This is a genomic window from Klebsiella sp. R445, assembly GCF_051131755.1.
Lineage (GTDB): Bacteria > Pseudomonadota > Gammaproteobacteria > Enterobacterales > Enterobacteriaceae > Klebsiella > Klebsiella lignicola.
Map to the genome: position 1 here is coordinate 4,015,300 of NZ_CP180446.1, position 56,527 is coordinate 4,071,826.

The window sequence follows — 56,527 nt, forward strand, 5'->3', positions numbered from 1 at the left end:
CAAACAGCAGCGGCGCCTGCTCCGGGCGCATTTTATCGAGCAGCACGCCGCCGAGAAATTTCGACCCGAGGCTGAGCAAAAAAGGGATTGCGGCCAGAAACCCGGTGGCCTGAAGGGAAAAGTGGTGCTCATCGCGCAGCCAGGCCGGCAGCCAGGCGCTGCTGCCCCACAGGTAGCTGAGGGTGGCAATTTCAACCAGCAGGATCCAGCCGAGTAGCGGCGTACGCCACGCCAACAGAAACGTCTGGCGAAAGCCGGGGCTGACGGCGTTCGCCCTGGCGGCCGGGGCGGGTAAAAAGCGCCACACCACGCCGCCACCGAGCAGCAGGTTCAGTAGCGCCAGGCTGTAAAACGATCCCATCCACCCCTGGTGTTCCACCAGAAAGGTGATCAGCGGAAAGCCCAGCGCCAGCCCCAAAGAGACGCCCAGGGCGGTGACGGCATTCGGTTTGCCGATGGCCTCGGCGGCGAAGTTGTCGCTGATAAAGCGCGTTTTGAGTGAAAACAGTGGGCCTTCCGCTATTCCGAGGATCAGCCGGGCGATCAGCATCCCCATCAGCGAACCCAGCAGCGGCGAGATGGCGCAAATCAGCGCCCACAGGGTAATACTGCCTAATAACCCCTGACGGTAATTAAGTTTACTTTCTATAACCGGCGTTAATAACAGTGCCGAAAATCCATAACCCAGAAGAAAGCAGGTCATCAGCATTCCCTGTAACATTCTGTTATCATTTAACTGAAAGTGAGCGGCGAAATCGGGGTTGAGAATCATCACCGAGATATTTACCCGGTCCACGTAAGAAATGATTATTAGCACCAGAAGTGCGATTGTTCCCTGCCATCTTGCGGTCATTTTTATTTTTCTCTCTTGATCAACGATAACGCGATGTGGTTATTTTTAAATCTCAGTGATAGTTGCCAGGTGAAAATGGTTCATAGGTGAAACTCGTTGTTTTAATTGGTTAAATTTACAGTTTGTTTCACCAGTGAAACTTTATCACTCGTCCTTCTTATTATTTTTAATGGCCATATTGAAAAGAAGTCAATCGCCATTTACGAAAATATCATCAACCGATTAAATTATTTCTTCCCGCCATTTTAAATATCACAATTTCATATTACAGCGATTTTTCGTGATCAATTGCACACTTAGCTCATTAAAGCATGTTTGATTAACAAATCTTTCACATTGCCGCTTGACGAAATGTTGAACGCTTTTATATTGACCGTATTAAATAAGAAACAGAGTTTCATATATGAAACAAAAGCCTGGAGGATCGTGATGAGCTGGATAGGCGTATGTGACGCAGAGCAAGTACAGGAAGATTTCCCTTTTAGCGGCAACATCGACGGTAAAGAGATCGGTATTTATCTGATTGAGGGTCAGTACTACGCACTGGAGGACGTCTGTCCCCATGCCTATGCGCTGTTAAGCCAGGGTTTTGTCGAAGATGGCAAGGTTGAATGCCCGTTGCATGAAGCGGTGTTCGACGTAAAAACCGGCCAGTGTCTGCATGGTCCGGGTGGCCGTAACCTCAATCGTTACCCGGTGCGGGTATTCGACAATCAGATCCAGATTACGTTTATCGAGGAGAGTGTGGCATGAGCGAAACCCTGAACTTCAACCCGGCGCTGCCGGAAAGCCGCCAGTTTACACCGCCTGCAGAAGGCGGGAACGGCAACATTCATAAGCCGGGCGACTATCACAACCTTATCTGGCAAACCCGTAGCCGCGTCCCGGAAAACTGGGAGCTGCAGCTTATCGCCACCCTCGAAACGCTGTTCGAGCAGGGCGCGGAAAGCCTGAGCCAGCTGGTCAATGGGCTGAACGCCCTGAAAATGCACGACCAGCAGGGTGAACCCTGGAGCGAAGCCAGCTTCCAGGCCTTTTTACAGGTCAACGGATACTGAGGAAACGGCGATGACGACAACGGTACAGAACTATCTCGATAAAGGGTTACGCGGCCTGTGGTATCCGGTGCTGGCGAGCTGGGAAGTGCAATCCGCCCCGGTGGGGATTACCCGTCTTGGCGAACAAATTGTGGTGTGGCGTAACAAAGACGGTCAGCTGCAGGCGCTGGAAGACCGCTGCCCGCATCGCGGTGCCCGCCTGTCGATGGGCTGGAACCTCGGCGATCGGATTGCCTGCTGGTATCACGGGGTGGAAGTGGCCGGCAACGGCGAAGTGAAAGATGTGCCGGCAGTCGATAAATGCCCGCTGGTGGGCCAGCAGTGCGTACGTAGCTACAGCGTCCAGGAAGCGCACGGGGCGATTTTCCTGTGGTTTGGCGCCACCGCCGACCAGCAGCCCGAGGAACTGACCTTCCCGCAGGAGCTGGCCGACAGCGATAAGTACAGCAACTTCCTCTGCACCGCAGCCTGGAAATGCAACTATCAGTACGCGCTGGAAAACGTGATGGACCCGATGCACGGCACCTATCTGCACTCCTCATCGCACTCGATGGCGGAAGGTGAGCGTAAAGCCGAAATGGTCCTCCAGCCGACGCAAACCGGTTTTATCTTTGAGAAGAAAGGCCAAAGCGGCGTCAACTTTGACTGGGTCGAACTGGGCAACAGCGGCGCCTACTGGATGCGCTTATCGATCCCTTACAAAAAGCGTTTTGGGCCGGGCGGTCACTTCTGGATCGTCGGCATGGTGGTGCCGGAAGACAACGACAACTGCCGGGTCTTTTTCTGGCGTATTCGCGGCGTGCAGGGCTGGCAGCGCGATCTGTGGCGCTTTATGTACCGCAACCGCCTGGAAAAACTGCACTGGGAAGTCCTGGAGCAGGATCGCGTGGTACTGGAGAGCCTGGCGCCGAACGCCCGCGATCACGAATATCTCTATCAGCATGACGTTGGCCTTTCCCGCCTGCGCCGGATGATGCAAAAAGCGGCGAAAGAGCAGCTGGCCGCCCGCGAAGCGCCGCAGGGAGCTGCCTGATGAACGGGCTGTTAACCGGCAAGCGCATTGTGATTACCGGTGCGGCGCGCGGGCTGGGTTTCCATTTTGCCCAGGCCTGTGCCGAACAGGGTGCTGAGGTCGTGATGTGCGACATCCTGCAAGGTGAGCTGGCGGAAAGCGCCCATCGTCTGCGCGAGCAGGGCTACCGTATCGAATCGCAAACCATTGATCTGGCGGATGCTCAGGCGATTACGCAGGCATTTCAGGCGATCGGCGAGCGGGGAAAGATCGACGGTCTGGTGAATAATGCGGCGATGGCCACCGGCGTCGGCGGCAAAGATATGATCGACTACGATCCCGATCTGTGGGATCGGGTGATGTCGGTGAACGTCAAGGGCACCTGGCTGGTGACCCGGGCGGCGGTGCCGCTGCTGCGGGAAGGTGCCGGGATTGTCAATGTCGCTTCCGACACCGCGCTATGGGGCGCGCCGCGGCTGATGGCCTACGTTGCCAGCAAAGGCGCGGTGATTGCCATGACCCGTTCCATGGCCCGTGAACTGGGCGAAAAGCGCATTCGTATCAACGCAATCGCCCCAGGGCTGACCCGGGTTGAAGCCACGGAATATGTCCCGGCAGAACGCCACCAGCTCTATGAAAACGGGCGCGCCCTGAGCGGCGCCCAGCAGCCGGAAGACGTCACCGGCAGCGTGGTGTGGTTGTTGAGCGACCTGTCGCGGTTTGTCACCGGGCAACTGATTCCGGTCAACGGCGGATTTGTTTTTAACTAATGAGGCGAAGCGGTATGGCAAACGATCAGGAAGTGAAATACCTGGTGCCGGGACTGGAGCGGGGATTACAGCTGCTGCTGGCATTTGGCGAACAACATCGCGATCTGACCTTTGCCGAGCTGCATCGGCTGGTGGATATGCCGAAAGCGACCGCTTATCGCGTGGTGCAGACGCTGGAGTATATGGGGTTTCTGGAACGCAACCCGCGCACCAATACCTTCTCGCTGGGGATGAACGTGCTGCGCCTTGGCTTTGAATATATCGCTTCATTGGATGTGGCGCAGGTCGGCCAGCCGGTGATCGAACAGCTGCGTGATACCAGTCAATGCAGCAGCCACCTGGCGATCCGCGACGGACGAGACATCATTTATATCGCCCGCGTCAGCGCCGCTGGTTCCCGCATCAACCAGGTCAGCATCGGCACCCGTCTGCCGGTTCACTGCACCTCGCTTGGCCGTATGCTGCTGACCGATATTTCACGCGGTGACTTCGAACAGCTGTTTCCTGACGAGCGGCTGCCGGGTAACGCGCCGGGGCAAATTAACGACCGCGAAGCGCTGTGGCAGATGGTGCAGCAGGACAAAGCGCGCGGCTACGTAATTGGCGAATCCTTCTACCGCCACGGTATCTCCTCCATCGTCTACCCGGTCTACGATCGTAGCGGGCGGGTGGCGGCGGTGGTCAGTATCCTGGTGCCGTCGGATGAGATCCCGCAAAGCGATCGCGAACGGCTGCAAAACGACGTCAGCATGGCGGCGGACAAAATTTCTGGCTTCTTAGGGCACTTGTCACAGGCCAGCTAAATCAACGAGTTAACGGCAGGCGCTTGAGTGCGTCGGGCATGTTTTACGCCCAAATCAGGGCGACTGAACGGTAAAGAGGCAACGAACGATGAGTGTAACCGGAATTGAAAAGCTGGAATTTGGCGTTGATGACCTGACCCACAGCGCCAAATTTATGCGTGATTTTGGCCTGAAGGGTGATGCCAGCGGCCAACGTTTTACCACCCTGAGCGGCGCCCGGGTAGAACTCAACCCGATCGATAGCCCGGACCTGCCTGCGGCTTTTGAAGCAGGCAACACCTTGCGCCGGATGACCTGGGCGGTGGCGGATCGGACGGCGCTGGATGCGCTGCGACCGAAGCTGGCGCAGCAGCCGGCGTTTCGTGAGGTTGACGGCGCCCTCGAGTGCCAGGACCCGAACGGCATGACGCTGCGCGTGCAGGTCACGCAACAAACCGCGGTGGAACTCAACGTCGAGGCGATCAACCAGTGGGGCGATATCCGCCGCATTGACACACCCAGCCCGGTCTACGATCGCGCACAGCCGATCAACGTCGGGCATGTGGTGTTCTTTGTTGAAGAGCTGGCGGCGGTCGAAAGCTTCTATCGTGACGTGCTGGGATTTCAGGTATCTGACCGTTACATCAACCGCGCGGTGTTCCTGCGCTGCGGCGCGCGCGGCGGCCATCACAACCTCTTTTTATTACAGCTTCCCAACCGCAAGCGTGGCCTGAACCATGTAGCCTTTACCGTGCGCGATATTCACGAAGTGATCGGCGGCGGCATTGCGATGAACAAAAACGCGTGGAGCACCTTTATCGGTCCAGGCCGCCACCCGGTCTCTTCTGCCTATTTCTGGTACGTCAACAGCCCGACCGGCGGGGCGTTTGAGTACTACACCAACGATGATTTCCTGACCGAGAAGTGGCAGCCGCGCGAGCTTGAACACTCGCTGGTCTCCTTTACCGAATGGGCGGTAGAAGGGGGAATCGACCACGACACCCGCCGTCAGCAGAAAAAGCCGGAGGCGGTATGACCGCGCGGATCGTGATTATCGGTGGCGGCCAGGCGGGCGGCTGGGCGGCAAAAACCCTGCGCGATGAAGGCTTTGACGGCGAGATTTGCGTGGTGGCCGAAGAGGCGTGGGATTTCTACGAGCGCCCGCCGCTGTCAAAAACGGCGTTGCTGGAGGCCGACGCGCCGCTGCCGCGCCTGTTCAGTGAAGAGGCGCAGCAGGCGCTGAATCTCAGTTGGTATCGCCCGCTGCGCGCCGACGCCATCGACCGCGAAGGCAAGACGGTGCGCCTGAGCAACGGAGAATCGCTGGGCTACGACAGGCTGCTGATCGCCACCGGCGGCCGGGCGCGTCTGCCGGGTGACGCCTGGGCGCAGCATCCGCAGGTGTACACCTTGCGCCACTGGCAGGATGCCCAGCGCCTGAAGCAACGGCTGGCTACCACCTCGCGGCTGGCGATTGTCGGCGGCGGCTGGATAGGGCTGGAGATTGCCGCATCGGCACGGAAAAGCGGCGTGGCGGTGACCCTGTTTGAACAGCAACCGTTGCTGTGTATGCGCTCGGTAAGCGCGGATGTTTCGCAGGAGCTTGAACGTCTTCATCGCGAGCAGGGCGTTGATATTCGACGCGGCTGCGGGGCGCTGGAGCTGGAAGATGATCATGGCCTTCCGGTGATCAACTGCGACGGACAACGCGAAGCCTTTGATACGGTGGTGGTGGGGATCGGCGTGGATCTTAACCTCGAGCTGGCGCAGGCGGCGGGGCTGACGGTGGATCGCGGGATCGTGGTCAACGCGCAGGGGCAAACGTCCGATCCGGCGATCTTCGCCGCCGGCGACGTCGCCCGGCATCACCAGTACGGCGTGTGTATTCAGTCGTGGGCCTTCGCGCAGAATCAGGCGGTGGCGACCGCCAGAGCAATGCTCGATCCGCAGGCGGCCGGTTATGACGAGGCGCCGTGGCTGTGGTCGGATCAATACGCCTGCAATATCCAAATCCTCGGCATCCCGCAGCCCGGCTGCCGGGCGGTGGTACGCCTGGAACCGCGAGGACCGCTGTTCTTCTCGCTCGATGCCCACGGTCGCCTGGCTCAACTGGTGGCGTTTAACGACGCGCGCACCGTCAAGCTGGCGAAACGCTGGATGGCTGCGGGGCGGGATCTGTCCGCCGTACCGCTCGATGACCTGACCTTTTCGCTGATGTCGCTGCGATAAGACACGCGCACCCTTAAGGGGGAGAGATGACCACATTAGAGACAAACGCCGCGCCGGTTGAGGCAAGCGGTGAGGGCGTCTGTACGCCTGAAAAAGCGGTCCGCTGGGCAATTCCGCTGTCGCTGCTGGCCTGCGTGCTGCTGGCGTTCTTCGACAAAATCAGCATCGCCGCGCTGTTTTCCGATAGCCATTTCCAGCAGGCGATGGGGATGGAGTTTGACACCACGCGGCTCGGCATTCTGATGAGCGCCTTTTTGCTGAGCTACGGCTTCTCCTCGGTGCTGCTCAGCGGCCTGGGCGACCGCATTGCGCCGCTGCGTCTGCTGACCGGCATGATGGTGGTGTGGTGCATCTTAATGGTGATGATGGGCTTTACCCATAACTACACCGCCATGGTCACGCTGCGTATCCTGCTGGGGATCGCGGAAGGGCCGTTGTTCCCGCTGGCGTTCGCCGTTGTCCGCCACACTTTCCCGCAGCGGCTACAGGCGAGGGCCACCATGCTGTGGCTGCTCGGCACGCCGATCGGGGCGGCGATTGGTTTCCCGCTCTCCATTTGGCTGCTGAACACCTTCGGCTGGCAGAGCACCTTCTTTGTGATGGCGATGCTGACGCTGCCGGTGCTGATCTCTGTGCGTGTTGGTCTGCGCGGGGTCCAGCTGGAGAGCAAAACGACCACGGAGAAAGTGTCGCAGGAAGCCCGGCGCGCCGCCCGCCGCGAGCTGTTTGTTAGCCCGCACTTCTGGATGATCTGCGTCTTTAACATCGCCTTCCTGGCCTATCTGTGGGGCATTAACGGCTGGCTGCCGGGCTATCTGGTTAAAGGTAAGGGCATCCATCTGGAGCATGCCGGCTGGCTGTCGTCGATGCCGTTTATCGCCATGCTGCTGGGCGAAGTGATTGGTGCCTGGCTCTCCGATCGTCTCGATAAACGCGCTGCCGCCTGCTTTATTTCGCTGGCCGGGGCGGCGGTTGGTCTGGCGGCGGTGATGCATCTCCACACCCCGCTGACGGTGATTGCGGCCATGAGTTTTAGCACCTTTATGTGGGGCACCGGTGCACCCAACATCTTCGCCCTGCTGGCTAAGGCGACCCATCCGCGGGTCAGCGCCACCGCCGGGGGCATTTTCAACGGGCTGGGAAACTTTGCCGGTGCCTTGTCGCCGGCGGTGATGGGGGCGCTCATCGCCTTCACTCACAGTATGGATTCCGGAATGATTTTTCTGGCGGTGATGGCGGCGGTGGGCTGCGTCCTGTTACTGCCGCTGCTGAGACGTTACTGAGGATAAAACGATGACTGATTCAACCGTAACTGCAAAACAAGGTATCAAACCTGAACATCTGACGATGGAAGAGTGGGTGGAGTCGCGTATCGCGCGCTTTGAGGGGCGGAAATACGACTGGAACGCGTTGAAATTCCAGGCCGATTTTGACCCGAAATATCGCCGTGCCCAGATGCGCTATATCGGCACCGGCGCCACCGGCGTCGCCAATGATACCAATACCGTCGCGGCAGAGAACTTCACCTTCTCCACCATGGTGCTGCCAGCGAAATGTGAAGGGCCGTTGCACCTGCACGACGACGTGGAGGAAGTGTTCTTCATGCTCAAAGGGCAGATCACGCTGATGATTCAGGATGGCGACGGCTATACCGAAACCGTGCTGCGCGAGCGCGACCTGATTTCCGTCCCGGCGGGGATCTACCGTGGGCTGTTTAACCACGGTGAAGAAGAGGCGTTGATGTGCGTGATGCTGGGGACGAAGAAGCCGAACATCCCGACCTACCCGGAAGATCATCCGCTGTCGAAAGTGAAGCGTAATTAAGGAGGCGCTATGACGGGTTTTCGTGAACAGGGGCAGGGCACGCCATTGATGTTGTTGCACGGCATCAGTTCCGGCGCGGCCTCCTGGCATAAACAGATGGCGCTATCCGGCTACCGCGTGCTGGCCTGGGATATGCCCGGTTATGGCGAAAGCCCGATGCTGCCGGTTGAGCGGGCCGATGCCGGCGATTATGCCGACGCGCTGGCACAGCTGCTGGACCGCGCCGGCGTTGCGCAGACGGTGCTGGTGGGACATTCCCTCGGTGCGCTGGTGGCCAGCGCTTTTGCGGCGAAGTATCCGCAGCGCGTGCGGTATCTGGTGCTAGCCGATGCCGCGCAAGGCTACGGTCAGGCAGAGGCGCAACAACGGGAAAAGGTCTGGCACAGCCGCCAGCAGCTGATCGCCCAGGGCGCCGAGGTCATGGCGTCCACCCGGGCAGCGAAGCTGTTGCATCCCTGTGCTAAGGCGAGCGATATCGCCACCGTGGCCGCCGGCATGCGCATGCTGCGTAGTGAGGGCTACCTTGCGGCGGCGTGGATGCTGGCGCACGACAATATTCACCGCTGGCTTGGTGACTATCGCGGCCGGTTTGAAGTGTGGTGCGGCGAACAGGACGCGATCACTCAGCCCGAACTGGTTCAGGGACTGGCGCTGCGCTACAGCATGCCGTACACCGCCATCCCGCAGGCGGGACATGCCAGCTATCTCGATAATGAAACCTTTTTTAATCAACAGCTTTTACGAGTAGGGGAAGAGGTGCGCGATGAATGCACAAATTGAAGGACGTGTTGCGGTCGTCACCGGAGGCTCGTCAGGGATCGGCTTTGAAACGCTGCGTCTGCTGCTGGGAGAAGGGGCGAACGTCGCCTTCTGCGGCCGCAATCCTGACCGCCTCGCCAGCGCCCATGCGGCGCTGCAAAACGAATATCCCGGCGCAGAGGTGTTCTCTTACTGCTGCGACGTGCTTAAAGAAGAAGAGGTTCAGGCCTTTGCCGCCGCGGTGGCTAAGCGCTTTGGCGGTACGGATATGTTGATCAACAACGCCGGGCAGGGCTACGTGGCGCATTTCGCCGACACCCCGCGCGCGGCGTGGCTGCACGAAGCCGAGCTGAAACTGTTTGGCGTCATTAACCCGGTGAACGCCTTCCTGTCGCAGCTGGAGCAGTCGGATATCGCCTCGATTACCTGCGTCAATTCACTGCTGGCACTGCAGCCGGAAGAGCACATGATCGCCACCTCCGCCGCCCGCGCGGCGCTGCTCAATATGACCCTGACGCTCTCAAAAGATCTGGTGGGAAAAGGGATCCGTGTGAACTCGATTTTGCTGGGCATGGTGGAGTCCGGGCAGTGGCAGCGGCGTTTTGAAAACCGCGCCGATAAGCGCCAGAGCTGGCCCGAGTGGACGGCAGATATCGCCCGTCAACGGGGGATCCCGATGGCACGTCTCGGCAAGCCGCAGGAGCCCGCGCAGGCGCTGCTGTTCCTGGCCTCGCCGCTGGCGTCGTTTACCACCGGTGCCGCGCTGGATGTCTCCGGCGGTTTTTGCCGTCACCTGTAAATAAGGAGCCATCATGAAAAAAATCATGCTTATCGGTTACGGCGCCATGGCGCAGGCGGTGATTGCCCGTCTGCCGGCAGAGGTGGCGCTAGGCTGGATTGTCGCCCGTGAACCGCACCATGCGGCGATCCGCGCCCGCTTCGGCGCGGCGGTGACGGTGCTCGACGACCCGCAGGATTGTAGCGAAAACCCGGACCTGGTGCTGGAGTGCGCCAGCCAGCAGGCGGTTGCGCAATTTGGCGAAGCGATTCTGGCGCGCGGCTGGCACCTGGCGGTGATCTCCACCGGCGCCCTCGCCGATAGCGCTCTTGAACAGCGCTTACAGCAGGCGGGCGGCCGTCTGAGCCTGTTATCCGGCGCGGTGGCGGGTATCGACGGACTGGCGGCGGCGAAAGAGGGCGGCCTGGAGCGGGTGACCTATCAGTCGCGTAAAAGCCCGGCCAGCTGGCGCGGCAGCTATGCAGAAATGCTGATTGACCTTAATGCGGTCAACGAAGCGACCATTTTTTTCGAGGGCAGCGCCCGTGAAGCGGCTCGCCTGTTTCCGGCGAACGCCAACGTCGCGGCCACCGTGGCGTTGGGCGGCATCGGGATGGATGACACCCGCGTGCAGCTGATGGTCGACCCGGTGACGCAACGCAATACCCATACGTTACATGTTGAAGGGCTGTTCGGCGAATTTCGCCTCGAGCTGAGCGGCTTACCGCTTGCCGATAACCCCAAAACTTCCACCCTGGCGGCACTGAGCGCGGTCCGCGCCTGCCGCGAACTGGCGCAACGCTGAGAGGCTGCGATGGATGACTTAACGATTTTTATCGGCGGCCACTGGCGCCACGGCACCGGAAACCTGATGCACAGCTACTTTCCGGCCGACGGTTCGGTGAATGCCAGCCTGTATGCGGCCAGCCTGGAGGATCTCGACGAGGCGATCGCCTGTGCCGATCGCGCCTGGCAGGATCCGGCCTGGCGCAACATGCTGGCGCACCAGCGGGCAAAGATCCTGCATAAGGTGGCGGATCTGATCGAATCACGCGTGGATGCGCTGGCGCAGATGCAAAGCCGCGACAATGGCAAACCGCTGGCGGAAACGCGGGGGCTGGTGATGAGCGCGGCGGGCTGCGCCCGATATTTTGCCGCCGCTTGCGAACTGCTGGAAGGGGAACTGCCGACGCCGCGCCACAACGATCTGCTGACCCTGAGCCGCTACGAGCCACTGGGCGTGGTGGCGGCGATCACGCCGTGGAACTCGCCGATCGCCAGCGAGATGCAAAAAGTGGCGCCGGCCATCGCCGCCGGTAACGCGGTGATCCTAAAACCGGCGGAAGCCACGCCGCTGATGGCGCTGGAGCTGGCGCGGATCTTCGAACAGGCCGGCCTGCCCGCCGGGCTGCTGAGCGTCCTGCCGGGGAAAGGCTCGGTGATTGGTGACGCGCTGGCCCGCCACCCGCGGGTACGCAAGATTTCGTTTACTGGCGGTACCCGTACCGGGCGTCATCTGGCGCACGTGGCGGCAGACAAACTGATCCCGGCGTCGCTGGAGCTGGGCGGGAAATCGCCGACCATCGTGCTGGAAGATGCCGATATTGACCAGGCGGCACGCGGTATCTGTTACGGCATTTTCAGTTCTGGCGGCCAGGCCTGTATCGCCGGCTCACGGCTGTTTGTTGATGAAAAAGTCTACCCGCAGCTGATGACGCGCCTGCTGGAGCTGACCCGCGGGCTGCGGATCGGCCATCCGTTTAATGCAGATACCCACGTCGGACCGCTGATTAATCAACAGCATCGCGACAGCGTGCTGGCCTACGTCGAACTGGCGAAACGCGAAGGCGGCCAGGTGCTGTGCGGCGGTGAGATCCCGGCGGATCCGGCGCTGGCGGCGGGCAGCTACTTCCAGCCGACGATCGTCGAAGGGCTGAGCAATAGCGCGCGCGTGTGCCAGGAAGAGATTTTCGGCCCGGTGCTGATCGCGATGCCGTTTAGCGATGAAGAGCAGCTGATCCGCGAGGCCAACGATTCGGTCTATGGCCTCGCGGCAGGCATCTGGACCCGCGACAGCGGACGCGCTCTGCGCTTAAGCGATCGCCTGGATACCGGAACGGTGTGGATCAACACCTACAAAGTTTTCTCCATTTCGACCCCGTTTGGGGGCTTTAAAGAGAGCGGTCTGGGCCGCGAAAAAGGCATTCAGGGGCTGAAAGCCTGGATGCAACAAAAGAGCATTTATCTGGCGACGGGTAATAGCGTGAATCACTGGTGCGATTGAGAGAAGGGTGAGCAATGAGCGAAATGATAACCGTCGGCGAAGCCATCGCCAGAACGCTGGAGCAGTATAACGTTGAGGCTATTTACGGCGTCATCTCCATTCATAACCTGCCGGTGGCCGATGCGATTGGTCAGCGCGGCAAGATCCGTTTTGTCCCGGCGCGCGGCGAAGCCGGCTCGGTCACCATGGCGGATGCCCACGGTCGCTTCTCCGGCCTTGGGGTGGCGCTGACCAGTACCGGCGCCGGAGCGGGCAACGCGGTTGGCGCGCTGGTCGAGGCGATGAACGCCGGTACGCCGCTGCTGCATCTGACCGGTCAGGTGGAGAAAACCTGGCTGGATGCGGATACCGGTTTTATTCACGAAACCCGCGATCAGCTGAGCTTCCTGAAAGCCAGCTCTAAACGCGCGTGGCGGATCAGCAATGCCAACCAGGCCATCGCGATTCTGCACAAAGCCATCCAGGAGGCACAGACGCCGCCGTGCGGGCCGGTTTCGGTGGAGATCCCGATTGATATTCAAGGGGCGAAAATACCACTGTCGCTGGTGACCGCACCACTGAGCACCGCGCCGGTAGCGTCCGCTGACCCGGCCATGGTGGATGCTCTGTGGGCGCAGCTGAAGCAGGCTAAACAGCCGCTGCTGTGGCTCGGCGGCGGCGCCATCGCCAGCGGAGAAGCGGTGAAGGCACTGGCGGATGCGGGGATCACCGTGATCTCCAGCACCCACGGACGCGGCATTCTGCCGGACAGCCATCGCGCCAGCCTGCGCGCGTTCCATAACTCGCCTTCCGTTGAGGCGCTGATGGCGCAATGTGATTTTACGCTGGTGGCGGGCTCGCGCCTGCGCAGCAACGAAACCCGCTCCTGGACGCTGGAGCTACCGTCTCCGCGGGTGCAGATTGATATCGACCCGGCGGCGGCCAGCCGTAACTATCTGATGGACAACACCGTGACGGCCGACTGCAGCGTGATGCTGAGCGCACTGGCGGCAAAGGCGCGGGGGCGTGAGTGGGGCAGTGCCCAGTGGGACGGGCAAATAAAAGCGGCGCTGGAGCTGGCAGAGCAGGGGCTACGCGAGCAATGCGGCGCCTATGCTCAGCTGAACGACGCTATTGCGCAGGCGTTGCCTGACGACGGTATTCTGGTTCGCGACATCACTGTTTCCGGTAGCCTGTGGGGCAGCCGTCTGTTCCGCGCCCATGGCCCGATGATGAACGTGCATTCGCTGGCCGGGGCCATTGGCATGGGGCTGCCGATGGCTATCGGGACCGCCATCGCGAACCCACAGCGCAAGATCGTTGGCCTGGTGGGCGACGGTGGCCTGAGCCTGAACCTGGGCGAGCTGGCGACGCTGGCGCAGGAAAAAGCCAACGTGACCTTGATTATCATGAACGATGGCGGCTATGGGGTGATGCGCGGTATTCAGGATAAATATTTTGGTGGTCGTCAGTATTACAACGAGCTGCATACGCCGGACTTCACGCTGCTGGCGCAGGCCATTGGTCTGCAGGCGTGGAGCGTTGAGCGGGCGGACGATTTCCGCGCGGTGATGACCGAAGCGCTGGCGATGCCGGGGCCATCGGTGGTTGAAGTCAGAATGGGTAGCATCGGCGCGTTGCGCTTTGCCGGGCCGCCGCAGAAGACCCTCTACTAGCCAGCTTCCCCCTCCCGTTATGCCCGTGAGGGGGAAAAGGCATTACTTAATGCCGTCCGCTTTCATGCGATCGCGGATGTGCTGGGCGCGTTCTTCAGATGCCGGGTGATCGTCAAACATCGAGCTTTGACGACCGGCTTCCAGTTTGGCCAGCTTCTCGAAGCTGGTGGCCAGCCCCGCTGGGTTAATTCCACGTTTGCGCAGCAGATCGTAGGAGTAGTCGTCGGCTTCTGATTCCTGGCGCTGGGAGAACTGCGAGTTCACCAGTTTTTCGCCGAGATCGCCGAGCTGAGATTGCGACAGGCTACCGACGATACCGCCAGCGGAGGCGGCTGCGGCGCGAACGGCGTTGGTGCCGAGGGCGACCTGCATACCTTTCTTCACATGGCCGAGGGCGACGTGGCCCATTTCATGGCCGATCACGGCTTCGACTTCGTTATCGTTCATGATATCCATCAGGCCGCTGTACACGCGGATACAACCGTTAGCCATCGCAAAGGCGTTCACGTCTTTGGTTTCATAGACTTTGTAATTCACCGGCTGGCCGTTGATGTTGTCGCCCAGCGCGGCGGCGATTTTACTCAGGCGCTGGCTGTACTGGCTGCTGGCAGGAGAAATCGTGGCTTTCGCATCCATCTCTTTGCAGGCCTGATCGCTTAAGGCTTTTACCTGCGCATCGTTCAGCGAGTAAGCCTGAAAAGCTTCTGCGCCGGAGCTGAGAAGGGCGTTGGAGTCCATGTTCTGACATCCGCTAAGGGTTGCGGCAATCCCAAGGGCAAGAATAGTTGAGCGAATTTTCATTTTTATCTTCCACAATCGTTCGATGATCTGTCTGAAAATGACGACGATAAGCCAGTCGCATCCTGCACAAATTATAAAGACTATTGCGCAACAAGGGTGAGAGGATTCCGGGGCAGCACAACGTGTTCCGGAGATTTCTTAAACCACAAAAGGATGCTCCATGTACATGCTTTGTCGCTTGGGTTACATTGTTGTCACTTTTTTCTGGCATAGCCCAAAATGCGCTCTCGTCAAGCCGTTAAGGGTATGACCTTCAACAGTCCGAACTGGAGTCAAAATGTCCTCACGTAAAGAGCTTGCTAACGCTATTCGTGCGCTGAGCATGGATGCTGTACAGAAAGCCAAATCCGGCCACCCGGGTGCCCCGATGGGTATGGCTGACATTGCCGAAGTCCTGTGGCGTGATTTCCTGAACCATAACCCACAGAATCCGTCCTGGGCCGATCGTGACCGCTTCGTGCTGTCCAATGGCCATGGCTCCATGCTGATCTACAGCCTGTTGCACCTCACCGGTTACGACCTGCCGATCGAAGAGCTGAAAAACTTCCGTCAGCTGCACTCTAAAACCCCGGGTCACCCGGAAGTGGGCTACACCGCGGGTGTGGAAACGACCACCGGTCCGCTGGGTCAGGGTATTGCTAACGCCGTAGGTATGGCTATCGCAGAAAAAACGCTGGCGGCGCAGTTCAACCGTCCGGGCCACGATATCGTTGACCACTTCACCTACGCCTTTATGGGCGACGGCTGCATGATGGAAGGGATCTCTCACGAGGTTTGCTCCCTGGCCGGTACCCTGAAACTGGGTAAACTGGTGGCGTTCTATGACGACAACGGTATCTCCATCGACGGTCACGTTGAAGGCTGGTTCACCGACGATACGGCAAAACGCTTTGAAGCTTACGGCTGGCACGTTGTGCGTGGCGTAGACGGTCACGACGCCGATGCCATCAAACGTGCAGTAGAAGAAGCGCGCGCGGTCACCGACAAACCGTCCCTGCTGATGTGCAAAACCATCATCGGTTTCGGTTCCCCGAACAAAGCCGGTACGCACGACTCCCACGGCGCACCGCTGGGCGACGCAGAAATTGCGCTGACCCGTGACGCGCTGGGCTGGCATCACCCGGCCTTCGAAATCCCGTCTGATATCTATGCGCAGTGGGATGCGAAAGAAGCCGGTCAGGCGAAAGAAGCCTCCTGGAACGAGAAGTTCGCAGCTTATGCGAAAGCCTTCCCGCAGGAAGCAGCTGAATTCACCCGTCGTATGAAAGGTGACATGCCGTCTGATTTCGATGCGAAAGCCAATGAATTCATCGCCAGACTGCAGGCTAATCCTTCCAAGATTGCCAGCCGTAAAGCGTCTCAGAATGCGATCGAAGCGTTCGGTCCGCTGCTGCCAGAGTTCCTCGGCGGTTCCGCTGACCTGGCGCCATCTAACCTGACTATCTGGTCTGGTTCGAAAGCGATTAACGAAGATACCGCCGGTAACTACATCCATTACGGCGTGCGTGAGTTCGGTATGACCGCTATCGCTAACGGTATCTCCCTGCACGGCGGCTTCCTGCCGTACACCTCGACCTTCCTGATGTTCGTCGAATATGCCCGTAACGCGGTGCGTATGGCGGCACTGATGAAGCAGCGTCAGGTGATGGTGTACACCCACGACTCTATCGGTCTGGGCGAAGATGGCCCGACTCACCAGCCGGTTGAGCAGGTTGCTTCCCTGCGCGTTACACCGAACATGTCCACCTGGCGTCCGTGTGACCAGGTTGAATCTGCGGTGGCGTGGAAATATGGCGTTGAGCGTCATGACGGCCCGACTGCGCTGATTCTGTCTCGTCAGAACCTGGCACAACAGGATCGTACCGAGCAGCAGCTGAAAGACATCGCTCGCGGTGGCTACGTGCTGAAAGATTGCGCAGGCCAGCCTGAGCTTATCTTCATCGCGACCGGTTCTGAAGTTGAGCTGGCGGTTGCCGCCTGGGACAAACTGACTGCCGAAGGCGTGAAGGCGCGCGTGGTTTCCATGCCGTCCACCGACGCGTTCGACAAGCAGGATGCCGCTTACCGCGAATCCGTGCTGCCGAAAGCCGTCTCTGCGCGTGTGGCCATTGAAGCCGGTATCGCTGATTACTGGTTCAAATACGTCGGCCTGAACGGCGCTATCGTCGGTATGACCACCTTCGGTGAGTCTGCGCCGGCAGAGCTGCTGTTCGAAGAGTTTGGCTTCACCGTGGAAAACGTGGTCGCCAAAGCGAAAGCGCTGCTGTAGTCGTCTGCATCCTGGTTATCCAGGGGCTAACGTCAGAAAAAACCGGGAATTTTCCCGGTTTTTTTTTATCTTCGTTATTCCCAAAAGCCGTCTGGCGATGGCATATTATTCCAACAAAAATGTGACGAATGTCAGATAACTCACTTCTTCCACTGGACAGCCATTCCTTTTATTCCTTGTTTCGCTTATTCTAGCTGAAGCGTTTCAGTCGTATAAATGTTCGACAATTAATCAATCAGTCGCAGTTTGCGACGGGTAAGGTTTCCCTTAAGGCGCGGCTGGATTACTCTGTCAGCCATCTCAAATCAGGGACAACCTTGCAGGAGACCTATGACCATACGCATCGCGATTAATGGCTTCGGTCGCATAGGACGCAACGTGGTTCGCGCGTTATACGAATCCGGGCGTCGTGCGGAAATTACCGTGGTGGCTATCAACGAACTGGCGGACGCCGCAGGCATCGCGCATTTGTTGAAATATGACACCAGCCATGGGCGCTTTGCCTGGGATGTTCGCCAGGAGCGAGAGCAGCTGTTTGTCGGCGATGATGCCATTCGCCTGCTGCACGAACCTTCGATTGCGGCGCTGCCCTGGCAGGAACTGGCGGTTGATATCGTTCTGGATTGTACCGGCGTGTATGGCAGTCGTGAGCATGGCGAAGCCCATCTTCAGGCTGGGGCAAAGAAAGTGCTCTTTTCCCATCCCGGTGCCAGCGATCTCGACGCGACCGTGGTATTTGGCGTGAACCACGAAGAGCTACGTGCCGAGCATCGTATTGTCTCTAACGCCTCCTGCACCACCAACTGCATTATCCCGGTCATAAAGCTGTTAGATGATGCCTACGGCATAGAGTCAGGAACGGTAACGACAATTCACTCCGCGATGCACGATCAGCAGGTGATCGATGCTTATCATCCGGACCTGCGGCGTACGCGTGCTGCGAGCCAGTCGATCATTCCGGTTGATACCAAATTGTCCGCGGGAATTACGCGAATTTTCCCGCAATTTAATGACCGTTTTGAGGCGATTGCGGTCCGCGTTCCGACGATTAATGTGACGGCGATCGACCTGAGCGTCACGGTGAGAAATCCCGTAAAAGCCAGTGAAGTCAACCAGTTGCTGCAAAAAGCAGCACAAGGTGCATTTCATGGTATAGTTGACTATACGGAATTGCCGTTGGTCTCGATAGATTTTAACCACGACCCGCACAGCGCCATCGTTGATGGCACGCAAACCCGGGTGAGTGGTGCCCATCTGATCAAAACACTGGTCTGGTGCGATAATGAATGGGGCTTTGCTAACCGGATGCTCGACACGACGTTAGCGATGGCCGTTATTGGTTTCAGGTGAGACATCCCTGCGCAAAATCGTTCGCGATCGCGCGTATGGCGTCTGCAAAACTTTAAGAATCATTGAGAGGATTCACCATGTCTGTAATTAAGATGACCGATCTGGATCTGGCTGGTAAACGCGTTTTCATCCGTGCCGATCTGAACGTACCAGTTAAAGACGGGAAAGTAACCAGCGACGCGCGTATCCGTGCTTCTCTGCCGACCATTGAGCTGGCTCTGAAACAGGGTGCTAAAGTGATGGTCACTTCTCACCTGGGTCGTCCGACCGAAGGCGAGTACAACGAAGAATTCTCTCTGCTGCCGGTTGTTAATTACCTGAAAGACAAACTGTCTAACCCGGTACGTCTGGTTAAAGATTACCTGGATGGCGTTGAAGTTGCCGCGGGTGAACTGGTGGTTCTGGAAAACGTTCGCTTTAACAAAGGCGAGAAGAAAGACGACGAAGCGCTGTCCAAAAAATACGCGGCACTGTGTGACGTGTTCGTGATGGATGCATTCGGTACTGCACACCGTGCACAGGCATCTACCCACGGTATCGGTAAATTCGCCGACGTCGCTTGCGCGGGCCCGCTGCTGGCTGCTGAGCTTGATGCGCTGGGTAAAGCGCTGAAAGAACCGGCTCGTCCGATGGTTGCTATCGTCGGTGGTTCTAAAGTTTCTACCAAACTGACCGTGCTGGACTCTCTGTCCAAAATCGCTGACCAGCTGATCGTTGGCGGTGGTATCGCCAACACCTTCGTTGCAGCCCAGGGCCACAACGTTGGTAAATCCCTGTATGAAGCAGACCTGGTTGATGAAGCTAAGCGCCTGCTGACCACCTGTGATATCCCGGTCCCGACAGACGTTCGCGTAGCCACTGAGTTCTCCGAAACCGCTACCGCAACCCTGAAATCTGTTAGCGACATCAAAGATGAAGAGCAGATTCTGGACCTGGGCGACGTTTCTGCACAGAAACTGGCTGATATCCTGAAAAACGCTAAAACTATTCTGTGGAATGGTCCGGTTGGCGTATTCGAATTCCCGAACTTCCGTAAAGGTACCGAAATCGTAGCTAACGCGATTGCTGACAGCGAAGGTTTCTCCATCGCAGGCGGCGGCGACACCCTGGCAGCGATCGACCTGTTCGGTATTTCGGACAAAATCTCCTACATCTCCACCGGCGGCGGCGCATTCCTCGAATTCGTGGAAGGCAAAGTACTGCCAGCTGTAGCGATGCTTGAAGAGCGCGCTAAGAAGTAAGTTTGATCAGGCGGGACATTCCCGCCTGTTTTACAAATAAAATTCAATTTGTTGCTTTAAATCGTTGGTGTTGCAGGAAGCGGGCAACAGCGCGAACGTCGGGGACTGACGTCACCGGGGAACGCGAGGTCAGCCAGAGGACTGCCACACCAGTGATGGCGAGCATAAACGGCCGAAGATACAGGACTACGTAACATGTCTAAAATTTTTGATTTCGTAAAACCTGGCGTGATCACTGGTGATGACGTTCAGAAAGTGTTCCAGGTAGCTAAAGAAAACAACTTTGCTCTGCCAGCGGTTAACTGTGTGGGTACTGACTCCATCAACGCCGTTCTGGAAGCAGCTGCAAAAGCTAAATCTCCGGTTATCGTTCAGTTCTCTAACGGCGGCGCTGCGTTCATCGCAGGCAAAGGCGTGAAAACTGACGTTCCGCAGGGTGCTGCAATCCTGGGTGCTATCTCTGGCGCACATCACGTTCACCAGATGGCTGAACATTACGGCGTGCCGGTTATTCTGCACACTGACCACTGCGCGAAGAAACTGCTGCCGTGGATCGACGGTCTGCTGGACGCGGGTGAAAAACACTACGCTGCTACCGGCAAACCGCTGTTCTCTTCTCACATGATCGACCTGTCTGAAGAGACCCTGCACGAAAACATCGAAATCTGTTCTAAATATCTGGCGCGCATGGCCAAAATGGACATGACTCTGGAAATCGAACTGGGTTGCACCGGTGGCGAAGAAGACGGCGTGGACAACAGCCACATGGACGCTTCTGCACTGTACACTCAGCCGGAAGACGTTGATTACGCGTACACTGAACTGAGCAAAATCAGCCCGCGTTTCACCATCGCTGCTTCCTTCGGTAACGTACACGGCGTGTACAAGCCGGGTAACGTTGTTCTGACCCCGACTATCCTGCGCGATTCTCAGGAATATGTTTCTAAGAAACACAACCTGCCGCACAACAGCCTGAACTTCGTCTTCCACGGCGGTTCCGGTTCTTCCGCTCAGGAAATCAAAGATTCCGTCAGCTACGGCGTTATCAAAATGAACATCGATACCGATACCCAATGGGCAACCTGGGACGGTATCCTGCAGTACTACAAAACCAACGAAGCTTACCTGCAGGGCCAGCTGGGCAACCCGAAAGGCGAAGACCAGCCGAACAAGAAATACTACGATCCGCGCGTATGGCTGCGCGCTGCACAGGCGTCCATGGTGACTCGTCTGGAGCAGGCATTTAAAGAACTGAACGCGATCGACGTTCTGTAAGAACATTCTGTTTCTTGCCCAAAAGCCCGCGCTATTGCGGGCTTTTTTACATCTGAAGCCAGTGATTGGTCACGGGAAATTGTGATCAACTTGGCAAAATATGCCCTTATTGTTTACCCTTAGTTAACCTGATGATTGCAGGTCTGGTTATTTATTTCCCCTATGGGTATTCATAAGGAATGTTAAATGGAAGATTTGAACGTTGGCGACAGCCTACATAACGCCAGCTCGTGGCTGGTGCGCAATCAGGAGCTGCTGCTGAGCTATGCCGTCAATATCGTCGCTGCCATCGCGATTATCATTGTCGGGATGATCGTGGCACGGGTGGTATCGAATACGGTTAACCGCCTGATGCTGGCGCGCAAGATTGATGCGACCGTTGCCGATTTTCTGTCTGCGCTTGTACGCTATGCCGTTATCGCCTTTACCTTGATTGCCGCACTGGGCCGCGTCGGCGTGCAGACGGCATCGGTGATCGCCGTCCTCGGTGCCGCGGGTCTGGCCGTCGGTCTGGCGCTGCAAGGCTCCTTGTCTAACCTCGCCGCAGGTGTACTGCTGGTGATGTTCCGTCCGTTCCGCGCGGGTGAGTATGTCGATCTCGGTGGCATTGCCGGTACCGTGCTGAACGTGCAGATCTTCTCGACCACGATGCGCACGGTTGACGGCAAAATTGTGGTGATCCCCAACGGCAAAATTATTGCCGGCAATATCATTAACTTTTCCCGCGAGCCGGTGCGCCGTAATGAATTCATTATCGGCGTATCCTACGATGCCGACATTGATAAGGTGAAGCAGCTGCTCACCAATATCATCGAATCGGAAGATCGTATCCTTAAGGATCGCGAAATGACCGTGCGTCTGCATGAGCTGGGGGCATCCTCAGTAAACTATGTGGTGCGTGCATGGAGCCAGAGCAGCGACCTGCAAAGCGTTTACTGGGACGTGCTGGAGCGTATTAAGCGTGACTTTGACGCGAACGGCATCAGCTTCCCGTACCCGCAAATGGATGTCCATGTGGTTCGCCCGCAGGAGAAAGTGGAGTAATTCGCCGCCGATATGCCAGGCCTGACCGTCGGTTATCGGTTAGCTTGATTGATTAAAGGCTGGCATAAAAAGGGTTCATGCTATGCATGGACCCTTTTTTAATCACACCGTCATTAGTTATATTAATTAATGATTAAAATTATCAATTTCCTCTAATGATTTTTACGCGTTATATTCCCCTGCATTAACGACCTTATCGGAACAACACTTCATGTTATCGTATTATTTTCAGGGACTTGTCCTGGGAGCGGCGATGATTTTGCCGCTTGGCCCGCAAAACGCCTTTGTGATGAATCAGGGCATTCGTCGGCAGTATCATGTGATGATCGCGCTGCTGTGCGCGGTCAGCGATCTGCTGCTGATTTGTGCCGGTATTTTTGGCGGCAGCGCATTGCTGATGCAGTCGCCGTGGCTGCTGGCGTTGGTGACCTGGGGTGGCGTGGCGTTCCTGTTGTGGTACGGTTTCGGCGCATTGAAAACGGCGATGAGCAGCAATCTGGAACTAGCCAGCGCGGAAGTAATGAAGCAGGGGCGCTGGAAAATTATTGCCACCATGCTGGCGGTGACGTGGCTGAATCCGCACGTCTATCTCGACACCTTTGTGGTGCTGGGGAGCCTGGGCGGACAGCTTGCCGTGGAGCCGAAACGCTGGTTTGCATTAGGGACGATCAGCGCCTCCTTTATTTGGTTTTTAAGCCTGGCGCTGTTGGCGGCCTGGCTGGCACCACGCCTACGTACTGCGCGTGCGCAACGGATCATCAATGTGCTGGTGGGCGTGGTCATGTGGTTTATCGCCTTTCAGCTGGCAAAAGAGGGGCTTGTGCATCTTCAGGCGTTAGTGAACTAAGTGTTGTCCGATGGACTTTCGTCGCGTACGCGTTAAGCTTGCAGACATGCGCCCGTAGATGGGCGACTCATGTGTAAGATGGAGAAACGACAGTGAAGTTAAAACTCATGGCCCTGGCGGCAGCAATCGGATTCAGCGCAATGGCAGTGCAGGCAAATGAATTGCCGAATGGACCGCACATTGTCACTTCAGGTACTGCCAGCGTGGCGGCGGTTCCGGATATCGCCACCCTGGCGATTGAAGTTAACGTTGCAGCGAAAGACGCGGCATCGGCGAAGAAACAGGCCGACGATCGGGTGGCGCAGTATCTCTCTTTCCTGGAAAAGAACGGCATCGCTAAAAAAGATATTAACTCTGCGAATTTACGCACCCAGCCGGATTACGACTACCAGAACGGCAAAAGCATTCTGAAAGGCTACCGCGCGGTGCGCAGCGTTGAAGTGACGTTGCGTCAGCTGGACAAGCTGAATGGGCTGCTGGATGGCGCACTGAAAGCGGGGCTGAATGAAGTTCGCTCCGTCTCTTTAGGCGTTGCGCAACCGGATGCTTACAAAGATAAAGCCCGTAAAGCAGCGATTGATGACGCCGTGCATCAGGCGCAGGAGCTGGCGTCCGGCTTCCACAGCAAGCTGGGGCCGATCTACAGCGTTCGCTATCATGTCTCGAACTATCAGCCGAGCCCGATGGTACGCATGATGAAGGCTGCCGATGCGGCGCCGGTCTCCGCCCAGGAAACCTACGAGCAGGCGACCATTCAGTTTGACGATCAGGTCGATGTGGTGTTTGAACTGCAACCGGCTCAGGCCGCTACACCAGCAGCGCCAGCGAAGACCCCTGAAACCGCACAGTAAGCCATAAATTAAAAAGCCACTTCTCTGAAGTGGCTTTTTTTATGCGCGGTGTTTAGTCCTGACGCAATACCTTGTGACCGTAATCGATCAGCGCATCGGTCACCCGACGCATCATCCGGCTCTCCGGCGCGAAGCGGTGCCAGTAGAGCATTCGACGTTGAAACAGCCCCGGCGTTAAATCGATCAGCTCGCCGCTGTTGAGCTCTTTTTCAATCTGCAGATGCGGGATCATACAGCAGGTCGTACCCTGGCGGGCGAGTTGTACAAAGGCTTCTGACGAGTTAACGATATGGCAGGGGACGCTGCCCGGCGGCAAATCGAAGTTCTGCTGCAGGAACGCCTGGTGCATATCATCCAGATGATCGAAGGCGACAACCGGCGCTTTCAGCAGCGCTGAGCGGGTGACGCCATTCGGGAAATAGCGTTGCGCAAACTGTTTTGACGCGACAAACAGGTAGTCCAGCGCGCCCAGTTGATCCACCAGGCAGCTTGGCAGCGCCTGCGGCTGAATACTTACCGCGCCGACAACTTCGCCGCGACGTAGCCGCTCCTGAGTGCGGGTTTCATCTTCGACCTGCAGGTTGAGGCGGATAGGGGAATCGGAAAGGACATTTGACAGCGCCGGCAGCAGCCAGGTCGCCAGACTGTCGGCGTTAACGGCCAGCGACAGCAGCAGCGGCGTTGAACCGGTCTGCTCATCGCCCAGCCACTCTTCTTCCAGCAGCTCAACCTGACGCAGCAGGGCCAGCAGTTTTTGTCCCTGCTCGGTAGGACGCGGCGGTACCGTACGGACCAGCAGCGGCTGTCCGAACATATTTTCCAGCTGTTTTATACGCTGAGAGACGGCGGACTGTGTAATGCATAGCTTCTGCGCGGCGCGCTCAAACCCACGTTCTCTAATCACCGCATCCAGCGCTTGTAGTGTTCTGTAGTCCGGTCGTTTCATTGCTCAGGCGTACCCCATAACTTTTCGTTAACTTGCACTATGACATAAATTTGTTTTTGATGAAGACGAAAAATGGTCTGCTCAGTTGTGTGAGCCTGTCACAGGGACAATGGCCCCTGTGGTGTTCTATAATGCGCCACAGGTATTCACATCTCGGACCATAATCATGACGCAAGATGAACTGAAAAAAGCAGTAGGCTGGGCGGCATTGCAATATGTACAACCGGGCACCATCGTCGGTGTCGGTACGGGCTCCACGGCAGCACATTTTATTGATGCGCTGGGGACCATGAAAGGGCAGATTGAAGGCGCGGTATCCAGCTCTGATGCCTCTACCGAAAAACTGAAAAGCCTTGGTATTCCGGTTTTCGATCTCAACAGCGTGGACCGTCTGGGGATTTACGTCGACGGCGCCGATGAGATTAACGGCCATATGCAGATGATTAAGGGCGGCGGTGCGGCGTTAACCCGCGAGAAGATTATCGCCTCGGTGGCAGACAAATTTATCTGCATCGCAGACGCCTCTAAGCAGGTTGATATTCTGGGGACCTTCCCGCTGCCGGTCGAAGTGATTCCGATGGCGCGCAGCGCCGTTGCGCGTGAGCTGGTGAAGCTGGGCGGTCGCCCGGAGTACCGTCAGGGCGTGATCACTGATAACGGCAACGTCATTCTCGACGTGTTCGGCCTGGAGATCCTTGACGCGATCGCTCTGGAAAATGCCATTAACGGTATTCCAGGCGTCGTCACCGTTGGCCTGTTCGCCAACCGCGGGGCTGATGTGGCACTGATCGGTACCGCCGATGGCGTGAAAACCATCGTAAAATAATATTATTGGGGGAGCGAATCCGCTCCCTCGCAAATATTTTTTCTCCTGGTCGAATTTGGTGACTTCTGTCACATTTATGCAGCCGGCCTCAGTAACAATCTACCTTTTCTTCTCTTTCTGGTGTTTTGTCCTGTCATTTCCCTCTGTGTGATATTTCTTCAGGTCGCCTACGCAAACGTTCATATTGCCGCGATAGTTTTTTTTGATATGTTGCTGGGAAGAACTTTCGTTCCGCACGACATCAGATAAGACAAATACAGGACGGGGAAATGGCTAAGGTATCACTGGAAAAAGACAAGATTAAGTTTCTGCTGGTAGAAGGAGTCCACCAAAAAGCGGTGGAAAACCTTCGTGCAGCAGGCTACACCAATATCGAATTTCACAAAGGCGCGCTGGACAGCGAAGAGCTGAAAGCGTCGATCCGTGATGCCCATTTCATCGGCCTGCGTTCCCGTACTCATCTGACTGAAGAGATCTTCGCCGCGGCGGAAAAACTGGTGGCGGTCGGCTGCTTCTGTATCGGCACCAACCAGGTTGACCTGGACGCGGCGGCAAAACGCGGGGTCCCGGTCTTCAACGCGCCGTTCTCAAACACCCGCTCCGTTGCGGAGCTGGTGATTGGCGAGCTGCTGCTGATGCTGCGCGGCGTACCGGAAGCTAACGCCAAAGCCCACCGTGGCGTGTGGAACAAGCTGGCCGTTGGCAGCTTCGAAGCGCGTGGTAAAAAGCTGGGGATTATTGGTTACGGCCATATCGGTACCCAACTGGGCATTCTGGCTGAGTCGCTGGGGATGCACGTCTATTTCTATGATATCGAAAGCAAACTACCGCTGGGTAACGCTACTCAGGTACAGCATCTCTCCGATCTGCTGAACATGAGCGATGTGGTGAGCCTGCATGTGCCGGAAAATGCCTCCACCAAAAATATGATGGGCGCGGAAGAGCTGGCGCTGATGAAGCCGGGCGCGCTGCTGATTAACGCCTCACGCGGTACCGTGGTCGATATCCCGGCGCTGTGCGATGCGCTGTCACGTAAGCATCTGGCTGGCGCTGCGATTGACGTATTCCCGACTGAACCGGCAACCAACAGCGATCCGTTCACCTCCCCGCTGTGCGAGTTTGATAACGTGATCCTGACGCCGCACATTGGCGGCTCGACGCAGGAAGCGCAGGAGAACATCGGTCTGGAAGTGGCGGGCAAGCTGGCGAAGTATTCTGACAACGGTTCGACACTCTCTGCGGTTAACTTCCCGGAGGTTTCTCTGCCGTTGCACGGCGGTCGTCGTTTGCTGCACATCCACGAAAACCGTCCGGGTGTGCTGACCGCAATCAACCAGATCTTTGCAGCTCAGAGCATCAACATCGCGGCACAGTATCTGCAAACCACACCGCAGATGGGCTATGTAGTTATCGATATTGAAGCGGAAGAAGATGTGGCGCAACACGCGCTGCAGGCGATGAAGGCCATTCCGGGCACGATCCGCGCGCGTCTGCTGTTCTGATTAACCTTTGAAAAGGATCCCTGCGGGGATCCCTTTAATTTATGCATACTTCTCAGTTGAATGTGGGCGCCTTTCTTCTGCTGCTGATCCTGGCATGGACGGGGTTTGGTTCGCACGACAGCCTGACCTGGCTGATGGAAGTGACGCCGGTGATTATTATCGTGCCGTTACTGCTGGCGACGCGATCGCGTTATCCCCTCACACCGCTCTTGTATACGCTTATCTTCTTTCACGCCATTATTTTGATGGTGGGCGGGATGTACACCTACGCAAAAGTGCCGATCGGTTTTGATGTACAGGCGTGGCTGAATTTGAGCCGCAACCCGTACGATAAGCTTGGCCACTTTTTCCAGGGTCTGGTGCCGGCGCTGGCGGCGCGGGAGATTCTGATCCGCGGTGGCTATGTTCGCGGGCGCAAGATGCTGTCGTTTCTGGTGGGTTGTATCGCGCTGGCAATCAGCGCCACCTATGAGCTGATTGAATGGTGGGCGGCACTGGCGATGGGGCAGGGGGCGGATGATTTTCTCGGCACCCAGGGCGACCCGTGGGACACCCAGTCAGATATGTTCTGTGCGCTGCTGGGGGCGCTGACGACCCTCTTCCTGCTGCGCGGCTGGCATGACCGGCAGCTGAAAACGCTCGGTCAGCGCTAATTTACGACCACTGCCAGCATGTCGACGGCGTGATGACGGCAGGCAGTGGCACATCCCAGTGGGCTGTTGGCAGTGCGTCTACCTGCTGGCAATCGTGAGCGTAGCCTACGGGCTGCAGACGATACGCCTGCCAGTTTTGTAAGGTCCTGTCGTAGAACCCTCCTCCCATACCCAGACGCTGCCCGGCGGCATCAAAAGCCACCAGCGGGACAATCAGCACGTCGAGCTGGCTCAGCGGCAGGACGTCGCGCACATCAAGTTTAGGCTCGTCGATTCTCAGCCGGTTTGTGACCAGCTCGCTGTGCGGGTGATAGTGCAAAAACAGCAGGTTTCCCGGGCTAAAAGGGTGGAGCACCGGAAGGTAGACTCGCTTACCGGCGCGCCACAGCTGGTCGATCAGCGGCTGGGTATCAAGCTCGCCATCAAAGGATAAGAACAGCGCCACGTTTTGCGCCAGAACCACCGGCGGGTAGGCCATCATGCGATCGGCGCCCTGCAGGGCAAACTGGGTCTGTTGCTCGGGCGTTAGCGCGCGGCGACGCTGGCGAATTTGTTGACGGATCTGCTGTCGGGTTGCTTGGGTGTCGCAAAGTTGAGTCATGTTAAGCCACCTGCGTTGGCACGCGCGCACTATGCGCGAATAGCCATGGATGCGTGTTGGCGTAGTGTAATACACAAGGTGATAAAAACCGAAAATGACACAAAGAGGGGTCGAACAGAAAAGAAGGGAATCTCCGAGATGCCGCCGCAGGCTGTAACCCTTGAACCCTTGGTTCAAGGTGAATGCGTCGTCACAGTTTTAAGGCTTCTCGGACGGACCGAGCATGCTCACCAACCGTGGAGCGCCACATTCTTGTGGTATGAAATATCGGCTCAGGGGACTGGCCCGCTTGCAAACATCTCAGAGAAATTTTGTTCTGGTTCTTACTCTAACACAGTTAATTGCAAAGTGTTATTCAAACTTCGGCCCGGTTCTTTCGCTTATGCGACCTTGCTCAAGCAACGCTTGTTCGATGGTCTGCTGAAGCATCCGAATACGCTGTTCCATACTGGAGGCGTAATCGCGGGTTTTCGCTTTTTCCTGAGTCAACTCATAGCTGATGTTCAACGCGGCGATGAAGACCAGCTGCTCAGTATTTGTGACTCTAGTGCGTTCTTTTAAATCTTGCAACCGCTGATTCAGGTCATCAGCTGCCTGACTCAAAGCATCCCTTTGTTCAGGCGGGCAATTCACACGAAGTGAACGGCCAAAAATTTGGAGATCGACGGGTTGTGCAGACATGCCACCTTCCTGCTGATTGACTGCGCGGCCTTCACGCCCGTACCGGGCCTGCGAAGGGGCGACACTATAGCTACCCTGGTGCGAAGGTACAAGCCCCATTCTGGTTCACCAGGGTCCAAAGTGGTAGCATACCATGAATATTCCTCCCAATGATGACGAATGCGCATGTCTATACAGAACGAAATGCCTGGCTACCGCGCGGTAGACCAGTTACTGAACCAACAGGGGGTGGGCTTAACCCCTGCCGAAATGCACGGTTTAATCAGTGGGATCCTGTGCGGCGGCAACAAAGACAGCAGCTGGCAGCCGCTGGTCCACGACCTGACCAACGAAGGCCTCGCCTTTGGTCACGAACTGGCTGAGTCTCTGCGTAGCATGCACTCCCAGACCAGCGACTCTCTGGAAGATGACGGTTTCTTATTCCAACTCTATCTGCCGGAGGGCGATGACGTGAGCGTGTTTGAACGCGCGGATGCGCTGGCCGGCTGGGTTAACCACTTCCTGCTGGGCCTTGGCGTGACTCAGCCAAAACTGGATAAAGTCAAAGACGAAGCCGGGGAAGCCATCGACGACCTGCGCAATATTGCGCAACTCGGTTACGACGAAGACGAAGACCAGGAAGAGCTGGAAATGTCGTTGGAAGAGATTATCGAGTATGTGCGTGTCGCCGCGCTGCTGTGCCACGAAACCTTCTCGCGCCAGCAGCCAACCGCACCGGAAGTTCGCAAGCCAACATTACACTAACAATAATTTGTTGAGGGGGCGTCATGACACAGCAGGAATTTCTTTCTCGTCGCCAGGCACTGTTGGCGCAGATGCAGCCAGGCAGCGCGGCGCTGATTTTTGCCGCACCGGAAGCGGTACGTAGCGCAGATTCAGAATATCCCTACCGGCAGAACAGCGATTTTTGGTACTTCACGGGATTTAATGAGCCGGAAGCCCTGCTGGTGTTGATTAAAAGCGACGACACCCACAACCATAGCGTGCTGTTTAACCGCGTCCGCGATTTAACCGCCGAGATCTGGTTCGGTCGCCGTCTTGGGCAGGATGCGGCACCGGCGAAGCTGGGTGTCGATCGCGCCCTCGCATTTAGCGAAATTAATCAGCAGTTGTTCCAGTTGCTCAACGGCCTTGACGCTATCTACTTTGCGCAGGGCGAATATGACTACGCGGACAAAATTGTCTTCAACGCGCTTGATAAACTGCGCAAAGGCTCGCGCCAGAATCTGCAGGCGCCAGGCTCGGTGGTTGACTGGCGGCCGATGGTGCATGAAATGCGCCTGTTTAAATCAGCGGAAGAGCTGGAAGTCATGCGTCGTGCCGGTGAGATTTCCGCGCTGGCCCACACCCGCGCGATGCAGCACTGCCGCCCGGGGATGTTTGAATACCAGCTGGAAGGGGAAATTCTGCATGAATTTACCCGCCACGGTGCACGTTTCCCGTCCTACAACACCATCGTGGGCGGCGGAGAAAACGGCTGTATTCTTCACTACACCGAAAACGAATCCGAACTGCGCGATGGCGATCTGGTCCTGATTGACGCCGGCTGCGAGTATCGCGGCTATGCCGGGGACATCACCCGTACGTTCCCGGTGAACGGCAAATTCAGCCCGGCACAGCGCGACATTTACGATATCGTCCTCGAATCGCTCGACACGGCGCTGACGCTTTTCCGTCCCGGCACCTCGATTCAACAGGTGAACCAGCAGGTGGTGCGCATCATGATTAGCGGTCTGGTGCGCCTCGGTATCCTGAAAGGCGAAGTGGACGAGCTGATTGCGAACAACGCCCATCGGCCTTACTTCATGCATGGCCTGAGCCACTGGCTGGGGCTGGATGTCCATGATGTGGGCTTCTACGATGTTGAACGCTCGCGTCTTCTGGAGCCGGGTATGGTGCTGACCGTTGAACCGGGTCTTTACATTGCCGTCGATGCCGATGTTCCGCCGCAGTATCGCGGGATTGGCGTGCGCATTGAAGACGATATCGTGATCACTGCAGACGGTAACGAAAACCTGACCGCAGGCGTGGTGAAAAACGCCGACGATATCGAGGCGCTGATGGCGGCGGCCCGGCAATCATGAGCATACTGATCGTTGGCGGTGGGATGACCGGCGCGACGCTGGCGCTGGCAATTTCTCGCCTGACCAGAGGAGCGCTAGCGGTGCATCTGGTGGAGGCCGCACAGCCGGATTCGTCGCAACACCCTGGCTTTGACGCTCGCGCTATTGCGCTGGCGGCCGGCACCTGTCAGCAATTGGCACGAGTTGGTATCTGGCAGGGGATAGCCGATTGCGCGACACCGATTCAGCGAGTCCACGTCAGCGATCGTGGGCATGCGGGCTTTGTCACACTTGATGCGCAGGATTACAACCTGGCCGCGCTGGGGCAGGTCGTCGAGCTCCACGATATTGGCCAGCGCCTGTTTGCGCAACTGCGTGACGCGCCGGGTATCACTCTGCACTGTCCGGCGAAAGTGGAAGACGTCAGCCGATGGGAGGATGGCGTCAGTATCACGCTGGACAGCGGTCAGACGCTTAGCGGTAAGCTGCTGGTGGCCGCCGACGGTTCGCGCTCCACGCTGGGCGCCCGCTGCGGCATGAGCTGGCAGCAACAGCCCTATGAACAACTGGCGGTGATCGCCAACGTCAGTACCGCCTTGTCCCATGAAGGGCGGGCTTTTGAACGCTTTACCGAGCATGGCCCGCTGGCGATGCTCCCCATGTCGCAGGGCCGCTGTTCACTGGTATGGTGTCACCCGCAATCGCAGCGTGATGCTGTGCTGGGCTGGTCTGACGCGGAGTTTTGCGAACGGCTGCAGCAGGCATTCGGCTGGCGGTTGGGACGTATCACCCATGCCGGCACGCGTAGCGTTTATCCCCTGGCGCTGACCACCGCGACGCGCCCGGTTGCGCATCGTCTGGCGCTGGTCGGCAACGCGGCGCAGACCCTGCATCCCATCGCAGGTCAGGGTTTTAACCTGGGCCTGCGGGATGTTATGAGTCTGGCAGAACTGCTGGCGCAGGCCAGTGCGAACGGCCAGGATCCCGGTGACTATTCGCTATTGTGCGATTATCAGGCGCGGCGGGCGGATGACAAAACCGTCACTATCGGCGTGACCGATGGGCTGGTGCATCTGTTTGCCAATCGTTGGGCGCCGCTGGTGGCGGGGCGCAACGCGGGTCTGATGGCCATGGAATTATTTACTCCGGCGCGTGATGCGCTGGCGCAGCGTACCCTCGGTTGGGTTCCCCGTTAAGGAGTTGAACGTGCAAAGTGTTGATGTTGCCATTGTTGGCGGAGGCATGGTGGGGTTAGCGGTCGCCTGTGGTTTACAGGGGAGCGGGCTGCGGGTTGCGGTACTGGAACAATCTGAGCCACAGCCGTTGAACGCCGACGCGCCGCCGGCGCTGCGGGTTTCGGCCATTAACGCCGCCAGCGAAAAACTGCTTAGCAAGCTGGATGTCTGGCCGGCAATCCTTGCCCAGCGCGCCAGCTGTTACCACGGAATGGAAGTGTGGGATAAAGACAGCTTTGGCCGTATTTGCTTCGACGATCGCAGCATGGGCTTTAGTCATCTGGGTCATATTATTGAAAACGCCATTGTCCATCACGCCTTGTGGCAGAAAGCCCAGCGCTGCGCTGATGTGACGCTGCTGGCACCGGCACAGTTGCAACAGGTGGCGTGGGGCGAAAACGAGGCCTTCCTGAGTCTGCAGGACGGGACGATGCTGACAGCCCGACTGGTGGTAGGTGCCGACGGTGCGAACTCATGGTTGCGCAACAAGGCGGACATCCCGCTGACCTTCTGGGACTATCGCCATCATGCGCTGGTGGCCACGATCCGCACCGAAGAGCCCCATCAGGCGATTGCCCGCCAGGCGTTCCACGGTGACGGCATTCTGGCCTTTCTGCCGTTAAGCGACCCGCACCTGTGCTCTATCGTTTGGTCGCTGTCGCCGCAGGAAGCGCAACGGATGCAGCAGGCGGATGACGCCGCCTTTAATCAGGCACTGAATATCGCTTTCGATAATCGGCTGGGACTGTGCCACGTGGAAAGCGAGCGTCAGGTATTCCCGCTGACCGGCCGCTACGCTCGTCAGTTTGCCGCCCATCGTCTCGCGCTGGTTGGCGACGCCGCCCACACCATCCATCCGCTGGCCGGGCAGGGGGTTAACCTGGGCTTTATGGATGCCGCAGAGCTTATCGATGAACTCAGACGCCTGCATGCGCAGGGCAAAGATATTGGTCAGCATCTGTATCTGCGCCGCTATGAGCGCAGCCGCAAACACAGCGCCGCGATGATGCTGGCGGGGATGCAGGGCTTTCGTGAAATGTTCTCCGGCAGCAACCCGGCGAAGAAACTGCTGCGCGATATCGGCCTCAAGCTGGCGGATACCTTGCCGGGCGTCAAACCGCAGCTTATTCGTCAGGCGATGGGACTGAACGATCTCCCCAGCTGGTTACGTTAAGCCCGTCACACTTCTCTTTCCCGGCCCTCGCGCCGGGTTTTCCCTTCTCATTTGAAATAAACTAATCTCACCCATTTTTTCGCATTAGTTTTATTAATGTTTGTCGTTTTTAGTCACGGAAAATAGGCCCGGTTTTTCGCATAAAATACCATCATGCTCGGCGTTATTGGCGATTGATGTTAATTTTATGTGGCATAAATCGCTTTTTTCCAGTCGATAACTCTGTAGTCTTTCTGGCGAATTTTGGTCATAAGCTAATGTGATGTCCTGATTTAGCTTATGGTTTAGCGCCGGGTTCGGTGGTAAGTTCAGGCAAAAGAGAACGTTTGCGTCGGCGTCTGATAACGGCACCGGCGGTCGATTTTATCGTGTGAAATCGCCCGGACAATCTCGCTCAACTCGTAGCTGCTTGCGTTTTACTCGATGAGGAAAAGATGGCTCAACAGACTCCGTTGTATGAACAACACACGCTGTGCGGCGCTCGCATGGTGGACTTCCATGGCTGGATGATGCCGCTGCATTACGGTTCCCAGATTGATGAGCACCACGCGGTGCGCAGCGATGCCGGAATGTTCGATGTATCACACATGACCATCGTCGACTTCCACGGCAGCCGCATTCGGGAGTTCTTGCGCTATTTGCTGGCGAACGACGTGGCGAAGCTCACGGTCCCCGGCAAAGCGCTCTATAGCGGCATGCTTACCGCCTCCGCCGGCGTCATCGATGACCTGATTGTCTATTTCCTCTCTGAAGATTATTTCCGCCTCGTTGTTAACTCCGCCACCCGTGAAAAAGACCTCGCCTGGATCACCCAGCAGGCTGAGCCGTATGGTCTTGAAATGACCGTCCGCGACGATCTTTCACTGATTGCCGTACAGGGACCGCAGGCGAAAGAGAAAGCAGCGACCCTGCTCACCGAGGCGCAGCGCCAGGCCGTTGCCGGGATGAAACCCTTCTTTGGCGTGCAGGCTGGCGATCTGTTTATTGCAACCACCGGTTACACCGGTGAAGCCGGGTACGAAATTGCGCTGCCAAATGAACAGGCAGCCGATTTCTGGCGTGGTCTGCTCGACGCTGGCGTGAAGCCTTGCGGCCTGGGCGCGCGCGATACCTTACGTCTGGAAGCCGGGATGAACCTGTATGGTCAGGAGATGGACGAAAGCATCTCTCCGCTGGCCGCCAACATGGGCTGGACCATTGCCTGGGAACCGGCTGACCGTGCGTTCATCGGCCGTGAAGCGCTGGAGTTGCAGCGTGAAAAAGGTACCGAGCAGCTGGTGGGCCTGGTGATGACCGAGAAAGGCGTACTGCGCGGCGGACTGCCGGTGCGCTTTAGCGATGCCGAGGGCAATCAGAAAGAAGGTATTATTACCAGTGGCACCTTCTCCCCGACGCTGGGCTACAGTATCGCGCTGGCGCGCGTACCTGCCGGTATCGGCGAAACGGCCATCGTGCAGATTCGCAACCGCGAAATGCCGGTCAAGGTCACTAAACCTGTTTTTGTACGCAACGGCAAAGCCGTAGTGTGATTCCCCCTTTTTGGAGATCAATTGATGAGCAACGTACCAGCAGAACTGAAATACAGTAAAGAACACGAATGGCTGCGCAAAGAAGCTGACGGCACCTACACCGTTGGGATCACCGAACATGCTCAGGAACTGCTTGGCGATATGGTCTTCGTTGACCTGCCGGACGTCGGCGCGACCGTTGAAGCGGGCGACGACTGTGCGGTTGCCGAGTCGGTAAAAGCGGCATCTGATATTTATGCCCCGGTGAGCGGCGAGATTGTGGCCGTTAACGAAGAGCTGAATGACTCTCCTGAGCTGGTGAACAGCGACCCGTACGCTGACGGCTGGATCTTTAAAATCAAGGCCAGTGATGAAGCGCAGGTTGCGGCGTTGCTGGATGCGGCGGCTTACGCTGCGCTGCTGGAAAACGAATAACCGCGTTGCCTCTTTCACGCTGCGGGCGCCAGGCGCCGGCGGCGTGAATGATTTTTGCCTGTTCAGATAAGTAAAGACACATACGATTCACTGCACGTTTCAGGAACCATCGCTCATGACTCAGACTTTAGGTCAGCTTGAAAACCGCGGCGCCTTTATTGAACGTCACATCGGCCCGGATGCTCAGCAACAGCAAGAGATGCTGAAAACCGTCGGCGCCGACTCGCTTAACGCCCTGATTGGCCAGATTGTGCCGCAGGATATTCAGCTGGCGACCCCACCGCAGGTGGGTGACGCAACCACCGAATTTGCCGCGCTGGCGGAACTGAAGGCGGTAGCCGGTCGTAACAAGCGCTTCAAGTCTTACATCGGCATGGGTTACACCGCCGTGCAGCTGCCGCCGGTTATTCAGCGCAATATGCTGGAAAACCCGGGTTGGTACACCGCCTATACGCCGTATCAGCCGGAAGTCTCCCAGGGTCGTCTGGAGTCGCTGCTGAATTTCCAGCAGGTGACCCTCGATCTGACCGGTCTGGATATTGCCTCCGCATCCCTGCTCGATGAAGCTACCGCCGGGGCAGAAGCGATGGCGATGGCTAAACGCGTTAGCAAACTGAAAAATGCTAACCGCTTCTTCGTGGCCGCGGATATTCACCCGCAGACCCTCGACGTGGTCCGCACCCGTGCTGAAACCTTTGGTTTTGACGTTATCGTTGATGATGCTGAAAAAGCCCTCGACCATCAGGACGTGTTTGGCGTACTGCTGCAGCAGGTTGGCACCACCGGTGAAATTCACGACTACAGCAAACTTATCTCCGAGCTGAAAGCACGCAAAGTCGTGGTCAGCGTCGCGGCAGACTTTATGACGCTGGTTCTGCTGACCGCTCCGGGCAAGCAGGGTGCCGATATCGTCTTCGGTTCCGCCCAGCGTTTCGGCGTACCGATGGGCTACGGCGGCCCGCACGCGGCCTTCTTCGCCGCGAAAGATGAATTCAAACGCTCTATGCCTGGCCGTATCATCGGCGTATCGAAAGATGCCGCGGGCAATACCGCGCTGCGTATGGCGATGCAGACTCGTGAGCAGCATATCCGCCGCGAGAAAGCGAACTCCAATATCTGTACTTCCCAGGTGCTGCTGGCCAACATCGCCAGCCTGTACGCGGTGTTCCACGGGCCTGCGGGTCTGAAGCGTATCGCCAGCCGCATCCATCGCCTGACGGATATCCTCGCCGACGGGCTGCAGAAAAAAGGGCTGAAGCTGCGCCATGCGCACTACTTCGACACCTTATGCGTAGAAGTGGCCGACAAAGCCGCAGTGCTGGCACGCGCTGAAGCGCTGGAAATTAACCTGCGCAGCGATATTCACAACGCGGTCGGCATCACTCTCGACGAAGCGACCACCCGCGAAGATGTCATGAACCTGTTCCGCGCTATTATCGGTGACAATCACGGTCTGGATATCGACACGCTGGATAAAGACGTGGCGCTCGACAGCCGTTCTATCCAGGAAAGCATGCTGCGTGATGATGCGATCCTGACGCACCCGGTGTTCAATCGCTACCATAGCGAAACCGAGATGATGCGCTACATGCACTCGCTGGAGCGTAAGGATCTGGCGCTGAATCAGGCGATGATCCCGCTGGGTTCCTGCACCATGAAGCTTAACGCTGCGGCAGAAATGATCCCGATCACCTGGCCGGAATTTGCCGAGCTGCACCCGTTCTGCCCGGCAGAACAGGCAGAAGGTTATCATCAGATGATCGCCCAGCTCTCCGACTGGCTGGTTAAACTGACCGGTTACGACGCCGTCTGCATGCAGCCGAACTCCGGCGCACAGGGCGAGTACGCGGGTCTGCTGGCGATTCGCCACTACCACGAGAGCCGCAATGAAGGCCATCGTGATATCTGCCTGATCCCAAGCTCTGCGCACGGCACCAACCCGGCATCGGCACAGATGGCCGGCATGCAGGTGGTGGTGGTGGCCTGTGATAAAAATGGCAACATTGATCTCGCGGATCTGCGCCTGAAGGCGGAGCAGGCGGGTGAGAATCTCTCCTGCATCATGGTCACCTACCCGTCCACTCACGGCGTGTACGAAGAGACTATCCGCGAAGTGTGCGAAATCGTGCATCAGTTCGGCGGCCAGGTTTATCTCGACGGCGCCAACATGAATGCTCAGGTGGGCATCACCTCGCCAGGCTTTATCGGCGCGGACGTGTCGCACCTTAACCTGCATAAAACCTTCTGCATTCCGCACGGCGGCGGTGGCCCGGGTATGGGACCGATTGGCGTCAAAGCGCACCTGGCACCGTTTGTTCCGGGCCATAGCGTGGTGCAGATTGAAGGTATGCTGACCCGTCAGGGCGCGGTATCTGCCGCACCGTTCGGCAGCGCATCTATTCTGCCAATCAGCTGGATGTACATCCGCATGATGGGCGCAGAAGGGCTGAAGCAGGCGAGCCAGGTGGCTATCCTCAATGCCAACTACATCGCGACCCGTCTGAAAGAGGCGTTCCCGGTGCTCTATACCGGTCGCGACGGCCGTGTGGCGCACGAATGTATTCTTGATATTCGTCCGCTGAAAGAAGAGACCGGCATCAGCGAGCTGGATATCGCCAAGCGTCTGATCGACTTTGGCTTCCATGCGCCGACCATGTCCTTCCCGGTAGCCGGAACCCTGATGGTTGAGCCGACCGAATCGGAAAGCAAAGTCGAGCTGGACCGCTTCATCGACGCGATGCTGGCGATTCGTGGTGAAATCGACCGTGTGAAAGCGGGTGAATGGCCGCTGGAAGATAATCCGCTGGTGAACGCGCCGCATACTCAGGGCGAGCTGGTGGCTGAATGGCTGCACCCGTATACCCGTGAGATGGCGGTATTCCCGGCAGGTCTGGACAACAAATACTGGCCGACGGTGAAACGTCTGGACGATGTCTACGGTGACCGCAACCTGTTCTGCTCCTGCGTCCCGATGAGCGAATACCAGTAATTAGCTGACTGGACTATCTTTTAAAGGCGCTTCGGCGCCTTTATTTTTTGGGAGAGTCATATGGCTTTAGCACTGATTACCGGCGCCAGCCGGGGTATTGGCAAGGCAACCGCGTTGCTGCTGGCGCAGGAAGGCTATACCGTGGTGGTTAATTACCACCGCAATATCAATGCCGCGATGGCGGTGGTGAATGAGATTGTCATTCTGGGCGGCAAGGCAGTGGCGCTACCTGCGGATATCAGCGATGAAGCCCAGGTCATGGCGATGTTCGACAGTATCGATAAGCTGGATGAACCGTTGACCGCCCTGGTCAACAACGCGGGGATCCTGTTTACCCAGAGCACCATTGAAAACCTGACCGCCGAGCGGATTAACCAGGTGCTGAGCACCAATGTCACCGGCTATTTCCTCTGCTGTCGCGAGGCGGTAAAGCGGATGTCATTCAGGCATGACGGTAAAGGCGGGGCGATCGTCAACGTCTCGTCGGCGGCATCAAGGTTGGGGGCGGCAGGTGAATATGTAGATTATGCCGCGTCGAAAGGCGCCGTGGATACATTGACCACCGGGCTGGCGCTGGAAGTGGCGGCGCAGGGCATTCGCGTAAACGGCGTACGCCCTGGCTTTATCTATACCGAGATGCACGCCAGCGGCGGTGAGCCGGGGCGGGTGGATCGGGTAAAAGCCGCGCTACCGATGCAACGCGGCGGTCAGCCCGAGGAAGTCGCGCAGGCTATCGCCTGGCTGCTGAGCGACAAGGCCTCCTACGTGACCGGTAGTTTCCTCGAACTGGCCGGCGGCAAATAACCGCCGCCCCACACCACTTATAACTCCGGCTAAGCCCAGCGCAAGCCGGGGGCTACGACGCCAGCCACAACCGCAGGCGCATTCCCCAACTGCTGGTCCAGCCGGTGGTGACCGACTTCACTTCACCGCCGGAGATAACGATCAGCGTCGGCGTGACCTGAACATCCCACTGCCGGGAAAGCTGGCCCTGGGGATCGTTCACCGTTGGCAGCATTAGCTTTTTCTGCGCCAGCCAGCGTGCCAGAGCGGCATCGTCCCCGGAGCGCAGCGCCACCGACATCACGTTTTCCCCGCGGCTCGCCAGGGCTGAGACCGACGGCGTGGTGTAGCGACAGACCCCGCACCAGGTCGCCCAGACGTAGAGCAGCAACGGGCGCTGTTGGCTCATGGCGGCCAGATCGACCGTTTTGCCATCCAGCGTCTGTAATGGCGTGCTGGTAAAGTTCTGCGGCAGCGCGGGCTGGCGCAGATAATCCATCCCGGCGATGAGCGCCGCGGCGAGTAACAGCAGAATCACCAGCTCGCGTAGCCAGCGGCGTAATTTACTGACCATCGGCTTTTGCCAGCTGCGTTTTCACCAGCTCCTCCAGATCGTCATAGGGAATGGCGCCGGCAACCATCTGATCGCCGATGATTGTCGCCGGGGTGCCCTGAATATTCAGCACCTGCGACAAAATCAGGTTCATCTTGAGGGGATCCATAGTCTGGTCATCAATCTTTACGCCGTCGGTTGCTGTTTTCTGGCGGGCGGCAAGAATGCTGGCATCATCGTGGTAACCTTTTTTCGCCATCAGACGCTGGTGCAGCGGCCAGAATTTATCCGGCTGCTGGCGCCATGTAGAGAGCGCGGCTTTGGCGGCGTTGGCCGAGCTCTGGCCTTTAAACGGCAGCAGCTTCACGATCAACAGAACGTCAGGATTCTCGCGAACGATCTTCTCCAACTGCGGATCGAACTGCTTGCAGTAGGGGCAGTTGTAATCGGTAAACGAAACGATCGTCAGGCGCGGATTTTTGGCGCCAAGTCGCGGGCTGTCGGGGTCGTTGAACAGCAGCTTTGCCAGCTGGTCGTCGGCGGATGAGTCGGCTTGTTCAGCCGGGGCGGCCAGGCTGAAGGTGGACAGACACAGCAGAAACAGAGCGGTGATGATTCGCATGATTATTGACCTTTCGCATCAGACAGGGTGGCGAGGAGTTCGTCGCGGTTTAACAGCGGGGGCAGCACGTGGCCCTGCGGTATTCCCGGTCCGTAGATTTGATTAAAGGGAACGGCGGCGCTGCCGCGGGACGTCAGGAAACGGCTGATGGTTGCCGATGGCCGACTCCAGTCGCCGCGCAGGGCGACCACGTCCGGTTCCGATAGCGCGCGCTGGACATCGTCACGCAGCAGCACGTTGTATTTATTGGCTTTACAGGTCACGCACCAGTCGGCGGTGACATCGATAAACACCCGCTGGTGGTTCGCCAGTGCGTCGATAATCGCCTGTTCAGTGAGGGGCTGCCAGTTGACGCGGTCGCGCCGCGACGCCTGACTATCAGGCTGCATAAACAGCGTGAAGGCTCCGGCAACCGCAAGCGCCAGAACGCCGGCCCACATCGCGGTGCGCCAACGGTAGCGCCAGAGGATTGCCAGCAGCAACGCCAACGCCAGCAGCACGACCAGCGCAATAACCGGCATCTGGCCGAGATGCACCGTCAGCAGGCTAATCAGCCACAGCGATGAGCCCAGCATCATCAACCCGAGCCCCACGCGCATGATGTTCATCCAGCGTCCAGGGCGCGGCAGATGTCGGGCGAGTCCCGGCCAGGCGGCGACCAGCAGCCACGGCAGACTCATGCCCACCCCCATGGCGAAGAAAATCCCCCACAGCAGCGGAAGCGGCGCCACCAGTGCGACCGAGACGGCGGTGCCGAGAAACGGTGCGGTGCAGGGGGTTGCCAGCAGTGTCGCAAATGCTCCCTGCCAGAAATGGCCCATCAGCCCATGGCCGCCGCGGGTGGCCAGAAAGGTGCTGGTGCCGGAGGAAAGGCGGATCTCAAACAGGCCCAGCAGGCTGGCGCTGAACAGCACCATCACCAGCGCCATCGCGCCAATAAACCACGGGTTCTGGAACTGAATTCCCCAGCCCAGCGCCTGGTTGCCCAGGCGCAGCAGAGTCATCATCAGCGCCAGCGCCAGAAATGAGACGACGATCCCGCAGACCGAGGCCATGAACTGCCGGCGCACCACGCCGCGCTCCTGCCCGCCGCTCTGCACCAGCGACCCGAGCTTCATGGCCAGCACCGGCAGCACGCAGGGCATCACGTTGAGGATCAGGCCGCCCGCCAGCGCCATCAGCAGCACCCACCATAGCGACGGCACTGCTACCGGGGATCCCGGGTCAATAGTCAGCGCGCTCTCCTGCGCCTGCCCGCTGTCGGCAAGGACCAACGACAGGTGTTTGCCGCTCAGGTTGGGCGCCGTCTCACCCCAGCTGTCGGTGACCGGGATCTGCGCGATAAGAGTATCGTCTTTCAGCGAGAACGTCGGTTTGCCAAAGTCGACATCATCCATGCTGTCGATAAACAGCGCGGGCTGCTGCCAGCCGGCGTCGCGCACTGCCGTTACCGTCAGTTTTCCATCGCGATAGGCTGAGGTCAGTCGGGACGTCAGGCCATCCGGTCGCGGCAGCGTACCCAGCGCCCGGGTGAAATCGTAGCCAAAGGCGTCTCCCGGTGAGGCGCTCATCTCCAGTGAGAAGGGGTAGTCGGTGAGAATACAGACGTTGCTGCAGGTGGATAGCGTCAGCACGCCGCTCAGGGTCTGTGGCAGCGGGCCGCGGATCTCCAACGGAAAGCTGACGCGGTCGTGGTAGCCCTGGGTGGATATGCCCGCGACGTCAAAGCGCTGCGGGGTTGGCCAGTGCCAGGTAACACCCAGCGGCGTATTCCAGACGATGGCGGGCGCAATGCCACCTTCACCGGGCGATCGCCAGTAGGTTTTCCAGCCTTTTTCCAGTTTCACATCCAGCAGCAGGCGTGCGGTATTGCTGCTTTCGCTCTGGGCGCGCAGCCGGACGCTGGCGTGTTGATTATCGGTGGCGCGTAACCAGCCGCTGTCGGCAGCCTGACTGACGGGCAGCCATAGCCAAAGCAGGCAGACCAGGAGTCGCCTGAATACCATAAACATAAATTTTCTCCATAAATGATTAATTAACCTGAGTGTTCAGGAAATTGCTCATTCACGGAAAACGCACAATCGCAGATGCACCCGTAGCCGGGGAGGGGAGATAACGCGGGGAGGCCAGAGACGCTCGATGCGGGGCGGGATCGCCGCCAGCAACGTCAGTAACAGCGCGACAGCCAGTAAGGCGCCTTCGAACAGCACCGGCGGCGATGCCAGTAGAGATTTCGCGCTCAGCTCGCAGGGCGTCACCGGCGCTTCCGCCGTCTCTGGTCCCTGCTGGGCCGATTGCGTCACGGCCGTGGCGTTCATGACAAGCGCATGCAGCCCGGCCATACGCTGCGCGGTGCATACCAGCACCACCAGACAGGCAAGGGCTACAAGAAGAATGGCTTTTCGCTGTCGCTTAATCATTATCGCCTCAATAATTCACGAGGCTTATCTTATCGGGCGGGCAGGTTTTAGCAATGTTAAAGCTGTAAAGAAGTGTCTGTAAGACAGGGGATTTTCCTCTCCCCGGATGGGGAGAGGAAGCGTGCGAGGGACAATCAGAGCTTTTCGCCGTTGCTGGCGATGACGTCTTTGTACCAGTTGAAGCTTTTCTTGCGCGAGCGGGACATGTCGCCGGTACCATCGTCATGCTTGTTGACGTAGATAAAGCCGTAGCGCTTGCTGTACTGCCCGGTGGTGAAGGAGACGCAGTCGATGCAGCCCCACGGGGTGTAGCCCATCAGATCGACGCCATCATAGGTGACCGCTTTGATCATCTCTTCCACGTGGGCGCGGAGATAGTCGATACGGTAGTCGTCGTTGATGCTGCCGTCTGCTTCGACTTTGTCGTAAGCGCCAAAGCCGTTTTCTACGATAAACAGCGGTTTCTGGTAGCGTTCATACAGTTCGCACAGCGCGTAGCGCAGGCCAACCGGGTCAATCTGCCAGCCCCAGTCGGACGCTTTCACGTGCGGGTTCGGCACGCTGCCTTCAAAGCCAGAGATCGCATCGCCGCTGCCGCCTTCCGCTTTGACCGCGTTGGTCATGTAGTAGCTGAAGCCGAGATAATCGCAGGTGCCTTCACGGAGGATCTGCTCATCGCCGGCTTCCATTACGATGTTGAAGCCGCGGCGTTCCCATTCGTTCAGGACGTAGGTCGGGTAGTAACCGCGCAGCTGTACGTCGGTAAAGACGTAGCGTTCACGCATGGATTCCTGAGCGAACATCACATCTTCAGGTTTACAGGAGAACGGATAGAGCGCCACCATCGCCAGCATGCAGCCAACCTGCATCTGCGGGTTGATGCGCCGCGCCGCCTTCACCGCCAGGGCGCTGGCAACGAACTGGTGATGCAGCACCTGGTACATGGTCTCTTCCGGGTTTTCATGCTCGGTATAGACCACGCCGGAGCAGCAATAGCCGAACAGCGGCGCGCGCCAGTTACGCTGGTTGTTGATCTCGTTAAAGGTCATCCAGTATTTCACTTTGTGCTTATAGCGCTCGAACACCACTTCAGCGAAACGCACAAAGAAATCGACCACTTTACGGTTGGTCCAGCCACCGTACTGCTGCACCAGATGCAGCGGCATTTCAAAGTGGGAGAGGGTGATAACCGGCTCGATGTTGTATTTCAGCAGCTCATCAAACATGTCGTCATAGAACTTCAGCCCTTCTTCGTTGGGCTGCGTTTCATCACCCAGCGGGAAGATACGGGTCCAGGCGATGGAGGTACGGAAACATTTGAAGCCCATCTCGGCAAACAGTTTGATGTCTTCTTTGTAGCGGCCATGGAAGTCGATGGCTTCATGGTTCGGATAGTATTTCCCGGCTTCCACTTCATGGGTGATTTCGCGCGGAACGCCGTGAGCGCCGCCGGTCAGTACGTCACAAATGCTCGGGCCTTTGCCGTCTTTATTCCAGCCGCCTTCCACCTGGTGCGCCGCTACCGCGCCGCCCCACAAAAAGTCTTTCGGTAAAGTGATTTTTTTCATCTTTGCTGATCTCATCAAATAGCATCTGATTTTGAGTCTAACAAAGGGAATATAAATGTCACGATATAACAATTCCCGCGACGTGGAATATGTTACATCGAAAAAACAGGGTGTTATTTTCAGGCCAGTTTGCGGGCTAATTTACGTCCGAGGGATTCCAGAATATATATGACCGGAATTTGGGTCGTAATATCGTATACGCCGCCAATGCGGGTTTGCGGCACGTGCCAGGAGAGGTTGAAGTCCGCAAGCTTTGCCAGCCGCGAGTGTTCATGGCTGGTGACCGACATCACCTTGCAGTTGTGCAGGCTGAACTGGCTGGCGAAGCGCAGGATCTCTTCGGTTTCCCCGGAGACGGACAGGACGATCGCCAGTGCGTTACGGGCCATATCGTTGGTTACCGGGAAATAAGGGTCGTCGATATGGTTGCTGAATTTTCCGACGTTAGAGAAAAAACGTGCGCCATATTTCGCGAGGGCGCCGGAGGTGCCAGCACCAACAAATATAATACGCTCTGAAGCCAGAATAATATCGACGGCGCGGTCGAGTAAATTATCAAATTCGTCATTATTGACGCTTTTAAAAAAGCTCATGATTTCGCTGGCGCCGATATTTGCCTGTTGAGGCTCGTTCTGCTCGAGATATAATTTAAAGCGTACGCGAAACTCCGAGTATCCTTCACACTGCAGTTTGCGACAAAAGCGCAGGACGGTCGTCGTGGAGACGCCGGAGGCTTCTGCCAGTTCGCGAATGGTCATGTACATCACCTTGTCACGATTTTTGATGACGTAGTGGTAGACCATCATCTCAAGATTATTGAGACTGGCGATCGCAGCGTGGGAGAACATGCTCACAGTAACAACTCACAATTCATAATGACCAGGAGGGAATTATATCATGCAGCCGAATGACATAACTTTTTTTCAACGCTTTCAGGACGACATCCTTGCCGGGCGGAAAACGATCACCATCCGCGATGCTGCCGAATCGCATTTTAAAACCGGGAACGTGCTGCGGGTTGGTCGCTATGAAGATGACGGCTATTTTTGTACGATTCAGGTGGTGGCAACCTCGACGGTTACGCTCGATACGCTGACAGAACGCCACGCGCAACAGGAGAATATGACGCTGCCGCAGCTGCGCCAGGTGATCGGCGAGATCTACCCTGATGATGACCAGTTTTATGTTATTGAATTTAAAAAGCTTTAACAAAACAGCGAACGAGTGTTAGGCGAAAAATATAATTTAACTTGATGATTTTATTGAATTAACAAAAATACATCTTTTTATTTTAGCTAACAGGTGTTCACTGGAATCATTCTCAGTTACCCTAGGTGTGCATTGAAAGCGTTCTTGTTTTCGGAGTCAAATATGGTTCGCAAGCCATTAATCACACAGGGTTATTCTTTGGCAGAGGAAATTGCCAACAGTATCAGCCATGGAATCGGGCTGGTGTTCGGTATCGTCGGTCTGGTGCTCCTGCTGGTTCAGGCGATTGACAGCAACGCCAGCGCCACGGCAATTACCAGCTACAGCCTGTATGGCGGCAGCATGATCATGCTGTTTCTCGCGTCCACGCTCTATCACGCGATCCCTCATCAGCGGGCTAAGCAGTGGCTGAAAAAATTCGACCACTGCGCCATCTATCTGCTGATTGCCGGGACCTATACCCCTTTTTTGCTGGTGGGGCTCAATTCGCCGCTCTCACGGGGCCTGATGATCGTCATCTGGAGCCTGGCGCTGCTGGGGATTTTGTTTAAGCTCACCATCGCGCATCGCTTCAAGATCCTCTCGCTGGTGACCTATCTGACGATGGGTTGGCTGTCATTAATCGTGGTGTATCAGCTGGCAATCAAGCTGGCGGCAGGTGGCGTCACGCTACTGGCGGTGGGCGGGGTCGTCTATTCGCTGGGGGTTATCTTCTACGTCTGCAAGCGCATCCCTTATAACCATGCTATCTGGCACGGCTTTGTGCTGGGCGGCAGCGTCTGTCATTTCCTGGCGATCTATTTGTACGTCGGCCAGGTGTAACGAAAACGCCGCGCCATCGGGAGATCCCCGGCGGCGCGGCGGTTATCGGAACAGCAGGCCTGCGAGCCTTAACTCTCTTCTAACGAGTACGGCAGCGGAACGATGCTTAAGGTGCCGGCATCATCGCGCACGCGGAACACGCTGTCCGGCTCCATGTCGTTATTCATTACTACCTGCACCAGCAGATTGCCATCATCCAGCTGAACCGCGGCCAGCACGGTGCCGGTCCGGCGCCAGTTGTCGCCCATCTTCAGCTCAAGATCTTCCCCGGCCTGCGGCACGCGGCTGGCTTTACCCGCCAGATACCACAGCGCACGCTTGTTGGCGCCGCGGAATTTAGCTCGCGCGACCATCTCCTGCCCGGTGTAGCAGCCTTTTTTAAAGCTGATGCCGCCCAGCGCCTGCAGGTTAGTGGCTTGCGGAATGAACTGCGCGCTGTTGGCGCTGTCAATGACCGGCAGGCCCGCTTCGATATTCAACGCCAGCCACTGCTGGCTGTTGTTCAGTTGGGCATCGCTGCGCAGCGCATCGGTGATGCGGGTGGCGGTTGCGACATCGGTCACCAGCAGGAAACGCTCTGCCGGATGCTCAAACCACAGCAGGCTGGTGGCGCCGTCGGTCACCAGCGGTTTGTCGCTGCCGGGCAGCTCGCTAAACAGCGGCGCCAGCGCGGCGCGGGCCTGGAAACCAGCAACGCCCAGCAGGACGTGTTCATCGTCGGCGGCAATGGCGACTTTGGAGAATACCGCGTATTTTTTCAGTTCGGTCAGCTGCGCGTCGCGCAGGCTGCGGCGTTCGATCCAGGCATAGCCACCCTGGCGATGGAAGACCCGCAGGTTGCTCCACATCTTGCCCTTGGCATCACAGTGCGCGGCAAGCAGGTGCCGATCGTCGGTCAGCGCGCTGACATCGGCGGTAATCTGTCCCTGAAGATACTTCTCGGCATCCTTACCAGTTATCGTCGACAGCGCCCAGTCATCCAGCGTCATCAGCGTTAACGGCAGACGCGCGGAAGCGGAAGGCTGGCGCGGGGGAAAAGGTGTAAAAGCCATAGTCATGTCCTGAATAGCTTAACGCAGAGTGAGTCACTAATGGTAAAAGAGCTATGGTGCAATGCAAGCGCTTTTGGCAGGCGATTTGTGCCCTGATGAGCTAAACGAACTGACAACGAAGGTAGATAAAACCATGGTTAATTTATGGTTTTTTGCGAGTGGCGTTCTCTGTTTGCGATATTGCTGTAAAGTAAGTGCAAAAAACGGGTTAAACTAACCTACTAATAACATTCATCAGGCCGCATCCCGCTAACCTGAAGAATGCACTGTGTATCTTTATGCTGGAAGGACAACATGGACATTACTAATAAAGCCCGTATCCACTGGGCATGCCGCCGGGGTATGCGCGAACTCGATATCTCTATCATGCCGTTTTTTGAGTATGAGTACGATACGCTCAGTGATGACGACAAGCTGCTGTTCATTCGTCTGTTAGAAAACGACGATCCGGATCTGTTCAACTGGCTGATGAACCATGGCGAACCGGCGGATGCGCAACTGCAACGGATGGTAAAATTAATCCAGACTCGGAATCGGGAACGTGGTCCTGTGGCAATCTGATTTACGCATCTCCTGGCGTTCGCAGTGGTTTTCACTGCTGCTTCACGGCATTGTGGCGGCGATAGTGCTGCTCATGCCCTGGCCGCTGAGCTACACACCGCTATGGCTGTTACTGCTGTCGCTGGTGGTGTTTGACTGCGTTCGCAGCCAGCGGCGGATCCACGCCTGTCGGGGAGAAATAAAACTGCTGACTGATTCGCGTCTGCGCTGGCAAAAAGTGGAGTGGGAGATCGTCGGTACACCCTGGGTGATTAACAGCGGTATGCTGTTGCGCCTGCGGGAGAGCGAAACGCACCGCAGCCAGCATTTGTGGGTTGCGGCGGACAGTATGGACGCAAAAGAGTGGCGCGATTTGCGCCGGTTGGTATTACAAAAACCGGCGCAGGATTAAGAGCCAGTCAGGCGAACTGCTCAGCCATCTCGCCGAGGATCTGCTCGCACCAGTTCTGCAGGCGATCGTCGCTCATCTCATACTGGTTTGTTTCATCAAGCGCCAGGCCAACGAACAGCTGGCCATCGGCGATAATCGGTTTCTGGCTGGTGAATTCGTACCCTTCCGTCGGCCAGTAACCGATAAACTTCACCCCTTTGGTGATTAACTTATCGTGCAGCATGCCCAGCGCGTCGAGGAACCATTCGCCGTAGCCCAGTTGGTCGCCCATGCCGTACATCGCCACAATTTTATCCTGCAGATCCAGGGTGTCTAACTGCTGCCAGATAGCGTCCCAGTCTTCCTGAATCTCGCCGAAATCCCATGTCGGAATACCGAGGATCAGCACGTCATATTCTGTCATCAGGGCAGGGGAATCATCTTTCAGATTGTGCAGCGTCACCAGTTCCGGACCGATGATATCGCGAATCTTCTCCGCCGCCATCTCGGTGTAGCAGGTGCTGGAGCCGTAAAAAAGACCTATGTTCATGGGGTAAACATCTCAATTCATGCTGTGACTTTGCGCTTAGTTTATCAGAAAGGCACCGCCGGCCGCATACTTAAGGTTGTATGTTCAACGTCTGAGAGCACCGCGCTGCCGTTTTTGCCCAGCAGGGCAACTAATTTGGGTATACTGGAGCCGTTTTAACGAGCAAAGAGGCCGATGTGGAACAGGATCTTGCACGAATCGAACAGTTTCTCGATGCGTTGTGGCTGGAGCGTAACCTTGCTGAAAATACGCTCAGTGCCTACCGACGGGATCTGACCATGGTGGTGGAATGGCTGCACCATCGCGCGTTGACCCTGATAAGCGTTAGCGGCGAAGACCTGCAGGCGCTGCTGGCTGAAAGACAAACCGGCGGCTATAAAGCCACCAGCACCGCGCGCTTGTTAAGCGCCGTGCGCCGCTTCTTTCAGCATCTGTACCGGGAAAAAGTACGCCCGGACGATCCCAGCGCGTTGCTGGCGTCGCCGAAGCTGCCGCAGCGGCTACCGAAAGATCTGAGTGAAGCCCAGGTCGATCGCCTGCTGCAGGCACCGTTGGTCGAACAGCCTTTAGAGTTACGCGATAAAGCGATGCTGGAGGTGCTGTACGCCACCGGCCTGCGCGTATCGGAGCTGGTTGGCCTGACGATGAGCGATATCAGCCTGCGTCAGGGGGTGCTGCGGGTGGTCGGTAAGGGGAATAAAGAACGGCTGGTTCCGCTTGGCGAAGAGGCGGTGCTGTGGGTGGAGAACTACCTGGAGTACGGGCGTCCCTGGCTGCTCAACGGTGTGGCTTCCGATGTGCTTTTCCCCAGCCAGCGCGCGCAGCAGATGACGCGCCAGACTTTCTGGCATCGGATTAAGCACTATGCCGTACTGGCCGGCATCGATAGCGCGAAGCTTTCACCGCATGTGTTACGCCATGCGTTTGCCACGCACTTACTTAACCACGGCGCGGATTTGCGCGTGGTACAGATGCTATTAGGACATAGCGATCTCTCTACGACGCAGATCTACACCCACGTGGCGACCGAGCGTCTGAGACAACTTCATCAACAGCATCACCCACGGGCGTGAGTGCTGACTAAAAAGGACGATGTATGAAAAACGGTTTATTGATGTTCACTCTGCTGGCGGCAACGCTGTCCGGGGCCGCGCATGCTGACACAGCAGCCATCAAACAGTCATTGGCCAAGCTGGGTGTGCAGAGCACGGATATTCAGCCTTCTCCGGTTACCGGGATGAGCACCGTGCTGACCGACAGCGGCGTACTGTACGTGACTGATGACGGCAAACATGTCATCCAGGGGCCGATGTACGACGTCAGCGGCGCGCAGCCGCTTAACGTCACCAACGCGTTGCTGGTAGGCAAGCTGAACGCGCTGGAAAAAGAGATGATCATCTATAAAGCGCCGCAGGAAAAACACGTGATCACCGTGTTCACCGATATCACCTGCGGCTACTGCCACAAGCTGCACGAAGAGATGAGCGACTATAACGCGCTGGGGATCACCGTGCGCTACCTGGCCTTCCCGCGCCAGGGGCTGCAAAGCCAGGCGGAGCAGGATATGAAAGCGATCTGGTGTGCGAAAGATCGCAACAAAGCGCTGGATGACGCCATGGCCGGCAAAGGTGTACAGGCCGCGAGCTGCAACGTTGATATCAGCAAGCACTACACGCTTGGCGTGCAGTTTGGCGTGAACGGGACACCGGCGATGGTGTTGAGCAACGGCTACGTGCTGCCAGGTTATCAGGGGCCGAAAGAGCTGAAAGCCTTCCTTGATGAGCATCAAAAACAGACAAGCGGTAAATAATTCGCGTGAAACCACAGATACAACTACGCCGCCGCGAGGCGGTTGACGGGGCTGATTTACCTGGCGACCTGCCACCGCTGTTGCAGCGTCTGTACAGCAGCCGCGGTGTGCTGCGCGCCCAGGAGCTGGAACGCGGCGTCAAAGGCATGCTGCCATGGACGCAGCTGAACGGCATCGAGCGTGCGGTAGAGATGCTGTACAGCGCTTTCCAGCAAGAGCTTCATATCGTCGTGGTCGGCGACTTTGATGCCGATGGCGCTACCAGTACCGCACTGAGCGTTCTGGCGCTGCGTGCGCTGGGCTACAGCAAGGTCTCCTACCTGGTACCGAACCGGTTTGAAGATGGCTACGGGTTAAGTCCTGAGGTTGTCGATCAGGCCCATGCGCGCGGCGCGCAGATGATTATGACCGTCGATAACGGGATTTCATCGCATGCCGGCGTCGATCACGCACACGCGCTGGGGATCCCGGTGGTAGTGACCGATCACCATCTACCAGGCGATACATTACCGGCGGCGGAAGCCATCGTGAACCCCAATTTGCGCGACTGCGAGTTCCCGTCGAAATCGCTGGCTGGCGTGGGCGTAGCGTTCTACCTGATGCTGGCATTGCGCACTTTCCTGCGTGATAAAAACTGGTTTGAAACCCGTGGAATTGCCGCCCCTAATCTGGCAGAACTGCTGGATCTGGTGGCCCTGGGAACGGTAGCGGACGTGGTGCCGCTGGATGCCAATAACCGGATCCTGACCTGGCAGGGGCTGAGCCGTATTCGGGCCGGCAAGTGCCGTCCGGGGATCAAAGCGCTGCTGGAGATCGCCAACCGCGATCCGCAAAAGCTGGCGGCCAGCGATCTGGGTTTTGCCCTGGGGCCGCGGCTGAACGCGGCGGGCAGGCTGGATGATATGTCGGTCGGCGTGGCGCTGCTGCTGTGCGATAACGTCGGCGACGCGCGGATGCTGGCCAACGAGCTGGATGCGCTAAACCAGACCCGCAAAGAGATTGAGCAGGGCATGCAGGCTGAGGCGCTGACGCTGTGCGAGCAGCTTGAGCGCAGCGGCGATACCCTGCCAGGCGGGCTGGCGATGTATCACCCGCAGTGGCATCAGGGGGTGGTCGGCATTCTGGCGTCGCGCATCAAAGAGCGTTTTCATCGCCCGGTGATTGCCTTCGCGCCAACCGGCGACGGGCTGTTAAAAGGGTCCGGTCGCTCCATCCAGGGGCTGCACATGCGCGATGCGCTTGAGCGTCTTGATACCCTTAATCCTGGGCTGATCCTGAAATTTGGCGGCCACGCCATGGCGGCGGGGCTGTCGCTGGAAGAGGCGCGCTTTGCCGAGTTTCAGAAGTGCTTCGGCGATCTGGTCACCGAGTGGCTGGATCCGGCGCTGTTACAGGGCGAAGTGGTGTCCGACGGCCCGCTGGAGGCGACGGAGATGAGCATGGAAGTGGCCCATATGCTGCGTGAAGCCGGCCCCTGGGGCCAGATGTTCCCGGAACCGCTGTTTGACGGCCGTTTCCGCCTGCTTCAACAGCGACTGGTGGGCGAGCGTCATCTGAAGGTGATGGTCGAACCGGTCGGCGGCGGCCCGCTGCTGGACGGTATTGCCTTCAACGTTGATACTTCGATGTGGCCGGATAACGGCGTGCGCGAAGTGACGCTGGCCTATAAGCTCGATATTAATGAGTTCCGTGGTAATCGCAGCCTGCAGCTTATCATCGACCATCTCTGGCCGGTCTGACGAAAAAGCCGCCAATAAAGAGGCGCACTGAAGGGCGAAGTGTCTATAAAAGAGAGCGGGGATCCGGTACAATTCCGCTCTTATCACCGCATTTTGACGAATCCATTAAAAGAAAATCGACCATGTTTGAAATAAATCCGGTAAAAAACCGCATTCAGGACCTCACGGAGCGCTCTGACGTTCTCAGGGGGTATCTTTGACTACGATGCCAAGAAAGAGCGTCTGGAAGAAGTAAACGCCGAGCTGGAACAGCCGGACGTGTGGAACGAACCCGAGCGCGCACAGGCGCTGGGGAAAGAGCGTTCTTCACTGGAAGCCATCGTCGAGACGCTGGACCAGATGTCCCAGGGGCTGGAAGATGTCTCCGGGCTGCTGGAGCTGGCCGTTGAAGCCGACGACGAAGAGACCTTCAACGAAGCCGTTGCCGAACTGGACGTGCTGGAAGAGAAACTGGCGCAGCTTGAGTTCCGCCGTATGTTCTCCGGCGAATACGACAGCGCCGACTGCTACCTCGATATTCAGGCCGGTTCCGGCGGGACTGAAGCCCAGGACTGGGCCAGCATGCTGACGCGTATGTATCTGCGTTGGGCTGAAGCGCGCGGTTTTAAAACCGAGATTATCGAAGAGTCTGAAGGTGAAGTCGCGGGTATCAAATCCGTGACCATCAAGATTATCGGCGATTACGCCTACGGCTGGCTGAGAACGGAGACCGGCGTTCACCGCCTGGTGCGTAAGAGCCCGTTCGATTCCGGCGGCCGTCGCCATACCTCGTTCAGTTCCGCGTTTGTCTATCCGGAAGTGGATGACGACATTGATATCGAGATCAACCCGGCAGACCTGCGTATTGACGTTTACCGCGCTTCAGGTGCGGGTGGTCAGCACGTTAACCGTACGGAATCCGCGGTGCGTATTACCCACATTCCAAGTGGCTTAGTGACGCAGTGCCAGAACGACCGTTCACAGCACAAGAACAAAGACCAGGCCATGAAGCAGATGAAAGCCAAGCTTTATGAACTGGAAATGCAGAAGAAAAATGCCGAGAAGCAGGCGATGGAAGATACCAAATCCGACATCGGCTGGGGCAGCCAGATCCGCTCTTATGTGCTGGATGACTCCCGCATTAAAGATCTGCGCACCGGGGTGGAAACCCGCAATACTCAGGCCGTGCTCGACGGCAGCCTGGATCAATTTATCGAAGCAAGTTTGAAAGCAGGGTTATGAGGAACCAACATGTCTGAACAACAAGCACAGGGCGCTGACGCGGCAATTGACCTTAATAATGAACTGAAAAGCCGTCGTGAAAAGCTGGCTGCGCTGCGTGAGCAGGGTATCCCGTTCCCGAACGATTTCCGTCGTGACCATACCTCTGACCAACTGCACGCTGACTTCGATGCGAAAGAAAACGAAGAGCTGGAAGCGCTGAACGTTGAAGTCTCCGTTGCTGGCCGCATGATGACCCGTCGTATTATGGGTAAAGCGTCCTTCGTGACCCTGCAGGACGTTGGCGGCCGCATTCAGCTGTACGTGGCGCGTGACGATCTGGCAGAAGGCGTCTACAACGAGCAGTTCAAAAAATGGGACCTCGGTGACATCATCGCCGCACGCGGTAAGCTGTTCAAAACCAAAACTGGTGAGCTTTCTATTCACTGCACCGAACTGCGTCTACTGACCAAAGCCCTGCGCCCGCTGCCGGACAAATTCCACGGCCTGCAGGATCAGGAAGCCCGCTACCGTCAGCGTTATCTGGACCTGATCTCCAACGACGAATCGCGTAAAACCTTCAAAATTCGCTCCCAGATTCTGGCCGGTATCCGCCAGTTCATGGTTGGTCGCGACTTTATGGAAGTCGAAACCCCGATGATGCAGGTGATCCCTGGCGGCGCGTCTGCCCGTCCGTTCATCACCCATCACAACGCCCTGGATATGGACATGTACCTGCGTATCGCGCCGGAACTGTACCTGAAGCGTCTGGTAGTTGGCGGCTTTGAGCGCGTGTTCGAAATCAACCGTAACTTCCGTAACGAAGGGATCTCCGTTCGCCACAATCCAGAGTTCACCATGATGGAACTCTATATGGCGTATGCGGACTATAAAGATCTGATTGAGCTGACCGAATCCCTGTTCCGTACTCTGGCGCAGGATATTCTGGGCAACACCGCGGTGCCTTATGGCGATCAGACCTTCGATTTCGGTAAGCCGTTTGAAAAACTGACCATGCGTGAAGCTATCAAGAAATACCGTCCGGAAACCGAGATGGCGGATCTGGATAACTTCGATTCTGCGAAAGCTATCGCACAGGCCATTGGTCTGCACGTTGAGAAGAGCTGGGGTCTGGGCCGTATCGTGACCGAGATCTTTGAAGAAGTGGCGGAAGCGCACCTGATTCAGCCGACCTTCATCACCGAATACCCGGCAGAAGTTTCTCCGCTGGCGCGTCGTAATGACGAGAATCCGGAAATCACCGACCGCTTTGAATTCTTCATCGGCGGGCGTGAGATCGGTAACGGCTTTAGCGAGCTGAACGATGCAGAAGACCAGGCGCAGCGCTTCCAGGACCAGGTGAATGCGAAAGCGGCCGGTGACGACGAAGCGATGTTCTACGACGAAGACTACGTAACCGCGCTGGAACATGGTTTGCCGCCGACGGCTGGTCTGGGTATTGGTATCGACCGTATGGTGATGCTGTTCACCAACAGCCACACCATCCGCGACGTGATCCTGTTCCCGGCCATGCGCCCGGTGAAATAAGATCGACTGCGAATAACACAACCCCGGCTATCGATGCCGGGGTTTTTTTTGGTCTTAATTTCCGGGGAATACGTTTCCGCTAGCGGGTCATCGCAAGCGCGCGGCGTAGTTGCACAGCGCCTGGCGGGCATCCTGGTCATCCGCTTCAAGAACCATCCACGGACTGTAGGCCCATGGCGTTAAGGCGAGCCCCTGCAGCAGATCGTCAAGGCTGCACCACTGATAGTCCATCACCTCATCGGCATGGGGAGCGAGCGGGCTGGAGGTCGTGGCGGCATAAACCGGGCAGACTTCGTTTTCGACAATCCCATTTGGGGCGACCGCGCGATAGCGGAAGGCCGGGTGCACCGGCGTAATGTCGGTGATGGTGACGCCCAGCTCAAAATGGCTGCGTCGCCGGACGGCCTGCTCAAACGTTTCGCCCTCCTGCGGGTGGCCACAGACCGAGTTGGTCCAGACGCCAGGCCAGGCCTTCTTGCTCAGCGAACGACGCGTCACCAGTAGCTGCCCTTGTTGATCAAACAGCCAGCAGGAGAAGGCGAGGTGCAAAGCGGTATTGAGGGTGTGGGCAGCATACTTTTCCTGCATGCCAACCGGCTTATCTTGCTCATCGAGCAAAATGACGTGTTCCCCGGTCATGACAACTCCTGAAAGTAAAAAACAACTGGCATAAACGTGCCGGGTTATGCAATCAGGCACAGGGTAGCCGATAACGGTACGAAAGGCATTATCTAAACAAGCGGTAGGCAGGTGGTCAGCGCAGCGATGAAACCGGACACCACAAGCGTAGCGATTGGGGTTCTGCCAGTGGGCTGGTATGATAGTCATCCATAATGATGAGATGAGAGCTGTCTTAAGTGCAGGACGCCTGATGAGAAAACGCTTTTTTATCAAGATGATGTTGGTTTGTAGTCTGGTGATTGCCGGGTGTTCCAGTTCATCTGATTCCGGTTCCGTCTATACCGTGAAACGCGGTGACACGCTGTACCGTATTTCCCGGACGACTGGCACCAGCATCAAAGATCTGGCCCGACTGAACAATATCTCTCCGCCGTATACCATTGAAGTTGGGCAGCGTCTGAAGCTGAACCCGGCTGCCGGAACCAGCTCCTCGAAGAGCCGCTCGTCGGCGAAGAGCAGCACGCGCACTGCCGCGAGCAAGCCGCCTGCGGCTTTACCACCGGTCTCCTGGCCGCCGGTGGGGCAACGCTGCTGGCGCTGGCCGACCAGCGGGAAAGTCATTCTGCCTTATTCCTCGAGCGATGGCGGGAATAAAGGCATTGATATCGCTGGGACGCGTGGACAGCCGGTGTACGCCTCCGGGGCTGGCAAAGTGGTGTATGTTGGCAACCAACTGCGCGGTTACGGTAATCTGATCATGATTAAGCACAATGAAGATTACATTAGCGCCTATGCCCATAACGA

56 protein-coding genes and 1 other RNA gene (2 of these 57 running past the window's edge) are annotated in these 56,527 nt (G+C 57.4%); 42 read left to right on the forward strand and 15 right to left on the reverse strand.

The genetic code is table 11. From position 1 onward, the window contains the following. Positions 1 to 853: the 5' portion of an MFS transporter gene (locus tag ACMYSN_RS18885; RefSeq protein WP_462495774.1), read on the reverse strand. 359 nt of this gene lie to the left of the window's left edge; the window shows 853 of its 1,212 coding nt (coding positions 1-853); the start codon lies at positions 851 to 853; its stop codon lies beyond the left edge, outside the window. A gap of 429 nt (positions 854 to 1,282) precedes the next feature. Between ACMYSN_RS18885 and ACMYSN_RS18890 the strand changes: the two genes are divergently transcribed. From ACMYSN_RS18890 to ACMYSN_RS18955, 14 genes are all read left to right on the forward strand, one after another. Beyond that, a complete protein-coding gene (locus tag ACMYSN_RS18890; protein WP_462495775.1) occupies positions 1,283 to 1,606 on the forward strand; it encodes a Rieske (2Fe-2S) protein in 324 nt (107 codons plus the stop codon). Continuing rightward, positions 1,603 to 1,911 (forward strand): recombinase-like helix-turn-helix domain-containing protein, encoded by a 309-nt coding sequence (locus ACMYSN_RS18895; RefSeq protein ID WP_123756519.1) that lies wholly within the window; start codon positions 1,603 to 1,605, stop codon positions 1,909 to 1,911. The genes ACMYSN_RS18890 and ACMYSN_RS18895 overlap by 4 nt, the downstream gene beginning before the upstream one ends. Before the next feature lie 10 nt (positions 1,912 to 1,921). After that, positions 1,922 to 2,944 (forward strand): Rieske 2Fe-2S domain-containing protein, encoded by a 1,023-nt coding sequence (locus ACMYSN_RS18900; protein ID WP_462495776.1) that lies wholly within the window; start codon positions 1,922 to 1,924, stop codon positions 2,942 to 2,944. Further along, the gene (locus ACMYSN_RS18905; protein ID WP_462495777.1) at positions 2,944 to 3,693 is read left to right on the forward strand and encodes an SDR family oxidoreductase; all 750 of its coding nucleotides are present in this window, start codon (positions 2,944 to 2,946) and stop codon (positions 3,691 to 3,693) included. Before ACMYSN_RS18900 ends, ACMYSN_RS18905 begins: the two co-directional genes overlap by 1 nt. A 14-nt stretch (positions 3,694 to 3,707) precedes the next feature. Then, positions 3,708 to 4,496, forward strand: a complete 789-nt coding sequence (locus tag ACMYSN_RS18910) for an IclR family transcriptional regulator (protein WP_462495778.1) — start codon at positions 3,708 to 3,710, stop codon at positions 4,494 to 4,496. 88 nt (positions 4,497 to 4,584) lie between these two features. After that, complete coding sequence (locus ACMYSN_RS18915; RefSeq protein WP_462495779.1) at positions 4,585 to 5,511, forward strand: VOC family protein; 927 nt, start codon at positions 4,585 to 4,587, stop codon at positions 5,509 to 5,511. After that, on the forward strand, positions 5,508 to 6,704 hold the full coding sequence (locus tag ACMYSN_RS18920) for an NAD(P)/FAD-dependent oxidoreductase (protein WP_462495780.1): 1,197 nt from the start codon (positions 5,508 to 5,510) through the stop codon (positions 6,702 to 6,704). The genes ACMYSN_RS18915 and ACMYSN_RS18920 overlap by 4 nt, the downstream gene beginning before the upstream one ends. A gap of 26 nt (positions 6,705 to 6,730) precedes the next feature. After that, entirely contained in the window at positions 6,731 to 7,987 is a 1,257-nt protein-coding gene (locus ACMYSN_RS18925; RefSeq protein WP_462495781.1) for an MFS transporter, read from the forward strand. A gap of 10 nt (positions 7,988 to 7,997) precedes the next feature. Then, the gene (locus ACMYSN_RS18930) at positions 7,998 to 8,528 is read left to right on the forward strand and encodes a cupin domain-containing protein (RefSeq protein ID WP_462495782.1); all 531 of its coding nucleotides are present in this window, start codon (positions 7,998 to 8,000) and stop codon (positions 8,526 to 8,528) included. 9 nt (positions 8,529 to 8,537) lie between these two features. Further along, positions 8,538 to 9,308, forward strand: coding sequence for an alpha/beta fold hydrolase (locus tag ACMYSN_RS18935; protein WP_462495783.1), 771 nt, complete (start codon positions 8,538 to 8,540; stop codon positions 9,306 to 9,308). Next, positions 9,292 to 10,086: an SDR family oxidoreductase gene (locus tag ACMYSN_RS18940; RefSeq protein WP_462495784.1), complete on the forward strand. Its 795-nt coding sequence runs from the start codon at positions 9,292 to 9,294 to the stop codon at positions 10,084 to 10,086. Before ACMYSN_RS18935 ends, ACMYSN_RS18940 begins: the two co-directional genes overlap by 17 nt. Positions 10,087 to 10,099: 13 nt before the next feature. Then, complete coding sequence (locus ACMYSN_RS18945; RefSeq protein WP_462495785.1) at positions 10,100 to 10,870, forward strand: aspartate dehydrogenase; 771 nt, start codon at positions 10,100 to 10,102, stop codon at positions 10,868 to 10,870. A 9-nt stretch (positions 10,871 to 10,879) separates the two neighbouring features. Beyond that, entirely contained in the window at positions 10,880 to 12,349 is a 1,470-nt protein-coding gene (locus ACMYSN_RS18950) for an aldehyde dehydrogenase (protein ID WP_462495786.1), read from the forward strand. 14 nt (positions 12,350 to 12,363) lie between these two features. Beyond that, a complete protein-coding gene (locus ACMYSN_RS18955) occupies positions 12,364 to 14,004 on the forward strand; it encodes a thiamine pyrophosphate-binding protein (RefSeq protein ID WP_462495787.1) in 1,641 nt (546 codons plus the stop codon). A 42-nt stretch (positions 14,005 to 14,046) separates the two neighbouring features. Here ACMYSN_RS18955 and loiP read toward each other — a convergent pair whose 3' ends face one another. Further along, positions 14,047 to 14,805 carry a M48 family metallopeptidase gene (gene loiP / locus ACMYSN_RS18960; protein WP_462495788.1) on the reverse strand — a complete coding sequence of 253 codons (759 nt, stop codon included), beginning with the start codon at positions 14,803 to 14,805 and terminating at the stop codon, positions 14,047 to 14,049. Between the two features lie 277 nt (positions 14,806 to 15,082). Here loiP and tkt point away from each other — a divergent pair, with 277 nt between their 5' ends. The 7 genes from tkt to ACMYSN_RS18995 all read left to right on the forward strand — a co-directional run bounded on the left by tkt (position 15,083) and on the right by ACMYSN_RS18995 (position 23,682). Continuing rightward, the gene (gene tkt, locus ACMYSN_RS18965; protein ID WP_462495789.1) at positions 15,083 to 17,074 is read left to right on the forward strand and encodes a transketolase family protein; all 1,992 of its coding nucleotides are present in this window, start codon (positions 15,083 to 15,085) and stop codon (positions 17,072 to 17,074) included. A gap of 330 nt (positions 17,075 to 17,404) precedes the next feature. Beyond that, a complete protein-coding gene (gene epd / locus ACMYSN_RS18970) occupies positions 17,405 to 18,424 on the forward strand; it encodes an erythrose-4-phosphate dehydrogenase (protein ID WP_123756534.1) in 1,020 nt (339 codons plus the stop codon). A gap of 77 nt (positions 18,425 to 18,501) precedes the next feature. Then, positions 18,502 to 19,665: a phosphoglycerate kinase gene (pgk, locus tag ACMYSN_RS18975; protein ID WP_123756535.1), complete on the forward strand. Its 1,164-nt coding sequence runs from the start codon at positions 18,502 to 18,504 to the stop codon at positions 19,663 to 19,665. 195 nt (positions 19,666 to 19,860) lie between these two features. After that, positions 19,861 to 20,940: a class II fructose-bisphosphate aldolase gene (gene fbaA / locus ACMYSN_RS18980; protein WP_123756536.1), complete on the forward strand. Its 1,080-nt coding sequence runs from the start codon at positions 19,861 to 19,863 to the stop codon at positions 20,938 to 20,940. Positions 20,941 to 21,126: 186 nt separating this feature from the next. Next, positions 21,127 to 21,984: a small-conductance mechanosensitive channel MscS gene (gene mscS, locus ACMYSN_RS18985; RefSeq protein WP_462495790.1), complete on the forward strand. Its 858-nt coding sequence runs from the start codon at positions 21,127 to 21,129 to the stop codon at positions 21,982 to 21,984. A gap of 211 nt (positions 21,985 to 22,195) precedes the next feature. Beyond that, positions 22,196 to 22,831, forward strand: coding sequence for an arginine exporter ArgO (argO, locus tag ACMYSN_RS18990; RefSeq protein WP_123756538.1), 636 nt, complete (start codon positions 22,196 to 22,198; stop codon positions 22,829 to 22,831). 92 nt (positions 22,832 to 22,923) lie between these two features. Beyond that, positions 22,924 to 23,682, forward strand: a complete 759-nt coding sequence (locus tag ACMYSN_RS18995; protein ID WP_462495791.1) for an oxidative stress defense protein — start codon at positions 22,924 to 22,926, stop codon at positions 23,680 to 23,682. Positions 23,683 to 23,734: 52 nt separating this feature from the next. Here the strand turns inward: ACMYSN_RS18995 and argP are convergent, their stop codons facing one another. Next, positions 23,735 to 24,628 (reverse strand): DNA-binding transcriptional regulator ArgP, encoded by an 894-nt coding sequence (gene argP, locus ACMYSN_RS19000; protein ID WP_123756540.1) that lies wholly within the window; start codon positions 24,626 to 24,628, stop codon positions 23,735 to 23,737. A gap of 166 nt (positions 24,629 to 24,794) precedes the next feature. Here argP and rpiA point away from each other — a divergent pair, with 166 nt between their 5' ends. The 3 genes from rpiA (at position 24,795) to ACMYSN_RS19015 (ending at position 27,609) form a co-directional block, all read left to right on the forward strand. Continuing rightward, complete coding sequence (rpiA, locus tag ACMYSN_RS19005) at positions 24,795 to 25,454, forward strand: ribose-5-phosphate isomerase RpiA (RefSeq protein ID WP_123756541.1); 660 nt, start codon at positions 24,795 to 24,797, stop codon at positions 25,452 to 25,454. A 269-nt stretch (positions 25,455 to 25,723) separates the two neighbouring features. Beyond that, positions 25,724 to 26,956, forward strand: a complete 1,233-nt coding sequence (gene serA / locus ACMYSN_RS19010; protein ID WP_462495792.1) for a phosphoglycerate dehydrogenase — start codon at positions 25,724 to 25,726, stop codon at positions 26,954 to 26,956. Positions 26,957 to 26,997: 41 nt separating this feature from the next. Then, on the forward strand, positions 26,998 to 27,609 hold the full coding sequence (locus ACMYSN_RS19015; protein WP_462495793.1) for a DUF2238 domain-containing protein: 612 nt from the start codon (positions 26,998 to 27,000) through the stop codon (positions 27,607 to 27,609). A 1-nt stretch (position 27,610) separates the two neighbouring features. On the opposite strand, the gene ACMYSN_RS19020 is transcribed toward ACMYSN_RS19015, so the two are convergent. From ACMYSN_RS19020 to zapA, 3 genes are all read right to left on the reverse strand, one after another. Then, positions 27,611 to 28,210 carry a 5-formyltetrahydrofolate cyclo-ligase gene (locus tag ACMYSN_RS19020; RefSeq protein ID WP_462495794.1) on the reverse strand — a complete coding sequence of 200 codons (600 nt, stop codon included), beginning with the start codon at positions 28,208 to 28,210 and terminating at the stop codon, positions 27,611 to 27,613. Positions 28,211 to 28,336: 126 nt separating this feature from the next. Then, positions 28,337 to 28,520: non-coding RNA, 6S RNA (gene ssrS / locus ACMYSN_RS19025), on the reverse strand. Positions 28,521 to 28,561: 41 nt separating this feature from the next. After that, a complete protein-coding gene (gene zapA / locus ACMYSN_RS19030) occupies positions 28,562 to 28,891 on the reverse strand; it encodes a cell division protein ZapA (protein WP_041147162.1) in 330 nt (109 codons plus the stop codon). 165 nt (positions 28,892 to 29,056) lie between these two features. Between zapA and ACMYSN_RS19035 the strand changes: the two genes are divergently transcribed. From ACMYSN_RS19035 to ACMYSN_RS19070, 8 genes are all read left to right on the forward strand, one after another. After that, positions 29,057 to 29,635 (forward strand): YecA/YgfB family protein, encoded by a 579-nt coding sequence (locus tag ACMYSN_RS19035; protein WP_434583143.1) that lies wholly within the window; start codon positions 29,057 to 29,059, stop codon positions 29,633 to 29,635. 23 nt (positions 29,636 to 29,658) lie between these two features. Beyond that, positions 29,659 to 30,975, forward strand: coding sequence for a Xaa-Pro aminopeptidase (gene pepP, locus ACMYSN_RS19040; RefSeq protein ID WP_462495795.1), 1,317 nt, complete (start codon positions 29,659 to 29,661; stop codon positions 30,973 to 30,975). Beyond that, on the forward strand, positions 30,972 to 32,150 hold the full coding sequence (gene ubiH / locus ACMYSN_RS19045) for a 2-octaprenyl-6-methoxyphenyl hydroxylase (RefSeq protein WP_462495796.1): 1,179 nt from the start codon (positions 30,972 to 30,974) through the stop codon (positions 32,148 to 32,150). Before pepP ends, ubiH begins: the two co-directional genes overlap by 4 nt. 10 nt (positions 32,151 to 32,160) lie before the next feature. Continuing rightward, complete coding sequence (gene ubiI / locus ACMYSN_RS19050) at positions 32,161 to 33,363, forward strand: 2-octaprenylphenol hydroxylase (RefSeq protein WP_462495797.1); 1,203 nt, start codon at positions 32,161 to 32,163, stop codon at positions 33,361 to 33,363. A 434-nt stretch (positions 33,364 to 33,797) separates the two neighbouring features. Next, a complete protein-coding gene (gene gcvT, locus ACMYSN_RS19055) occupies positions 33,798 to 34,892 on the forward strand; it encodes a glycine cleavage system aminomethyltransferase GcvT (protein ID WP_154144032.1) in 1,095 nt (364 codons plus the stop codon). Positions 34,893 to 34,916: 24 nt separating this feature from the next. Further along, entirely contained in the window at positions 34,917 to 35,306 is a 390-nt protein-coding gene (gene gcvH, locus ACMYSN_RS19060) for a glycine cleavage system protein GcvH (RefSeq protein WP_123756549.1), read from the forward strand. 115 nt (positions 35,307 to 35,421) lie between these two features. After that, the gene (gene gcvP, locus ACMYSN_RS19065; protein WP_462495798.1) at positions 35,422 to 38,295 is read left to right on the forward strand and encodes an aminomethyl-transferring glycine dehydrogenase; all 2,874 of its coding nucleotides are present in this window, start codon (positions 35,422 to 35,424) and stop codon (positions 38,293 to 38,295) included. 60 nt (positions 38,296 to 38,355) lie between these two features. After that, positions 38,356 to 39,099 (forward strand): SDR family oxidoreductase, encoded by a 744-nt coding sequence (locus ACMYSN_RS19070; protein WP_462495799.1) that lies wholly within the window; start codon positions 38,356 to 38,358, stop codon positions 39,097 to 39,099. 52 nt (positions 39,100 to 39,151) lie between these two features. Here the strand turns inward: ACMYSN_RS19070 and ACMYSN_RS19075 are convergent, their stop codons facing one another. From ACMYSN_RS19075 to ACMYSN_RS19100, 6 genes are all read right to left on the reverse strand, one after another. After that, positions 39,152 to 39,652 carry a protein disulfide oxidoreductase gene (locus ACMYSN_RS19075; protein WP_123756552.1) on the reverse strand — a complete coding sequence of 167 codons (501 nt, stop codon included), beginning with the start codon at positions 39,650 to 39,652 and terminating at the stop codon, positions 39,152 to 39,154. Further along, positions 39,642 to 40,253 (reverse strand): DsbA family protein, encoded by a 612-nt coding sequence (locus ACMYSN_RS19080; RefSeq protein ID WP_462495800.1) that lies wholly within the window; start codon positions 40,251 to 40,253, stop codon positions 39,642 to 39,644. Before ACMYSN_RS19080 ends, ACMYSN_RS19075 begins: the two co-directional genes overlap by 11 nt. Positions 40,254 to 40,255: 2 nt before the next feature. Beyond that, complete coding sequence (locus ACMYSN_RS19085; RefSeq protein WP_462495801.1) at positions 40,256 to 42,265, reverse strand: protein-disulfide reductase DsbD family protein; 2,010 nt, start codon at positions 42,263 to 42,265, stop codon at positions 40,256 to 40,258. A gap of 48 nt (positions 42,266 to 42,313) precedes the next feature. Beyond that, entirely contained in the window at positions 42,314 to 42,673 is a 360-nt protein-coding gene (locus ACMYSN_RS19090; protein WP_434670347.1) for a copper resistance protein, read from the reverse strand. A gap of 134 nt (positions 42,674 to 42,807) precedes the next feature. Further along, on the reverse strand, positions 42,808 to 44,241 hold the full coding sequence (locus ACMYSN_RS19095) for a 6-phospho-beta-glucosidase (protein WP_434670346.1): 1,434 nt from the start codon (positions 44,239 to 44,241) through the stop codon (positions 42,808 to 42,810). Positions 44,242 to 44,360: 119 nt separating this feature from the next. Beyond that, positions 44,361 to 45,089, reverse strand: a complete 729-nt coding sequence (locus tag ACMYSN_RS19100; protein WP_462498289.1) for a MurR/RpiR family transcriptional regulator — start codon at positions 45,087 to 45,089, stop codon at positions 44,361 to 44,363. A 49-nt stretch (positions 45,090 to 45,138) separates the two neighbouring features. Here ACMYSN_RS19100 and yqfB point away from each other — a divergent pair, with 49 nt between their 5' ends. Together yqfB and trhA are read left to right on the forward strand one after the other, a co-directional pair. Next, entirely contained in the window at positions 45,139 to 45,450 is a 312-nt protein-coding gene (gene yqfB / locus ACMYSN_RS19105) for an ASCH domain-containing protein (RefSeq protein WP_462495802.1), read from the forward strand. Positions 45,451 to 45,612: 162 nt separating this feature from the next. Next, positions 45,613 to 46,272: a PAQR family membrane homeostasis protein TrhA gene (gene trhA, locus ACMYSN_RS19110; protein ID WP_123756936.1), complete on the forward strand. Its 660-nt coding sequence runs from the start codon at positions 45,613 to 45,615 to the stop codon at positions 46,270 to 46,272. A gap of 68 nt (positions 46,273 to 46,340) precedes the next feature. On the opposite strand, the gene ygfZ is transcribed toward trhA, so the two are convergent. Beyond that, entirely contained in the window at positions 46,341 to 47,324 is a 984-nt protein-coding gene (gene ygfZ, locus ACMYSN_RS19115) for a tRNA-modifying protein YgfZ (protein ID WP_462495803.1), read from the reverse strand. Positions 47,325 to 47,618: 294 nt separating this feature from the next. On the opposite strand from ygfZ, the gene sdhE reads away from it, so the two are divergent. Together sdhE and ACMYSN_RS19125 are read left to right on the forward strand one after the other, a co-directional pair. After that, positions 47,619 to 47,885, forward strand: a complete 267-nt coding sequence (gene sdhE, locus ACMYSN_RS19120; protein WP_123756560.1) for an FAD assembly factor SdhE — start codon at positions 47,619 to 47,621, stop codon at positions 47,883 to 47,885. Beyond that, positions 47,866 to 48,276, forward strand: coding sequence for a protein YgfX (locus ACMYSN_RS19125; protein WP_462495804.1), 411 nt, complete (start codon positions 47,866 to 47,868; stop codon positions 48,274 to 48,276). Before sdhE ends, ACMYSN_RS19125 begins: the two co-directional genes overlap by 20 nt. Before the next feature lie 7 nt (positions 48,277 to 48,283). Here the strand turns inward: ACMYSN_RS19125 and fldB are convergent, their stop codons facing one another. Beyond that, positions 48,284 to 48,805, reverse strand: a complete 522-nt coding sequence (fldB, locus tag ACMYSN_RS19130; protein WP_123756562.1) for a flavodoxin FldB — start codon at positions 48,803 to 48,805, stop codon at positions 48,284 to 48,286. 176 nt (positions 48,806 to 48,981) lie between these two features. Between fldB and xerD the strand changes: the two genes are divergently transcribed. From xerD to lysS, 5 genes are all read left to right on the forward strand, one after another. Continuing rightward, positions 48,982 to 49,878, forward strand: a complete 897-nt coding sequence (gene xerD / locus ACMYSN_RS19135; protein ID WP_123756563.1) for a site-specific tyrosine recombinase XerD — start codon at positions 48,982 to 48,984, stop codon at positions 49,876 to 49,878. Positions 49,879 to 49,901: 23 nt separating this feature from the next. After that, positions 49,902 to 50,615, forward strand: a complete 714-nt coding sequence (gene dsbC / locus ACMYSN_RS19140; protein WP_123756564.1) for a bifunctional protein-disulfide isomerase/oxidoreductase DsbC — start codon at positions 49,902 to 49,904, stop codon at positions 50,613 to 50,615. A gap of 5 nt (positions 50,616 to 50,620) precedes the next feature. Further along, positions 50,621 to 52,354 (forward strand): single-stranded-DNA-specific exonuclease RecJ, encoded by a 1,734-nt coding sequence (gene recJ, locus ACMYSN_RS19145; RefSeq protein ID WP_462495805.1) that lies wholly within the window; start codon positions 50,621 to 50,623, stop codon positions 52,352 to 52,354. 122 nt (positions 52,355 to 52,476) lie between these two features. Beyond that, a protein-coding gene (prfB, locus tag ACMYSN_RS19150; RefSeq protein WP_123756566.1) for a peptide chain release factor 2 occupies positions 52,477 to 53,575 on the forward strand; the annotation gives its coding sequence in 2 pieces (ribosomal slippage) (positions 52,477 to 52,551 and positions 52,553 to 53,575; 1,098 coding nt in all). A 9-nt stretch (positions 53,576 to 53,584) separates the two neighbouring features. Next, complete coding sequence (gene lysS, locus ACMYSN_RS19155) at positions 53,585 to 55,102, forward strand: lysine--tRNA ligase (protein ID WP_123756567.1); 1,518 nt, start codon at positions 53,585 to 53,587, stop codon at positions 55,100 to 55,102. An 87-nt stretch (positions 55,103 to 55,189) separates the two neighbouring features. Here the strand turns inward: lysS and idi are convergent, their stop codons facing one another. After that, positions 55,190 to 55,741, reverse strand: coding sequence for an isopentenyl-diphosphate delta-isomerase (gene idi / locus ACMYSN_RS19160; RefSeq protein WP_462495806.1), 552 nt, complete (start codon positions 55,739 to 55,741; stop codon positions 55,190 to 55,192). Positions 55,742 to 55,973: 232 nt separating this feature from the next. Here idi and actS point away from each other — a divergent pair, with 232 nt between their 5' ends. Beyond that, a protein-coding gene (actS, locus tag ACMYSN_RS19165; RefSeq protein WP_462495807.1) for an amidase activator ActS crosses the window boundary here: on the forward strand, positions 55,974 to 56,527 show its 5' portion. The gene runs 169 nt beyond the window's last position; only the first 554 of its 723 coding nucleotides appear in the window; the start codon lies at positions 55,974 to 55,976; the stop codon falls past the right edge of the window.

Excerpts from the sequence above, each read along its gene's own strand:
- ACMYSN_RS18890 (WP_462495775.1), top strand. The coding sequence starts at position 1,283 with ATGAGCTGGATAGGCGTATGTGACGCAGAGCAAGTACAGGAAGATTTC.
- ACMYSN_RS18895 (WP_123756519.1), top strand. The coding sequence starts at position 1,603 with ATGAGCGAAACCCTGAACTTCAACCCGGCGCTGCCGGAAAGCCGCCAG.
- ACMYSN_RS18900 (WP_462495776.1), top strand. The coding sequence starts at position 1,922 with ATGACGACAACGGTACAGAACTATCTCGATAAAGGGTTACGCGGCCTG.
- ACMYSN_RS18905 (WP_462495777.1), top strand. The coding sequence starts at position 2,944 with ATGAACGGGCTGTTAACCGGCAAGCGCATTGTGATTACCGGTGCGGCG.
- ACMYSN_RS18910 (WP_462495778.1), top strand. The coding sequence starts at position 3,708 with ATGGCAAACGATCAGGAAGTGAAATACCTGGTGCCGGGACTGGAGCGG.
- ACMYSN_RS18915 (WP_462495779.1), top strand. The coding sequence starts at position 4,585 with ATGAGTGTAACCGGAATTGAAAAGCTGGAATTTGGCGTTGATGACCTG.
- ACMYSN_RS18920 (WP_462495780.1), top strand. The coding sequence starts at position 5,508 with ATGACCGCGCGGATCGTGATTATCGGTGGCGGCCAGGCGGGCGGCTGG.
- ACMYSN_RS18925 (WP_462495781.1), top strand. The coding sequence starts at position 6,731 with ATGACCACATTAGAGACAAACGCCGCGCCGGTTGAGGCAAGCGGTGAG.
- ACMYSN_RS18930 (WP_462495782.1), top strand. The coding sequence starts at position 7,998 with ATGACTGATTCAACCGTAACTGCAAAACAAGGTATCAAACCTGAACAT.
- ACMYSN_RS18935 (WP_462495783.1), top strand. The coding sequence starts at position 8,538 with ATGACGGGTTTTCGTGAACAGGGGCAGGGCACGCCATTGATGTTGTTG.
- ACMYSN_RS18940 (WP_462495784.1), top strand. The coding sequence starts at position 9,292 with ATGAATGCACAAATTGAAGGACGTGTTGCGGTCGTCACCGGAGGCTCG.
- ACMYSN_RS18945 (WP_462495785.1), top strand. The coding sequence starts at position 10,100 with ATGAAAAAAATCATGCTTATCGGTTACGGCGCCATGGCGCAGGCGGTG.
- ACMYSN_RS18950 (WP_462495786.1), top strand. The coding sequence starts at position 10,880 with ATGGATGACTTAACGATTTTTATCGGCGGCCACTGGCGCCACGGCACC.
- ACMYSN_RS18955 (WP_462495787.1), top strand. The coding sequence starts at position 12,364 with ATGAGCGAAATGATAACCGTCGGCGAAGCCATCGCCAGAACGCTGGAG.
- loiP (WP_462495788.1), bottom strand. The coding sequence starts at position 14,805 with ATGAAAATTCGCTCAACTATTCTTGCCCTTGGGATTGCCGCAACCCTT.
- tkt (WP_462495789.1), top strand. The coding sequence starts at position 15,083 with ATGTCCTCACGTAAAGAGCTTGCTAACGCTATTCGTGCGCTGAGCATG.
- epd (WP_123756534.1), top strand. The coding sequence starts at position 17,405 with ATGACCATACGCATCGCGATTAATGGCTTCGGTCGCATAGGACGCAAC.
- pgk (WP_123756535.1), top strand. The coding sequence starts at position 18,502 with ATGTCTGTAATTAAGATGACCGATCTGGATCTGGCTGGTAAACGCGTT.
- fbaA (WP_123756536.1), top strand. The coding sequence starts at position 19,861 with ATGTCTAAAATTTTTGATTTCGTAAAACCTGGCGTGATCACTGGTGAT.
- mscS (WP_462495790.1), top strand. The coding sequence starts at position 21,127 with ATGGAAGATTTGAACGTTGGCGACAGCCTACATAACGCCAGCTCGTGG.
- argO (WP_123756538.1), top strand. The coding sequence starts at position 22,196 with ATGTTATCGTATTATTTTCAGGGACTTGTCCTGGGAGCGGCGATGATT.
- argP (WP_123756540.1), bottom strand. The coding sequence starts at position 24,628 with ATGAAACGACCGGACTACAGAACACTACAAGCGCTGGATGCGGTGATT.
- rpiA (WP_123756541.1), top strand. The coding sequence starts at position 24,795 with ATGACGCAAGATGAACTGAAAAAAGCAGTAGGCTGGGCGGCATTGCAA.
- serA (WP_462495792.1), top strand. The coding sequence starts at position 25,724 with ATGGCTAAGGTATCACTGGAAAAAGACAAGATTAAGTTTCTGCTGGTA.
- ACMYSN_RS19015 (WP_462495793.1), top strand. The coding sequence starts at position 26,998 with ATGCATACTTCTCAGTTGAATGTGGGCGCCTTTCTTCTGCTGCTGATC.
- ACMYSN_RS19020 (WP_462495794.1), bottom strand. The coding sequence starts at position 28,210 with ATGACTCAACTTTGCGACACCCAAGCAACCCGACAGCAGATCCGTCAA.
- zapA (WP_041147162.1), bottom strand. The coding sequence starts at position 28,891 with ATGTCTGCACAACCCGTCGATCTCCAAATTTTTGGCCGTTCACTTCGT.
- ACMYSN_RS19035 (WP_434583143.1), top strand. The coding sequence starts at position 29,057 with ATGTCTATACAGAACGAAATGCCTGGCTACCGCGCGGTAGACCAGTTA.
- pepP (WP_462495795.1), top strand. The coding sequence starts at position 29,659 with ATGACACAGCAGGAATTTCTTTCTCGTCGCCAGGCACTGTTGGCGCAG.
- ubiH (WP_462495796.1), top strand. The coding sequence starts at position 30,972 with ATGAGCATACTGATCGTTGGCGGTGGGATGACCGGCGCGACGCTGGCG.
- gcvT (WP_154144032.1), top strand. The coding sequence starts at position 33,798 with ATGGCTCAACAGACTCCGTTGTATGAACAACACACGCTGTGCGGCGCT.
- gcvH (WP_123756549.1), top strand. The coding sequence starts at position 34,917 with ATGAGCAACGTACCAGCAGAACTGAAATACAGTAAAGAACACGAATGG.
- gcvP (WP_462495798.1), top strand. The coding sequence starts at position 35,422 with ATGACTCAGACTTTAGGTCAGCTTGAAAACCGCGGCGCCTTTATTGAA.
- ACMYSN_RS19070 (WP_462495799.1), top strand. The coding sequence starts at position 38,356 with ATGGCTTTAGCACTGATTACCGGCGCCAGCCGGGGTATTGGCAAGGCA.
- ACMYSN_RS19075 (WP_123756552.1), bottom strand. The coding sequence starts at position 39,652 with ATGGTCAGTAAATTACGCCGCTGGCTACGCGAGCTGGTGATTCTGCTG.
- ACMYSN_RS19080 (WP_462495800.1), bottom strand. The coding sequence starts at position 40,253 with ATGCGAATCATCACCGCTCTGTTTCTGCTGTGTCTGTCCACCTTCAGC.
- ACMYSN_RS19085 (WP_462495801.1), bottom strand. The coding sequence starts at position 42,265 with ATGTTTATGGTATTCAGGCGACTCCTGGTCTGCCTGCTTTGGCTATGG.
- ACMYSN_RS19090 (WP_434670347.1), bottom strand. The coding sequence starts at position 42,673 with ATGATTAAGCGACAGCGAAAAGCCATTCTTCTTGTAGCCCTTGCCTGT.
- ACMYSN_RS19095 (WP_434670346.1), bottom strand. The coding sequence starts at position 44,241 with ATGAAAAAAATCACTTTACCGAAAGACTTTTTGTGGGGCGGCGCGGTA.
- ACMYSN_RS19100 (WP_462498289.1), bottom strand. The coding sequence starts at position 45,089 with ATGTTCTCCCACGCTGCGATCGCCAGTCTCAATAATCTTGAGATGATG.
- yqfB (WP_462495802.1), top strand. The coding sequence starts at position 45,139 with ATGCAGCCGAATGACATAACTTTTTTTCAACGCTTTCAGGACGACATC.
- trhA (WP_123756936.1), top strand. The coding sequence starts at position 45,613 with ATGGTTCGCAAGCCATTAATCACACAGGGTTATTCTTTGGCAGAGGAA.
- ygfZ (WP_462495803.1), bottom strand. The coding sequence starts at position 47,324 with ATGGCTTTTACACCTTTTCCCCCGCGCCAGCCTTCCGCTTCCGCGCGT.
- sdhE (WP_123756560.1), top strand. The coding sequence starts at position 47,619 with ATGGACATTACTAATAAAGCCCGTATCCACTGGGCATGCCGCCGGGGT.
- fldB (WP_123756562.1), bottom strand. The coding sequence starts at position 48,805 with ATGAACATAGGTCTTTTTTACGGCTCCAGCACCTGCTACACCGAGATG.
- dsbC (WP_123756564.1), top strand. The coding sequence starts at position 49,902 with ATGAAAAACGGTTTATTGATGTTCACTCTGCTGGCGGCAACGCTGTCC.
- lysS (WP_123756567.1), top strand. The coding sequence starts at position 53,585 with ATGTCTGAACAACAAGCACAGGGCGCTGACGCGGCAATTGACCTTAAT.
- idi (WP_462495806.1), bottom strand. The coding sequence starts at position 55,741 with ATGACCGGGGAACACGTCATTTTGCTCGATGAGCAAGATAAGCCGGTT.